At 37.2% G+C, this 57671-nt stretch carries 56 protein-coding genes, 1 riboswitch and 1 other annotated feature (2 of these 58 cut by a window edge); of the genes, 42 read left to right on the top strand and 14 right to left on the bottom strand.

The window, feature by feature from the left end; genetic code table 11:
- The 4 genes in view from AC1DFT_RS06670 to AC1DFT_RS06655 are tightly spaced (at most 22 nt apart) and all read left to right on the top strand, a layout consistent with a single transcriptional unit that may run on beyond the window.
- Positions 1 to 198: the 3' end of an ABC transporter substrate-binding protein gene (locus tag AC1DFT_RS06670; RefSeq protein WP_477918414.1), read on the top strand. 1446 nt of this gene lie to the left of the window's left edge; 198 of the gene's 1644 nt are visible here — the last part of the coding sequence; its start codon lies off the left edge, out of view; it ends in the stop codon at positions 196 to 198.
- Between the two features lie 19 nt (positions 199 to 217).
- Complete coding sequence (locus AC1DFT_RS06665; protein WP_477918413.1) at positions 218 to 724, top strand: GNAT family N-acetyltransferase; 507 nt, start codon at positions 218 to 220, stop codon at positions 722 to 724.
- Positions 725 to 746: 22 nt separating this feature from the next.
- Positions 747 to 1346: a nitroreductase family protein gene (locus tag AC1DFT_RS06660; protein ID WP_477918412.1), complete on the top strand. Its 600-nt coding sequence runs from the start codon at positions 747 to 749 to the stop codon at positions 1344 to 1346.
- A gap of 22 nt (positions 1347 to 1368) precedes the next feature.
- Entirely contained in the window at positions 1369 to 1878 is a 510-nt protein-coding gene (locus AC1DFT_RS06655) for a flavin reductase family protein (RefSeq protein WP_477918411.1), read from the top strand.
- Positions 1879 to 2734: 856 nt separating this feature from the next.
- On the opposite strand, the gene AC1DFT_RS06650 is transcribed toward AC1DFT_RS06655, so the two are convergent.
- The 3 genes from AC1DFT_RS06650 to AC1DFT_RS06640 are packed head-to-tail and all read right to left on the bottom strand — an operon-like array spanning position 2735 to position 5414.
- Complete coding sequence (locus AC1DFT_RS06650; protein WP_477918410.1) at positions 2735 to 3622, bottom strand: glycine betaine ABC transporter substrate-binding protein; 888 nt, start codon at positions 3620 to 3622, stop codon at positions 2735 to 2737.
- Between the two features lie 9 nt (positions 3623 to 3631).
- Positions 3632 to 4285 (bottom strand): ABC transporter permease, encoded by a 654-nt coding sequence (locus tag AC1DFT_RS06645; protein WP_477918409.1) that lies wholly within the window; start codon positions 4283 to 4285, stop codon positions 3632 to 3634.
- On the bottom strand, positions 4278 to 5414 hold the full coding sequence (locus tag AC1DFT_RS06640) for a betaine/proline/choline family ABC transporter ATP-binding protein (protein ID WP_477918408.1): 1137 nt from the start codon (positions 5412 to 5414) through the stop codon (positions 4278 to 4280). Before AC1DFT_RS06640 ends, AC1DFT_RS06645 begins: the two co-directional genes overlap by 8 nt.
- A 617-nt stretch (positions 5415 to 6031) precedes the next feature.
- Here AC1DFT_RS06640 and AC1DFT_RS06635 point away from each other — a divergent pair.
- A complete protein-coding gene (locus AC1DFT_RS06635) occupies positions 6032 to 7717 on the top strand; it encodes a methyl-accepting chemotaxis protein (RefSeq protein WP_477918407.1) in 1686 nt (561 codons plus the stop codon).
- A gap of 128 nt (positions 7718 to 7845) precedes the next feature.
- On the opposite strand, the gene AC1DFT_RS06630 is transcribed toward AC1DFT_RS06635, so the two are convergent.
- Positions 7846 to 8457 carry a collagen-like triple helix repeat-containing protein gene (locus AC1DFT_RS06630; protein ID WP_477918406.1) on the bottom strand — a complete coding sequence of 204 codons (612 nt, stop codon included), beginning with the start codon at positions 8455 to 8457 and terminating at the stop codon, positions 7846 to 7848.
- A gap of 80 nt (positions 8458 to 8537) precedes the next feature.
- Positions 8538 to 10202: an arginine--tRNA ligase gene (gene argS, locus AC1DFT_RS06625; protein ID WP_477918405.1), complete on the bottom strand. Its 1665-nt coding sequence runs from the start codon at positions 10200 to 10202 to the stop codon at positions 8538 to 8540.
- Between the two features lie 111 nt (positions 10203 to 10313).
- Positions 10314 to 10508, bottom strand: a binding site (T-box leader).
- A gap of 117 nt (positions 10509 to 10625) precedes the next feature.
- Between argS and AC1DFT_RS06620 the strand changes: the two genes are divergently transcribed.
- Positions 10626 to 11483 carry an MBL fold metallo-hydrolase gene (locus tag AC1DFT_RS06620; protein WP_477918404.1) on the top strand — a complete coding sequence of 286 codons (858 nt, stop codon included), beginning with the start codon at positions 10626 to 10628 and terminating at the stop codon, positions 11481 to 11483.
- Positions 11484 to 11615: 132 nt separating this feature from the next.
- Here the strand turns inward: AC1DFT_RS06620 and AC1DFT_RS06615 are convergent, their stop codons facing one another.
- Entirely contained in the window at positions 11616 to 12056 is a 441-nt protein-coding gene (locus AC1DFT_RS06615; protein ID WP_477918403.1) for a hypothetical protein, read from the bottom strand.
- Between the two features lie 189 nt (positions 12057 to 12245).
- On the opposite strand from AC1DFT_RS06615, the gene AC1DFT_RS06610 reads away from it, so the two are divergent.
- Positions 12246 to 13088, top strand: coding sequence for a DUF1028 domain-containing protein (locus AC1DFT_RS06610; protein ID WP_477918402.1), 843 nt, complete (start codon positions 12246 to 12248; stop codon positions 13086 to 13088).
- Between the two features lie 322 nt (positions 13089 to 13410).
- Here the strand turns inward: AC1DFT_RS06610 and AC1DFT_RS06605 are convergent, their stop codons facing one another.
- On the bottom strand, positions 13411 to 17136 hold the full coding sequence (locus AC1DFT_RS06605; protein WP_477918401.1) for a DUF6359 domain-containing protein: 3726 nt from the start codon (positions 17134 to 17136) through the stop codon (positions 13411 to 13413).
- Between the two features lie 439 nt (positions 17137 to 17575).
- Between AC1DFT_RS06605 and AC1DFT_RS06600 the strand changes: the two genes are divergently transcribed.
- From AC1DFT_RS06600 to thiE, 19 genes are all read left to right on the top strand, one after another.
- A complete protein-coding gene (locus AC1DFT_RS06600; protein ID WP_477918400.1) occupies positions 17576 to 17776 on the top strand; it encodes an MHYT domain-containing protein in 201 nt (66 codons plus the stop codon).
- A 9-nt stretch (positions 17777 to 17785) separates the two neighbouring features.
- Complete coding sequence (locus AC1DFT_RS06595) at positions 17786 to 19039, top strand: sensor domain-containing diguanylate cyclase (protein WP_477918399.1); 1254 nt, start codon at positions 17786 to 17788, stop codon at positions 19037 to 19039.
- 38 nt (positions 19040 to 19077) lie between these two features.
- Positions 19078 to 19257: an EAL domain-containing protein gene (locus AC1DFT_RS06590; RefSeq protein ID WP_477918398.1), complete on the top strand. Its 180-nt coding sequence runs from the start codon at positions 19078 to 19080 to the stop codon at positions 19255 to 19257.
- Positions 19258 to 19784: 527 nt separating this feature from the next.
- Positions 19785 to 20795 carry an asparaginase gene (locus AC1DFT_RS06585; protein ID WP_477918397.1) on the top strand — a complete coding sequence of 337 codons (1011 nt, stop codon included), beginning with the start codon at positions 19785 to 19787 and terminating at the stop codon, positions 20793 to 20795.
- A gap of 40 nt (positions 20796 to 20835) precedes the next feature.
- Positions 20836 to 22425, top strand: coding sequence for a glutathione ABC transporter substrate-binding protein (locus AC1DFT_RS06580; protein ID WP_477918396.1), 1590 nt, complete (start codon positions 20836 to 20838; stop codon positions 22423 to 22425).
- A gap of 62 nt (positions 22426 to 22487) precedes the next feature.
- Complete coding sequence (gene gsiC / locus AC1DFT_RS06575) at positions 22488 to 23408, top strand: glutathione ABC transporter permease GsiC (protein WP_477918395.1); 921 nt, start codon at positions 22488 to 22490, stop codon at positions 23406 to 23408.
- A 10-nt stretch (positions 23409 to 23418) separates the two neighbouring features.
- A complete protein-coding gene (locus AC1DFT_RS06570) occupies positions 23419 to 24324 on the top strand; it encodes an ABC transporter permease subunit (protein ID WP_477918394.1) in 906 nt (301 codons plus the stop codon).
- A 23-nt stretch (positions 24325 to 24347) separates the two neighbouring features.
- Positions 24348 to 25361 (top strand): ABC transporter ATP-binding protein, encoded by a 1014-nt coding sequence (locus AC1DFT_RS06565; protein WP_477918393.1) that lies wholly within the window; start codon positions 24348 to 24350, stop codon positions 25359 to 25361.
- The gene (locus AC1DFT_RS06560) at positions 25327 to 26307 is read left to right on the top strand and encodes an ABC transporter ATP-binding protein (RefSeq protein ID WP_477918392.1); all 981 of its coding nucleotides are present in this window, start codon (positions 25327 to 25329) and stop codon (positions 26305 to 26307) included. Before AC1DFT_RS06565 ends, AC1DFT_RS06560 begins: the two co-directional genes overlap by 35 nt.
- Positions 26297 to 27325, top strand: coding sequence for a winged-helix domain-containing protein (locus AC1DFT_RS06555; RefSeq protein ID WP_477918391.1), 1029 nt, complete (start codon positions 26297 to 26299; stop codon positions 27323 to 27325). The genes AC1DFT_RS06560 and AC1DFT_RS06555 overlap by 11 nt, the downstream gene beginning before the upstream one ends.
- 11 nt (positions 27326 to 27336) lie before the next feature.
- Positions 27337 to 28167, top strand: a complete 831-nt coding sequence (dat, locus tag AC1DFT_RS06550) for a D-amino-acid transaminase (protein WP_477918390.1) — start codon at positions 27337 to 27339, stop codon at positions 28165 to 28167.
- Positions 28168 to 28315: 148 nt separating this feature from the next.
- Positions 28316 to 29134 carry a M55 family metallopeptidase gene (locus AC1DFT_RS06545; RefSeq protein WP_477918389.1) on the top strand — a complete coding sequence of 273 codons (819 nt, stop codon included), beginning with the start codon at positions 28316 to 28318 and terminating at the stop codon, positions 29132 to 29134.
- A 40-nt stretch (positions 29135 to 29174) separates the two neighbouring features.
- Positions 29175 to 30224 (top strand): DmpA family aminopeptidase, encoded by a 1050-nt coding sequence (locus AC1DFT_RS06540; RefSeq protein WP_477918388.1) that lies wholly within the window; start codon positions 29175 to 29177, stop codon positions 30222 to 30224.
- A gap of 24 nt (positions 30225 to 30248) precedes the next feature.
- Positions 30249 to 32315, top strand: coding sequence for a DUF4179 domain-containing protein (locus tag AC1DFT_RS06535; protein WP_477918387.1), 2067 nt, complete (start codon positions 30249 to 30251; stop codon positions 32313 to 32315).
- Between the two features lie 143 nt (positions 32316 to 32458).
- A riboswitch (TPP riboswitch) is annotated at positions 32459 to 32563 on the top strand.
- Between the two features lie 259 nt (positions 32564 to 32822).
- On the top strand, positions 32823 to 33506 hold the full coding sequence (gene tenA, locus AC1DFT_RS06530; protein ID WP_477918386.1) for a thiaminase II: 684 nt from the start codon (positions 32823 to 32825) through the stop codon (positions 33504 to 33506).
- A 111-nt stretch (positions 33507 to 33617) separates the two neighbouring features.
- Positions 33618 to 34139, top strand: coding sequence for an energy coupling factor transporter S component ThiW (thiW, locus tag AC1DFT_RS06525; RefSeq protein ID WP_477918385.1), 522 nt, complete (start codon positions 33618 to 33620; stop codon positions 34137 to 34139).
- Positions 34108 to 34914, top strand: coding sequence for a bifunctional hydroxymethylpyrimidine kinase/phosphomethylpyrimidine kinase (gene thiD, locus AC1DFT_RS06520; RefSeq protein WP_477918384.1), 807 nt, complete (start codon positions 34108 to 34110; stop codon positions 34912 to 34914). The genes thiW and thiD overlap by 32 nt, the downstream gene beginning before the upstream one ends.
- Before the next feature lie 15 nt (positions 34915 to 34929).
- Positions 34930 to 35739 carry a hydroxyethylthiazole kinase gene (gene thiM, locus AC1DFT_RS06515; RefSeq protein ID WP_477918383.1) on the top strand — a complete coding sequence of 270 codons (810 nt, stop codon included), beginning with the start codon at positions 34930 to 34932 and terminating at the stop codon, positions 35737 to 35739.
- On the top strand, positions 35729 to 36346 hold the full coding sequence (gene thiE / locus AC1DFT_RS06510) for a thiamine phosphate synthase (RefSeq protein ID WP_477918382.1): 618 nt from the start codon (positions 35729 to 35731) through the stop codon (positions 36344 to 36346). Before thiM ends, thiE begins: the two co-directional genes overlap by 11 nt.
- 50 nt (positions 36347 to 36396) lie before the next feature.
- Here the strand turns inward: thiE and AC1DFT_RS06505 are convergent, their stop codons facing one another.
- The 3 genes from AC1DFT_RS06505 to AC1DFT_RS06495 form a co-directional block, all read right to left on the bottom strand.
- Positions 36397 to 38541 carry a type IA DNA topoisomerase gene (locus AC1DFT_RS06505; RefSeq protein WP_477918381.1) on the bottom strand — a complete coding sequence of 715 codons (2145 nt, stop codon included), beginning with the start codon at positions 38539 to 38541 and terminating at the stop codon, positions 36397 to 36399.
- A gap of 285 nt (positions 38542 to 38826) precedes the next feature.
- Positions 38827 to 38937, bottom strand: a complete 111-nt coding sequence (locus tag AC1DFT_RS06500; RefSeq protein ID WP_477918380.1) for a putative holin-like toxin — start codon at positions 38935 to 38937, stop codon at positions 38827 to 38829.
- A 310-nt stretch (positions 38938 to 39247) separates the two neighbouring features.
- Positions 39248 to 40075 (bottom strand): TrmB family transcriptional regulator, encoded by an 828-nt coding sequence (locus tag AC1DFT_RS06495; protein WP_477918379.1) that lies wholly within the window; start codon positions 40073 to 40075, stop codon positions 39248 to 39250.
- A gap of 140 nt (positions 40076 to 40215) precedes the next feature.
- Between AC1DFT_RS06495 and AC1DFT_RS06490 the strand changes: the two genes are divergently transcribed.
- From AC1DFT_RS06490 to AC1DFT_RS06465, 6 genes are all read left to right on the top strand, one after another.
- On the top strand, positions 40216 to 40845 hold the full coding sequence (locus AC1DFT_RS06490) for a homoserine/threonine efflux transporter (RefSeq protein WP_477918378.1): 630 nt from the start codon (positions 40216 to 40218) through the stop codon (positions 40843 to 40845).
- A gap of 653 nt (positions 40846 to 41498) precedes the next feature.
- Positions 41499 to 41831 carry a metal-sensitive transcriptional regulator gene (locus tag AC1DFT_RS06485; protein WP_477918377.1) on the top strand — a complete coding sequence of 111 codons (333 nt, stop codon included), beginning with the start codon at positions 41499 to 41501 and terminating at the stop codon, positions 41829 to 41831.
- Between the two features lie 104 nt (positions 41832 to 41935).
- Entirely contained in the window at positions 41936 to 42142 is a 207-nt protein-coding gene (gene copZ / locus AC1DFT_RS06480) for a copper chaperone CopZ (protein ID WP_477918376.1), read from the top strand.
- A gap of 69 nt (positions 42143 to 42211) precedes the next feature.
- Complete coding sequence (locus tag AC1DFT_RS06475) at positions 42212 to 44629, top strand: heavy metal translocating P-type ATPase (protein ID WP_477918375.1); 2418 nt, start codon at positions 42212 to 42214, stop codon at positions 44627 to 44629.
- 75 nt (positions 44630 to 44704) lie between these two features.
- A complete protein-coding gene (locus AC1DFT_RS06470; protein ID WP_477918374.1) occupies positions 44705 to 45331 on the top strand; it encodes a nitrite reductase in 627 nt (208 codons plus the stop codon).
- Between the two features lie 70 nt (positions 45332 to 45401).
- Positions 45402 to 45986, top strand: coding sequence for a beta-class carbonic anhydrase (locus tag AC1DFT_RS06465; protein ID WP_477918373.1), 585 nt, complete (start codon positions 45402 to 45404; stop codon positions 45984 to 45986).
- A 69-nt stretch (positions 45987 to 46055) separates the two neighbouring features.
- On the opposite strand, the gene AC1DFT_RS06460 is transcribed toward AC1DFT_RS06465, so the two are convergent.
- A complete protein-coding gene (locus tag AC1DFT_RS06460) occupies positions 46056 to 46607 on the bottom strand; it encodes a cysteine hydrolase family protein (RefSeq protein WP_477918372.1) in 552 nt (183 codons plus the stop codon).
- Positions 46608 to 46728: 121 nt separating this feature from the next.
- Here AC1DFT_RS06460 and AC1DFT_RS06455 point away from each other — a divergent pair, with 121 nt between their 5' ends.
- Entirely contained in the window at positions 46729 to 47169 is a 441-nt protein-coding gene (locus tag AC1DFT_RS06455) for an Lrp/AsnC family transcriptional regulator (protein WP_477918371.1), read from the top strand.
- Between the two features lie 78 nt (positions 47170 to 47247).
- Here AC1DFT_RS06455 and AC1DFT_RS06450 read toward each other — a convergent pair whose 3' ends face one another.
- The 3 genes from AC1DFT_RS06450 to AC1DFT_RS06440 all read right to left on the bottom strand — a co-directional run bounded on the left by AC1DFT_RS06450 (position 47248) and on the right by AC1DFT_RS06440 (position 49480).
- Positions 47248 to 48429 (bottom strand): MFS transporter, encoded by a 1182-nt coding sequence (locus tag AC1DFT_RS06450; RefSeq protein ID WP_477918370.1) that lies wholly within the window; start codon positions 48427 to 48429, stop codon positions 47248 to 47250.
- 40 nt (positions 48430 to 48469) lie between these two features.
- Entirely contained in the window at positions 48470 to 48922 is a 453-nt protein-coding gene (locus AC1DFT_RS06445) for a MarR family winged helix-turn-helix transcriptional regulator (RefSeq protein WP_477918369.1), read from the bottom strand.
- A gap of 222 nt (positions 48923 to 49144) precedes the next feature.
- Positions 49145 to 49480 (bottom strand): winged helix-turn-helix transcriptional regulator, encoded by a 336-nt coding sequence (locus AC1DFT_RS06440; RefSeq protein ID WP_477918368.1) that lies wholly within the window; start codon positions 49478 to 49480, stop codon positions 49145 to 49147.
- 228 nt (positions 49481 to 49708) lie between these two features.
- Here AC1DFT_RS06440 and AC1DFT_RS06435 point away from each other — a divergent pair, with 228 nt between their 5' ends.
- The 9 genes from AC1DFT_RS06435 to mnmA form a co-directional block, all read left to right on the top strand.
- Positions 49709 to 50710 carry an LLM class flavin-dependent oxidoreductase gene (locus AC1DFT_RS06435; RefSeq protein ID WP_477918367.1) on the top strand — a complete coding sequence of 334 codons (1002 nt, stop codon included), beginning with the start codon at positions 49709 to 49711 and terminating at the stop codon, positions 50708 to 50710.
- Between the two features lie 453 nt (positions 50711 to 51163).
- On the top strand, positions 51164 to 52045 hold the full coding sequence (locus AC1DFT_RS06430; protein WP_477918366.1) for an SIR2 family NAD-dependent protein deacylase: 882 nt from the start codon (positions 51164 to 51166) through the stop codon (positions 52043 to 52045).
- 77 nt (positions 52046 to 52122) lie between these two features.
- Positions 52123 to 52974: an SIR2 family NAD-dependent protein deacylase gene (locus AC1DFT_RS06425; protein ID WP_477918365.1), complete on the top strand. Its 852-nt coding sequence runs from the start codon at positions 52123 to 52125 to the stop codon at positions 52972 to 52974.
- Positions 52975 to 53010: 36 nt separating this feature from the next.
- Positions 53011 to 53589 (top strand): HD domain-containing protein, encoded by a 579-nt coding sequence (locus tag AC1DFT_RS06420; RefSeq protein WP_477918364.1) that lies wholly within the window; start codon positions 53011 to 53013, stop codon positions 53587 to 53589.
- 71 nt (positions 53590 to 53660) lie between these two features.
- Positions 53661 to 55124 carry a nicotinate phosphoribosyltransferase gene (locus tag AC1DFT_RS06415; protein ID WP_477918363.1) on the top strand — a complete coding sequence of 488 codons (1464 nt, stop codon included), beginning with the start codon at positions 53661 to 53663 and terminating at the stop codon, positions 55122 to 55124.
- Between the two features lie 263 nt (positions 55125 to 55387).
- Positions 55388 to 55606 (top strand): DUF896 domain-containing protein, encoded by a 219-nt coding sequence (locus AC1DFT_RS06410; protein ID WP_477918362.1) that lies wholly within the window; start codon positions 55388 to 55390, stop codon positions 55604 to 55606.
- 30 nt (positions 55607 to 55636) lie between these two features.
- On the top strand, positions 55637 to 55807 hold the full coding sequence (locus tag AC1DFT_RS06405) for a hypothetical protein (RefSeq protein ID WP_477918361.1): 171 nt from the start codon (positions 55637 to 55639) through the stop codon (positions 55805 to 55807).
- A gap of 173 nt (positions 55808 to 55980) precedes the next feature.
- Positions 55981 to 56754 carry an MBL fold metallo-hydrolase gene (locus AC1DFT_RS06400; RefSeq protein WP_477918457.1) on the top strand — a complete coding sequence of 258 codons (774 nt, stop codon included), beginning with the start codon at positions 55981 to 55983 and terminating at the stop codon, positions 56752 to 56754.
- Between the two features lie 269 nt (positions 56755 to 57023).
- A protein-coding gene (gene mnmA, locus AC1DFT_RS06395; RefSeq protein WP_477918360.1) for a tRNA 2-thiouridine(34) synthase MnmA crosses the window boundary here: on the top strand, positions 57024 to 57671 show its 5' portion. The gene runs 468 nt beyond the window's last position; only the first 648 of its 1116 coding nucleotides appear in the window; the start codon lies at positions 57024 to 57026; its stop codon lies off the right edge, out of view.

The raw sequence follows: 57671 nt of genomic DNA, 5'->3' as shown, positions 1-57671 counted from the left end.
GAGCAGGCGGAAATTGAAATGGATAATACCAAGCGCGAAGAACTGTATAAACAAGCTCAACAAATAATTGTAAATAACGCGGTGAGCATTCCTATATATCTTTTTCCTTATACAATAGCAACCACAGCAGATGTTCAGGGAATAAAATTCGATTCAATCGGATACCCACTGTTTTTTGATGCGAATATTGCAAAGTAAGGTTTTGAGGAGGAATAATATGTCGAGTGTAATTACAATCGATACATTGAAGGAAGCTGACAAAGAGGCTGTAGTGGAATTGTTAGTCGAAAGTTACGGACAATATAAAAATGACTTTAGTACAGAGGTTTGGCAAGATTACTTGGAGAGAATTAAACAATCACTAAATAATCCGGCACTCGATCGAGTATTGGTAGCAAAAAGTGACGGGGAATTTTTAGGGACATTACAATTATTCACCAACTCAGAAGCTGCTTATCAAAAACCTGAGATTGGCATAGTTGATCCCATTGTAAGGTTACTTGCGGTAAGTCCGGATGCTAGAGGAAAAGGGATTGCACAAGCGTTATTAAAGGAAAGTGCGAGTTACGCCAGAGATAAAGGGGCTAACTTTTTATACTTGCACTCAGGTGCTAATATGACGCAAGCAATCCGTTTATATGAACATCTTGGTTTTATGCGTGATGAATCCAAAGACTTTCATAACGCAGATGTGCATGTGAAATGCTTCCGACTAGAATTATGACAAAGGAAAGGGCGGATTCCAAATGACTAAAAGTTTTTATTCAGCCGTTCAAAGTAGACGCTCTATTTATGGCATTAATGATGAAAAGATTATTTCGGATGAAAGAATTCAAGATATAGTAAATTTAGTTGTAAAGCATACACCTACTGCATTTAATTCGCAAACAGGGCGAGTTGTTGTGTTACTGGGTGATCAACATAAAAAGTTTTGGAAACTAGCATTTGAATCAACGAAACAAGGACTTGCAGAAGAAAAGATTGATTCTACCAAAAGGCGATTTGAAAGCTTTGCCAGTGGATATGGCACGGTATTGTTTTTTGAGGATTATTCTGTTGTAGAATCATTCCAGGAAAAATTCGCGAGTGTAGAACATTATTTTCCAGTTTGGTCTCATCAAGCATCTGGCATGTTGCAATATATCGTTTGGACGGCATTGGAACAAGAAGGATTTGGAGCAAGCTTGCAACACTTCTATCCAGAACTTTCAAAAGAAGTGAAAGAATGCTGGGGTATTCAAGAAAAATGGGAACTAATTGCGCAGTTACCGTTTGGTAATCCTATTTCGTCCCCGAAAGAAAAACTAATAGAACCAGTGGAACAGCGCGTTGTTATTGTAAAGTAAACAAGAATGGGAGTGTACTTTTATGGTAAGTGTAAATGTTAATGTAAGTACTGCACAAGATGAGTTCAAAAAGGCGTTAGGAAATTATCCAACGGGCGTAACAGTTGTAACAACTTTTGATAATGCAAATAATCCAATAGGGTTAACGGTTAATTCATTCGCTTCTGTTTCTCTAGATCCTTTACTCATATTATGGTCTATTGATAAAAAGTCTGGTTCTTATCCTGCCTTTATAGAGGCAGAAAAATTCGCAGTAAATATTTTGGCCGATGATCAGGCGGATATTTGTAGTTTATTTGCTTCTAAAGTAGAGAATCGTTTTAGTCAATGCGAGTGGGAGGAGTCGGAAAGACAATTACCTGTATTATCTGGTTCACTTGCTCAATTAGAATGTAAAACTGCCAAGCAAATTGATGCAGGAGATCATATCATTTTCATCGGAGAAGTAATCCATATTCATAATGAAGATAAAAATCCATTGCTTTACCATAAAAGAAACTTCGGAGCGATACCTGGCAGCTTCTATAAGTAATCTTTGGTTTGCTTATAAAAAAGACTTCCCATCATTTTGTGAATGATTGGGAAGTCTTTTTCTAATGCTTGGAAAACAAAAAATATAGACATGTTGATAATTTTTCCAAGTAACATAAGGTATGGCATTCTTTATATTGTACCTAGTATAGGGATACTGCTACGTAGTGACCGCTAGCCTTCGCGCTTGCCGCACCTTGCATGAGCCAACTCGTGTTGCACACGAGTGGGTCTCATGACTGCGGCTCATGCGGCCCGGCGCGCTACGGCATCAATATCCACTCTATTTATTCAGAGAAGATTGTCCAATAATAAATGTGTAACGTGGCAGTCGTTACTCGTAAAATCTCCCTTCAAACTCACAACATTATAGACCATTTGCGCAACCTTTATAAATAATGCATCCAACTCCTGGTCGTCTCAATCCAAGTAAAGAGTTATTTTAAGAAATGGTTGCTTTCACCAGCAATTTGGTTGCCCTCATGTTGGTTTGATTGCTTTCGGAATTGAATTGATTGCTTTCAGGGACCGATCTGTTTCCCTTAGCCATTTTCTGGATTCTCTAATTGAATAAACTGGGTAATAACCTGTTTTTGGCGATTAGATACTGAATAGATTAGCAATTTTCCATTGATTTTTGTGGAAAGGCGGCGACTCCTACGGGATGAGTGAGAAGATGGGACATCGCAAGCGAACGCGTTAGCGTCGGCGATGGCTCATCTCTCACCCCGTGGAAAGCGTCCGCCTTGCAGCAAAAATCACTGCGGTCACTAAGAGGGACTATACCTATGATGTGCGTCATTGCATTCATCATTCCCATTTGTAATATTGGACTTTAGACAGGTACTTTAGCGTTATTAATTTATGAACCCAGCTTCTTGTAAGAACTCTTTGGCAACTGTTTCGACCATCATTCCCTCATTATCCACTTTGGCGTTCATCATTTGCATCGTTGTTTCATCAATTTTTCCGGCTAATTGAAGAAGTACTTCTTCTAACTCAGGATATTGTGTTAAAATTTCCGTTCGAGCAAGCGGGAGTGCGTGATAGGGTGGAAAATAGCTCTTATCATCTTCTAACACACGCAGGTTGTACATTTGTAGTTGTCCGTCTGTTGTATAGGAGTTGATCACGTCGACTTCTTTTGCATTAATCGATCTGTACATAATCCCGTGATCCATTCCTTTCACACCTTTAAACTGAATGCCGTATTCTTCTTGGAATCCAGGTAAACCATCTGGTCGATCAATGAATTCGAACACAGCACCTAAAACAAAGTCATTCGAAACTTTTGCGAAGTCACTAAATGTTTTAACGTTCAACTGTTCGGCTTCATCTTCATCTAGTGCCAAAGTATAGGTGTTATTGAAACCGAAAGAATTTAATGCAGTAATGCCATCTGCTGCTACTAACTCTTTTGTTTTCGCTAAAGTCTCCTCCGCATTTCCGGCGGTTTCTTGATAATAGTTAATAACAATCGTTCCTGTATAGTCGGGAATTACATCAATGTGACCGTTAACCATCGCGTTCCAAACTACATTGGAACCTCCCAGGTTTTCTTTATAAGTAACATCAATACCTAACTTCTCTTCGATTAATTGCCCCATAACATTAGATAATATGATACTTTCCGTATTGTTTCTTGAACCCACGATTAAGGAATCTTCTGTTTTGAAAATACATCCTGTCAGCGTGCTCAATACTAGAAGGAGTAAGATAGATTTTATGAGATTGTTTTTTGTCATGTTATCACCTTATTTTAACCCTTCCGGTGTTGTCCAACGTTCTAGGTAGGTGAAGAAAACTTCCAAAATAATTGCTAATAACGCAGCAGGAATAGCACCTAGTAAGATTAAACCATCAATTCCTCGAGTTATTCCCAAGAAGATAAAATCTCCAAGTCCGCCTGCCCCGATGAATGCAGCAAGTGTCGCTGTCCCAACGTTAATAACGGCGGCAGTACGTACACCTGCCATAATCATTGGAATAGCAAGGGGAAGTTCCACTTTTATTAATACTTGTAGACTGGTCATTCCCATTCCTTTGGCAGCTTCTACTGTAGCTTTGTTAACGTCTTTTATTCCTGTATATGTGTTCCTAATAATAGGAAGTAATGAGTATAAAAATAGAGCGGCAATAGCAGTGTTTACACCAATTCCAAAAATAGGGATCATGAACCCAAGAAGTGCTAAACTCGGAATCGTTTGCATGATACCTGCCCCACCTAATACAATTGTGGAAAGCTTTGGCACTCGGGTGATTAAAATACCTAATCCTATCCCTAGTATAATAGCGATTACCATAGAGAAAAATACGAGTTGAATATGAACGGAAGTCGCTTCCAATACTTCTTGCCAACGCATTTCCGCTTGTTGCATGAATTGTTCCCATATATTTAAATTATTCATTTAGATCCTCCATTTCTGTCCATTGACTGGACAAAGCAGCGAGTAATGTTCCGCGAGTTACTAATCCTATTACTTTTTTTGCTTCGCTCAATACGGGAATAACCCCCGAACGTACATTGGGCATCATAACGATCGCGTCTTTAGCGGTTGCGGAGTCTGATAGAATGTATTCTGGAACAACCATAATTTCTTCGATGGATTGGATCGTATTTACTTTTTTGATTAATTCATAAGCAGAAACAATTCCGACGAGAGTATCATCGTTATCATCTATGATAATTAAAGAAGTAATTTTTTGTTGGCGCATCATTAATAGCGCTTTTTCTGGAGAACGATGAAGGTAAGACGTAACGACTTTTTTAGTCATGACGCTGATAACTGGCATTAGTTCAGGATTTTGAACGATACGGTCTTTACCGATAAACTCTTCTACAAATCCAGAAGCAGGTTCTTGTAATAATTTCTCAGGGGTGTCGATTTGGAGTAAATGGCCGTCTCTCATAATAGCAATACGATCTCCAAGTTTTAATGCTTCATCCATATCATGTGTTACGAAAACGATTGTTTTCTTTAGTTTGCGTTGAAGGGACAGCAATTCTCCTTGGAGCTGATCACGAGTAATTGGATCGAGTGCGCCAAAAGGTTCATCCATTAAGATGACACGTGGATTGGATGCAAGAGCTCTTGCGACTCCTACACGTTGTTGTTGTCCACCAGAAAGTTCTTTTGGGTAACGAGAGCTATAAATTTCCGGGTCAAGACCGACCATGATTAATAGTTCTTTTACACGGGCTTTAATTTTTTCTTTGTCCCAACCTTTTAGTTCCGGAACAATGGCAATATTTTTTTCAATTGTGTAATGGGGGAAAAGACCAATTTGTTGAATAACATATCCAATATTACGTCTAAGTTCTGCGGCGTTTAACTTGGTAATATCTTTTCCATCGATGGAAATAGTACCACTGGTATGATTAATCATCCGATTAATCAGTTTCATCGTGGTTGATTTTCCGGAACCACTTGGACCAATCAGTACAAGAAATTCTCCTTCTGGAATGTCAAAACTAACGGAATCCACAGCTTTAAAACCATCTGCATACACTTTGCTTACATTTTCAAATTTGAGCATAAGTACCTCCTTTAAAATATGATGAGACAATTAAGTGGTAATAATCAGCAGATTTCTCATCATTTCTAACTAATTATTAGTTAACCAAACAGCTTAAATGTATGGTTGTTTCCCCATACTTGTGCAATCAGTTCTTTTTTGGATATAAAAAAAGGACTTCTCCTTATATCCATGAACTGAATGAAAGAGATTCCTCTATGCCATTGCTAAGACATACAGCGTAAGTTTCAGAAATGATTTTAACAAAATGGTATCTACCTAGGACGAAGAAATTTAGTAGCAATTGGAACTGATAAAAATCAGTTAAGAATGTATTCACAAGTAGGAAAAAATAAAGGGGAAAATCGTCTGGTTTTTTGAAATAAAATCAATTATTGAATTTATCTAACATTTTAAGCATATCACTGTTTCCAAGGATAGGCAACCAAGCCTCCAACATTGGGGTGCCATGAACCCAGTCTTCCTACTATTATGAACGGTAGGAAAATGTAGCGGTTTACATGCAATGTAGTAGGGTAGACATGACTCAACTAAGTATTAATTCGAACTAGATTCATTTATTACTATTCTCTGTTATACTGTAAAATGAAAATTTTCAAAGAGTAAAGGAGAAAAATATGCGAATTAAGACAAGGCTAATGCTTGTTACTTCCATTTTAGTCATATCTATCATTGTAGTTGGTGGGTTTGCAACATGGAGTTTATCTCATACAGTAGCAAAAAATAATGAATTGAATACGCTGATGGAAATGCAAAAAATAGCAAAACAAATACAGTACCGTCTTGCTGGCCTTTCCAATGATGAGCGTGCACTTCTTCTCACGGGCGACAATACGTATGCGAAGCAAATGGAAGAAAAATCTACAAATATTCAAGAACAATTCGATAACATAATCGCTCTTACCAATACATCTTCCACTAAGGAAACGATAGATAATATTAGAGCGGATTACGAACAGTTTTGGGCACAAAGCCAACTAGTCATTCAAAACAATACGATTAATCGAACGAAGGCAGAAGAAATTCATTTTGGGGAAGAACGAAGAATTCGGAAGGAAGTATTAGATCCGTCCTTTGAAGCCTTCATCGAACAGTTGGATAGTAAAACAGCTGAAGTAGGCCAAAGTTTGGAATCCCAATCCACAGTAAGTCAAGTAGTTTTACTCGGTATTTCCTTGCTGGCAGTAGTAATTGGTATCGTCTTGAGTGCAATGTTACTAAAAGCTATATTAGTTCCTTTACGTCAATTAAAGGAGCAGATGAATGATATTGCTAGTGGAGATGGAGATTTAACGAAAGCTCTTCATGTAAAAAACAAAGATGAACTAGGAGAAGTAGCAACTTCGTTTAATGAGTTTCTCACTTCCTTAAAAGAAATGATCCAGCAAATTAGTTTTTCTTCTGCGCAGGCTGCTTCGACAGCGGAAGAATTCTCAGCAAGCGCAGATGAGTCGAAACGAACATCCAATCAAATTGCGGAAAATGTCCAAAATGTTTCGATAAGTATGGGCGATCAAACGAATATATTGAATGAAAGTTCGATCGCTGTCGAGCAGTCCTTGCACATGCTACAAAGTATGACCCAACGAACGGCGGAAGTGTCTGAAGAGACAAATGAAGTTAGTATACAGGCAGATAGTGGAGAGAAATCTGTGAGAGAAATCGTGACCTCCATGGAAGTCATTCATCAATCTGTAAGTGCAACCGACAAAAATATTAACTCATTGGCTGAAGATGCTATTAAGATTGGGGAAATTACAACAATCATTAACGAAATTTCAGATCAAACGAATTTACTTGCTTTAAATGCAGCCATTGAAGCGGCTAGAGCTGGTGAGCATGGAAAAGGATTTGCTGTTGTTGCAGAGGAAGTACGAAAATTAGCGGAACAATCCAGTAAATCAGCCAATCAAATTCGAGCGTTTATCACTAACATCCAAAATAATACAAATGATACAGTTCATACAATTGAATTAGTAAAAACAAATGTAGATAATGGAATTCAACTAACATCCGTTACTTCCGTTCAATTTCAAGAAATTATCCAATCTATTTCGCAAGTGTCTGGAAAAGTACAAGAAATTGCAGCGGCTACCGAGCAACTGACAATGGACTTTACGACGGTTGCGCAAAAATATGGGGAAGTTTCAGGACTATTCAAGGAAAACGCTGAAAGTGCACATGAAATAGCAGCAGCTACAGAGGAGCAGTTAGCATCGATGGAAGAAATTCAAATAGCTGCTAATTCGTTAACAACTATATCGGATACACTTAATGAAATGGTGCGTCAATTTAAAATTTAACGATTGAAAACTTCCCGCCAATTGAGCAAACAGGCGGGAAGTTTTTGTGTTCCAACGTGTCCCGGTGTCAGAAGTAAATTAGAGAACTTTCAGAATTGTTCAGGAGTTGTGTCTAAAACAGGAATGTTTTAAGAAAGCTTTTTGATCGTAATCGCTGCGTTGACATTTGTTTGTGTGCCACCTGCATTTACTAATAAGTCGAGATGGCTAGGCGTGGATGTATGATTTCTAAGGGTTAACTCGGTATTGTCTTCTAATTGAAGGATTTGAATACCAATGTTCTGTGCATTTCCGTCATCTGCACCAAAGGTTGTATTCGTTATTTCTACACCATTGGAAAATAGAGTTAACTGATTGGGTTGTTTTCCAGTTACATGATAGAAAATCTCGTAAATGCCATTATCTTTAATTATTATTTTAGACTCTCCAGCATTGTGTGAAATCCCTTGTGTTATAATGCCGGTTGAATCGAAAGAAATATCCTCTTCTTGATGAATTCGTTGTTCACCAATGTTGTAAATATATGCAAATTCATTAATTCCACCAGATGATCCAGCAGGACCTTGGGCACCCGTTTTTCCCTGAGGCCCTTCCAATCCCATAAACCCTCGAGGTCCTCTTTCGCCTCGTTCACCAGGAGGACCTTGGATCCCAGGAGGACCTTCAAAGCCCATTGGACCTCTTCTGCCTCTACTGCTGTGAACATAGCCACATTTACTACATGGCTGGTTATTATCCAATTAATTTCACCTCCCCTATTGATTAACTTATTCATAAAAGGGGAGGGGAATTGGACTTTCGTCAGTGTTTTCTGGGTATGTTACATTTCCACTGGTGCTTTAATGCCGAGTAGTCTTAATGATTCTTCTAATACAATGACAACAGATTGAACGAGTGCAAGGCGATACGACAAATGAATGGTATCCTTCATGATTTGTATATTTCCGTAAAAAGAATTAAAGGTTTGCGCCAAATGCACGGCATATTTTGCGAGCAAGGATGGATCATATTCGGCTGCAGCTCGTAAAATTACCGATGGGAACTGTTCGAGGTATTTAATGATTTCCCACTCATAATCATTTACGTCCCTTACTTCCAAAGTGTTTGGAGTAGATGCTTTTCTTAAAATGGAACATGCTCTCGCATGGGTATACTGAACATAAGGGCCGGTTTCACCTTCTGTTTGAAGCATTTTCTTTAAGTCAAATTCGATGTCATGCTTTCTGTGTTGTTTTAAATCGCTAAAAATGATGGCACCAACACCGACTTCTTTTGCGACTTCCTTTTTATTGACTAATCGAGGATTTTTTTCTTCGATTGTCTGCTCCGCTAACCGAATGGCATCACTCAACACTTCTTCAAGTAAAATAATTTTCCCTTTACGTGTCGATAACTTTTTACCATCTTTTAAGATTAGCCCAAAAGGGATATGGTGAATAGTATCTGACCATGTATAGCCCATTTTATTTAATACGGTCTTTAATTGGGGGAAGTGCAAGCTTTGTTCATTACCTACTACATACAAAGATTTAACGAAATTATATGTCTGTTTTCGTTGAATAGCGGCTGTAATATCTCGCGTCGCATATAAGGTTGCACCATCGGATTTTTTTATAAGGCAAGGTGGTAAATGTTCCCCAACATCTACTACAAGTGCACCATCTGATTCTATTAACAAATTTTTTTGTTGCAGCTCTTCGACTATTTGTTCCATTTTGTCATTGTAATAAGCTTCTCCACGATATGAATCAAAGGAAACGCCAAGTAAATCATATATCTTTTGGAATTCTTTAAGTGATTCAGTTCGAAACCATTTCCAAAGTGTTAATGCTTCTCCATCTCCATCTTCTAACGATTTAAAAGCGGCTCTTCCTTTGTCATTTAAAGAATCGTCTATTTTAGCTTCTTCATGAAAACGAACATAAAGGGATAATAACGTTTGAATAGGAGCTTCCCGTAATTTCTTATCATCTCCCCATAAATGATAAGCTACTAATAACTTCCCAAATTGGGTACCCCAATCGCCAAGATGATTAATCTTAACAGGCTGATAGCCAATTTTTTCATGTAATAAAGCAATGGAATTTCCTATGACTGTCGATCTTAAATGCCCCATAGAAAACGGCTTTGCAATATTAGGTGAAGACATATCAATCGAAACAACTCCTCCAGCCCCTGCATCAGAAGAACCGTATTGTTTTCCTTGCTTATGAATATTCGTCAAAAGCGACTGAGTAAATGTCGTTCTTTTCATGAAAATATTTACATACCCATTTATCGCTTCGATTTTTTCGATACTGTCGTCTTGAATGCTTGCAGCAAGTTCTTGCGCAATAAGGATAGGAGATTTTCTAAGTTTTTTAGCAAACGGAAAACAAGGAAGGGCAAAGTCACCTAAGTGAGCATATACAGGTACTTCAATCATATTTTCTTCGATTAGTTCAGTTGTGAAGCTTTGTAGAATTTCCACTATTTTCGTTTTCAATTGAACTCCTCCTAATTATTACAAAGGTATTACGGGTGCCTGGCACCCGTAATACCTTTGTAATATTCATGGGTTATTGGGTAAATAAAAAAAGCTTTCGTCTCATTATATTAATGAGACGAAAGCTTAACTTCCGCGGTACCACTCAATTTGCCTATTTCGGCCACTTTCTCTATAACGGTGAGTCTCCGGCTTTTCAAATAAGCATCTCCAAAGTGCGGTTCGCAATTCTTCTTAACTAGGCTTCCACCATCCCTAGCTCGCTAGCTAATCCGAAATTGTTACTCTCTTCTTCTAAGATATTGTATTTTAAATTACCAAATGGAAAAGGAAAAGTCAAATTTTTTCGAAAAAAATCTTAAGGGTATAAGTTCATGTAGAAGTGAAAAGCTACCTATGATATAAAATGGAAAGAGGGAGTTTATGGAGTCTAATATTTCATACGGAGATGATTATAAGTTTATCCCGGCAACGTCGATTGCAAGTGGAATAGGAATGGAAATTTTACCCGATATATATTGTCATACTGTGCAAATCGTCAATATTTGTTTAGTTGGAAAGCCAGGGTCAAATGAATTTGTATTAATTGATGCTGGAATGCCACACTCGGCTGACGAGATTATATCTGTTATAGAGGAGCGTTTTGGTGCAGACAGTAGGCCAAGCGCCATTATTTTAACACATGGCCATTTTGATCATGTAGGTGGAATTATTGAGTTAGTGAATAAGTGGGAAGTTCCAGTATATGCGCATCCTTTAGAATGGCCATTTTTAACTGGAAAAGAAAGTTATCCTAAGCCTGATCCGACGGTAGAAGGTGGAATGGTCGCTAAAATGTCTCCAATGTTTCCTACTGATCCAATTAATTTAGGAAATAACGTAAAAGAATTGCCTTCCGATGGGACGATTCCTTATATGAACGATTTTAAATGGATTCACACACCGGGTCATTCCCCAGGGCATGTTTCATTTTTCAGAGAGGAAGATGGAGCATTAATTGCAGGTGATGCATTTGTTACAGTTAAACAAGAATATTTGTATAAGGTCTTAACTCAAGAACAGGAGATTAGTGGACCACCTAGATATCTTACTACTGATTGGGTGGCGGCTAGAGAATCGGTAAAAAAACTAGCAGACCTAAAACCGAAAGTTGCAGTTACAGGTCACGGATTACCGATGTCCGGGGATTTGTTAACGAGTAGTCTGCATTTACTTGTGAAAGATTTTAACGAGATAGCGAAACCTGATTATGGAAAATATGTAGATAAACAGAACCAATAAAAAGGTATCTATAAAAACGTTTAGAGGGTGTGAAGTCACACCCTCTAAACGTTTTTATTAAGATAATAATGTAGCAACCATTCCGTGCACAGCAAACAGGAGACATATTGGTGTAAGTTATAGTCCTTTTCGTTAAACAATTTGTATATTAACTATCTTTTTGGAAGAGTCATTGTCCGTATCTCTATGTTCTTCAATAATCCAATTAATAGATAAAATTTGCTGCAAGTCGGGAAAACTTTTCGTTTCGATTTCTAGATGATGGATACCCGTCTCGGATGTTTCATAGTCTTTTTCGGCGACTTTATTGAATTTCATTTTTAATAGGCTTTTTAAACCATTCATCGTAAGAAACTTTACTGTGTATCCATCTACTAGCGCAGATTTAAATCCATTTGTATCTTGCTCAAATAATTTGATAAGCTCATTGAAATCAAAGGTTGGTTTTATATTCTCCCAATTACTAGTATCTTTTTTCTCGAGATGAGCTACTATTTCTTCATTCGAAATACCATTACTGCGTAGTGCTTCAATCATATAAGCATCCATCATCGATATTCTATTGTTTTTCATTTATATACCCCCATTATAATAACTAAATTCTTATCTTAATTATAACAGAATGCAAACAAGCGAATTGTGTGGGTATTGTGTGAGTGACTGGCACTTAAAAAATATTCGGAAGTTTCATATTATTTGAATAAAAGTTACAATAGGAGTACATATCAAGGACTAAAAACTCCAAAAGAAAGGGGCACAAAGATGACATTTTCCATTGTTGGTTTTGATCCAAAAACAAATGAATTAGGCGTAGCAGTAGCGTCAAAGTTTTTATGTGTTGGAGCAGTGGTGCCATATGCAAAAGCAGGCGTTGGGGCAATTGCTACACAGTCATGGGCTAATTTAGATTATGGGAAGCATGGTTTGGACATGCTAGCAAAAGGATTTACACCAGAACAAGTAATAACAGAGCTTACTAGAAATGATAACAGGTCTACTTATAGGCAAGTTGGAATTGTAGATGCAAGAGGACATAGTGCAACATTCACTGGAGATGATTGCTATAAGTGGGCTGGTGGTTTTGCAGAAATAAATTTTGCAATACAAGGCAATATACTTGTAGATCAACATACAGTAGAGGCGATGAAAACAGCATTTATACAAGGGGAGAGATCTCTAGCAGAGCGCTTGTTAGCAGCCTTACAAGCTGGAGAAAGTGCCGGTGGTGATAGTAGAGGAAAACAATCTGCAGCTTTATTAGTTGTAAAAGAAAATGGCAGTTATGGTGGATATAATGATCGGTACATCGATCTTCGTGTGGATGATCACAAAGAACCAGTACATGAGTTAGCTAGATTGCTGAAACTGCACAGACTTTATTTCGAACCAACGTTGCCGGCTGATATTGTAAAGATTGAAGGGGAACTGGAAAAAGAAATTCAAATTCTCTTATATGAAAATGGTTATTTAGATAGAGGGTTAACGGAACTGGATAATTTATTAGATGCGGTGCAGTCGTATCATCTGATCGAAAACTTTGATGAGCGGGTACAAGAAAGGGGATTTATTGACTTAAAGGTACTGGAGTTTATGCGGATAAAATAGGAGACTCTTTATTAATGATAGTGAGTTATTACTACAAATCATTACAAATGTACAAGAAGAAGTAAATGAATTACTCAACTATATCAAAAATAAAAAAGTTTCGAATGAGGATGTTATAAAAAAGTTTCATATTACAACTGTTCTATTCGATGAAACGAAAGAAGTATTAATGAATCATATCGATGAATCAGAAATTGTTACTGTCAAACTATTAGACGCAGTGGATAAAGTCAAAAACTTCACCTCTAAAGAAGTGTAGCCGGCATACATTTAAGAGCCTAAAACAAAATGTTTTAGGCTCTTTTTAGTTTGACCACTTTACTTATTTAATTTTCTTGAATTTCCACTTCTTCGATTTACTATCGTAGTAAGCACCTTCAACAGTAGGCTTCTTACCTTCCGTAACGATAACGAAGTCGTCTTTAAAACCTTGTGTTATTTGATTGTTTTTGCTATCAAGGAAAGCGATATCTTTTAACTTCAGATTATCTTTGATTTTATCCTTGTTCTTTTCCTTCAATAGACCTGGCGGCACATGATAATCTAAGTGAAGTGTAAATTCACCGCTTGTAGCAAGTGTATTAAAGTTGTTTGCAGGGATAGTGAATGTTCCGTTTACAAGTGTAATGACGACATCTTTGTTTGCTATGTCGATTTTCTTTGTAGCTGCTTCTGTGAAACGGATATATACGTTTCCAGCGTCATGCAGTACAGAACCATCTACCGTAATAACAGCCTCAGAGCTATCTACCTCATCGGCAGTAATTACTGCTTCACCAGCTTTGTTCGATTGAACAGTGATATTAATCGTTACTTTGTTATCGCCGTAGGTTGCGGTTATTGCTGTTTTTCCATCTGCCTTTGCAGTTATAAGGCCTTTTTCAACAGAAACGATCTTCGTATCAAAGCCACTATAAGTTGCTTCCGCTGATACGTCTTTCGTTGTAGTAGTACCGTCTTGTTTCGTCGCAGTTTCCGTTAATGTAATTTGCTCTGTTTGACCTGATTCTAACTCTACAGATGTTTTATTAGCTTTTAGCGTATATGTTTCTTTTTCGTTAAATTCAATTTGGACTAAAACAGGATCGTGATCAGATGCACGGCCGTGAATATCCATGTAGTTCGCGTTAATGTGAATCATGTCTACAGCAGTTTTAGTTGCTAAGTTATTGGTTACTAAAATATGGTCTAGAACTTGGTTGTTTCCTTGATAGTAATAAGAAAAACGTTCACCAGCAGGTACTTTTTCAACCATATTCGTTAAAATGCCACCTTTAAGAGCAGCGAGAGTAGGGGTGAATTCGAAATCATTCATATCACCTGCTACGATTACCTTCAAATCAGGATCCTTTGCTTGTCCAGCTTTAATAAAGTTGTTGATCATCGTTGCTAACTCAATTCTTTCTGCTTCGGAACCTAAAACTGGAGGTTGATGTTTCCCGAATAAAGGCTGGTCTCCACTTTTAGAATTTAAATGCGCCCCGATAACAACTACTTTTTCCCCTTGGAAATCAAATTGAGCTGCTAGTGGTTTACGCGTATTAGGCTGTGGTAAGTCTAAAACACGACCTGGATTTAACGTTAAGTTACCATGGTCATCCCAAGCGACTTTATCTGTCGAGCTACCTTTAGTTCCTTCTACTAATGTGACACGTTCTGGATTGTACAAGTATCCAACTCGAATATTTCCTCCTGGTTGTCCACCATCTTGATCATACTCAGGTGCAATGTCCGTCCAGTTGTATTCTGGACCACCTGCAGAAACAATTGCAGCTATTAAACGTTCATAACTCGCAGATGCATCTGTATTCCCAGAAGCTGTTGGTCCGTCATTATCTTGAACTTCTACTAATGTAATAATGTCGGGAGATTTCATATTTTCCACGAATGATTTTGCGATTTTCATTACCTTCTCATCCGGTGTATTTTGTTTATTCGTTGAGAAGTTTTCCACATTGTATGCAGCTACTGTCAGTTTATCTTCAGTAGGGTTGATATCCGTTATTACATTTGGTTTTTCCACACGAGTGATTGGAGGAAGAGAAGATTCTTCTGTCCATAACTTGAAGTTTCCAAAACCAAAGCCCATTACACCAACAATGTTCCCAGTATAATAGTCACCAGATTTCGCATCATAGTTTTCATTATCGATATCTACTAAAATTCTTTCTGGGTTGTAGTCATTAGCTGAAATATTAATACCACCTAAAACGTTGAATGTTGTGTTGGTAGAATTGCCTGCTACTACTACAACCTCTCCGTATTGCTGTGGACCAATTACTTTTGCATTTGGAACGGCGAGTCGCATTAATTCAACAGATTCCCAAAAATCGATACCGTCTTCTAGTGGATCAAATGAAGTTAATCCGTCATTGTCGATTATTTCAGTTGGTGGAATAACATCTTCACCAATTACTAGTGGAGCGGGAAGTGCTGCTGTTCCCGTTTTCGTTGCAGTTGTCGCACGAATTCTTGTAATTGGTAAATCATTAGCCTTCATATCTGAATAGCCTTCGAAATACCATTCTTCTACAGTTCCTGCAACCGATACTAAATCGCCCACCTTAAGGCCGTTTGAAGCTTTGTTAACAATGATTGCTTCTGATGTTGTATTGTCATCATCAGGATTGATATCTTGAATGACAAAGTTTGCCGAGTTATACAAGTGAGTCACGACACCTGTGATGTTTTGTACGTTTGCACCTTCATAAGGAGAGAAGTGTCCATTTCCTTGAATATCGCGGATGACAAGGTCATTTGACTTCAATACATTATACGTAAAAGTGAATACATCAGAAGTAGTGTCACTTACAGCAATTGCTTTAATTGTTGTAGTCTTCGTTAGTTTGATAGGAGCAGTATACTGTGTACTTTCCAATGTAGGGATCGAACCATCTAGTGTATAGTGGATAGTCGCACCTTCGATTGGTGTCATTAATGAGACTTCTGTTCCTTCAGAAACATTCCCTGGGAGAACATCTGTGTATACTGCAGGTTTATTTACTTGTTCAAAGCTTTCTAAACCAAGTGTTTTCACTTGATATGTTGTATTGAATTTGGAAGCGATACCAGAGACACGTACTAAATCACCATTTTTATATTGTTTCATGAATATATCGTAATCTAATCCGTTGCGATTATCGTTTCGAATAATGATAGATTCACCGTTTTCGTGTGTTGCAGTGAATTCGAATGTTCCAAAGTCATTTGATTTTACTAAGTTCGAGATTGTCACGTTGTTTAATTGAATAAGTTTTGCTTGAGTTTCTTCATTTACTCCAGCCGGTGTGATTACTTGGGCTGTTGGAAGTGTATTACCTGTAGAGATTTTAGTGATTTTTGATGGTTGGATTTGCAGTTCGCCACTATATGGACTTACTTTTCCTTCAAGCTCTACAAAATCGCCAGCATTTACGTCTGCTGAAGTAGTAAAAGCGTAAATTCCAGCCGTTTCATCTTGGATGTAGAAACCTTTTCCACCCCAGAATCCAGTGCCTGTTGTTACTGTTCCTTGTACTTTGACAACTTTATTTGCATCCGCTATAGCACGAGCTGCAGCGATATTTTCTAGTACTTCCACTTCAGGAGGCGTTGGCACTTCACCATTTGAGATAATCGTGTATGCACTTGCACTTCTCAATCCCGGAACACTGAAATAAGCGGATAATGTGCCAGTGATAGTAACTTCCCCTTGGAATAAGTTAGGGTTGTCCACTAAATTCAAGCCAGCACGTACAGCACCAGATGGTAATTGAACCGGTAAAATCTTGGATGCATTAGTCTCGTTAGGAGAATCTGCGAGACCAATATTTGTATTTGCCGTGAAAGGTGCTTCTTGATCATAAGTAGTGCCAGAGCTTGCTGTCCCTACGATAAATCCTTGAACGGTTGCCGTCCCTGTATTATTTGCGATAGCGTCAGCAACCGATATAGGTTCTGCTGCTTGTGCTTTTGGTGCAGTGATAAATGGTAAAAGCGTAGTTAATACTAACAAGAGAGAAAGGGCTACCTTACCAAAAACGTAATTCTTCGTGTCACTTTTTGTCAACTAACTCACTCCTCAGGATATATTGTTTGATGCACATAGATTATAGCAAAACAAAATTAGTAAATTGATAAGAAAATGCAAAATTTATAAGATTCAAATAAAAACAGGGAATAAGACTATTATATTGAGGGTTTTATTAGGGATATAGAAATGTTCGATACTAGGATTTAAGTGTTGTTTTTGGATATTTTAATGAAGTGAATCGAGATGACTGATTTATTTTTTTAAAATTGAATATGATACAATCAAACTACGGATAAAAAAGTAAGGGAGTGAAAATGTACATGCACCATTTGAATGAAACACACGATTTATCGCTAGTCTTCCTTTCGTTAGTAATAGCTTTTTAGCTTCTTTTACAGCGCTTGATACAATAAGAAGAATCCATTCTTCTACTGGTACTCAAAGAAAATTATGGTTGTTGAGTGGGTCTGCTGCAATGGGGAATGGCATTTGGTCTATGCATTTTATAGCAATGCTATCTTTTAAATTGCCGATAGCTATAAACTACAATTTGTTTTTAGTAGTAATATCAATTATTGTTGCAATTGTCGCTTCCTTTTGTGGACTTTATATTATCGCGACATCTCATATTAGGATCTTTCATTTTATAATTGGCGGAACTATTATGGCATTGTGAATTAGTGGAATGCACTATATTTGCATGTATGCGATGGAAGGCGTCAAGATTAGTTATCATCCAATTCTTTTAACTGGCTCTATTTTTATTGCAATAGGAGCTTCCGAAATAGCCTTAATGCTTGCTTTCCGTTTTCGAGAAATAGAAAACGGAAATAATGGTATAGCAAAAATAGTGGGGGCATTTTTTATGGGTGGGGCAATTGCAGGAATGCACTATACAGGTATGATGGCGGCAACTTTTGATTCTGTTTCACAAAATGTAATGCTAGACAGCCCTTTATTTCTAGATACTGGTTCTATGGTTATTTCAGTKACTATAGGAACAGCTATAATACTCGGAATAGTTTTAGTGACATCTTTTATTTTGGACCAAAGATTGAATGAAGAAATTGCTTTTAAAGGAGCCATTTTAGAGTCTGTACTAGATTGTGTAATTATTATTGATCGCCAAGGAAAGATTCTAGAATGTAATCCTGCAGTCACAAAAACATTTGGTTATTCTCGTGGGGAAGTTATTGGAACAACCTTAGAGCAAAAATTATTAATACCTTCTTCTATACATAGTTTTATTGGAATTGACGGTGCATATATATACAATAAGCGGATAGATGTTACTGGCGTGAAAGAGAACGGAGAACAAATTCCAATCGAGTTAACAATTACACGTATTAAAAAAGAAGGAGCTCCTGTGTTTACTGTTTATGCACGCGATATAACTAAATTCAAGCAATCGGAGAAAACGATAAGGAAAATGGCTTATCGTGATGCATTAACAGGTTTGCCTAATCGAAGGTTTTTTAACGAGCATTTGAGCAATGCTTTAAAAGTAGCCAAATCACAACAGACAAAGTTAGCGCTACTATTTCTAGATTTAGATCGCTTTAAAATAATTAACGACTCAATGGGCCATACATTCGGAGACTTGTTGTTAAAAAGCGTTGCCCAGAGGCTTCAAGAATGTGTAGAACTTGACGACAGCAATGTTATTTGCAGAAATGGCGGGGATGAATTTACAATCATTTTGGAAAATTCAACAGGTATAAAAGCAGAGGATACAGTGAAAAAAATTATTCATTCATTGATCAAACCATTTTACTTGGAAGGTCAAGAAATATTCATTACAGCGAGTTTAGGAGTTTCGATGTACCCAAGAGATGGACAGGATCAGGAAACACTTATGAAAAATGCAGATGCTGCAATGTATGAAGCAAAAGATAGAGGAAGGAATGACTTTTCATTTTTCAATCAAGCAGCGGCCTGAAAAACTTGCAACGATTTCAGTCGGAGCAGGAGTTAAGAATGGCGCTGGAACGAAACGAGCTAATTGTGTACTATCAACCGCGGCAAAATATAAATAACGGAAAGATTATTGGTGTAGATGCGCTAGTTCGTTGGATTCATCCGACAAGGGGAATGATTCCACCTCAACCAGCTGAACAAATAGAAAAACTAGTTTCCATCAACACACGTGTTGATTAACCTAAATTATTCAGTGCATTCCATGCATTAATACCATTACAGCAAATTGTTCCATCACGTCTTCGGAGTACTTCGGTCTTGAATGTCTCGTAACATCTTTATCGAGATTTCAAATAGAGGGGAGATGCGGCTTAGCCGCATCTCCCCTCTATTTTTTTTCGATAATCCTGTTACCGTCATTCGCCTGTCGTACTCCTACATACTTAAGCCACGATAATGGTGTAGCGATCATTTCGACCAAAGCGAACGGAAGACATTCAAGTGCAAGCGATGGTCTTTTTTTTTTTTTTATGAAAGTAAATGATACTTACACCTTACTTTAATATTCTCCGAACACTTTTTAACCCTAATACACCCGATTAATTTTAATTACACTATTTACATATGCTTTATATTAAAAGCCTATATTATATAACTGTCAAAACGACGAAACATTTACAATATGCAGAATTTTTTAAAAAATGTGTTGTAATGTGTTGTAATGTGAGATATATTATTAGAAAATATAGATAACGGGGGATGAACTAATGGGTGCAGAACGTTTAGTTGATGTAATAAGGGGTGGAATTGTTGAAAGTGAACATTGGGGACACATTGCTGTAGTGAATAGTGAAGGTAAACTAATCTACTCGATTGGCGACCCTAACAGGTTAACTTTTGCTCGTTCATCCATGAAACCATTACAAGCGATACCTATTGTGGAAACAGGTGCGGCTGATTTTTATAAATTAAGTCAGGCAGATCTCTCATTAGCTTGCGCTTCGCATAATGGAGAGGATCAGCATACCAATCGAGTGAGAGCCATTTTGAAAGACTTGGAGTTAACAATCGATAGCCTAAAGTGCGGGACTCACCCTCCTAGATGGCAAGAAAAATATGAGGAATTAATGAAATCTGGAGAAGACATTTCTGCCGTTTATAATAATTGCTCTGGTAAACATAGTGGAATGTTGACTACAGCAAAATTTATGGGAGAGAGTTTAGAAGATTACTATAAGACAGATCATCCTGTTCAAAAAAGAATAATAGAAGTAATCAGTGATCTCTGTGAAATCCCAAAGGTTGAAATAGAAATTGGTATTGATGGCTGTGGAGTACCTGTACACGGTATACCATTAAAAAAAATAGCGTTAGGATTTGCCAAGTTAGCCAATCCATCAGCATTCCCTAATAAACGTAAAGAAGCAATTGAAAGAGTTACTTCTGCAATGATGGCTGAACCTGAAATGGTTGGAGGAACAAATCGCTTTTGTACCGACTTTATGAAGACAGAAGAAGGAAGAATGTTTGGAAAAGCTGGTGCAGAAGGAGTTTATTGCATTGGGGATATTGAAACCGGATTAGGTATTGCACTAAAAATTGAAGATGGCAATGGTAGGGCTACTGCGCCTGTTGCTATTGAAGTTCTAACACAACTTAATTTACTGAATGAAAAGCAAAGAGAACTATTACAAGAATATCACTATCCACAATTAAAGAATGCAAGACAAGAGGTCATCGGGCAGTTGCGCCCATGCTTTAAGTTGAAAAATGTATAATGCATTTTATCATAAAAATATTTGTGAGGGGGATTAATGAATGAAAAAAACACATCGTTTACTATCTTTATTTGTCTTGACAATTGTATTAGCGTTAGTTGGGTGCTCTAATGATTCAAGTGGTAAAGATGAGAATGGGAAGACTGAAGAAAAAGCAACAAAAGAAGGTAAAGATATTGTTATAGCAGTTGCGGACAATTTTACCGGAATGGATCCACATGATACGAACGACACTTTGTCAGGATCGGCTCAAAAGACCATGCTGGAAGGACTCGTTGGTTTCGATAAAGACATGAAAGTTATTCCTGTATTAGCAGAGGAGTATTCGGCAAATGACGAAGCAACTGAATTTATATTTAAGTTACGTCAAAACGTTCAATTTCATGATGGTACACCATTTAATGCAGAAGCAGTAAAAATAAATTTCGATAGATTAGCGGATCCGAATAGCGGTTTAAAAAGGCATAGCCTCTATAGTTTAATAGAAAAAACAGAAGTTATCAGTGAATATGAAGTCAAATTCACATTATCAGAGCCATTTGGTGCGATGATCAATACATTCGCTCATCCTGCTGGACTTATTCACAGCCCAAAAGCGTTAGAAGAGTTTGGTAATGAGGTTGCTAGACATCCAGTTGGTACGGGTCCATTTAAATTCGTTGAATGGAAACCTAGTGAAGGTCTAGAAATTGTAAAGAATGAAGAGTATTGGCAAGAAGGGTTACCAAAAGTAGACTCCATTACCTTTAAGCCTGTATCTGAAAACGGTTCAAGAATTGCAATGCTCCAAACAGGAGAAGCAGATTTCATCTACCCTGTTCCAACTGAACAAGCAGATAGTATAGATGGGAAGAATGGTATTGAAGTAGAAAGTAAACCTTCTATTATTGTTCGATATATGTCTATGAATACACTAAAAGCACCGTATGACAATATCAAAGTGAGAGAAGCATTAAACTATGCTATCGACAAAGAAGCTTTTATTAAGGTAGTTATGAATAACCATGGAGATATATTGGATTCAATTATTGCTCCTAATGTTCAGTACTATCAAAAACAAGATCCCTATTCATTTGACGTGGAGAAAGCCAAAAGCTTGCTGAAAGAAGCTGGCTACGAAAATGGTTTTAAAGCAAAGTTATGGGGCGGCAATAGCTCGAGTGCAATAAAAGCAATGGAATTCATTCAACAACAATTGGCACAGGTCAATGTGGAAGTAGAAGTTGTTCCTATGGAATCCGGTACTTTGTCAGATAAAATCTGGTCTGTACAAAATCCGGATGATGCAGAACTAGAATTGTACTATGGTGGTTGGTCTCCATCAACAGGTGATGCTGATTGGGGAATTCGTCCCCTTCTAGGCGGCGAGGAAGCATTCCCTCCAGCTTCTTATAATATCTCTTACTTTAACAATTCAGACGTAAACAACCAGATCCAAGCTGCCTTAAAAACAGCAGATTCAGAAAAACGTGCACAAGCATATAAAGAAGTGCAAGAAAAAACTTGGAAAGATGCTCCTTGGGTTTTCCTCTCTACCGATAATACAATGGCAGGTAAGAAGAATTATTTAAAAGGAATTTATCTGTTACCAGATGGTTCACTAAGTGTTACAGATATTGAAGTTGAGTAAATAATCCCAAATAGGGCGCTATATTTAAATATAGCGCCCTATTTTTCAAAGGAGTGGATAAATTGTTTGGTTTCCTTATAAAAAGAATAATAGAAATAATCCCTATATTGTTTTTGGTATCTATTTTCATTTTTCTATTCGTACATATGATACCGGGTGATCCGGCACGACTTGTTGCTGGTCCGGATGCAACTATTGAAGATATAGAGATGGTGAGGAAAGAATTAGGTTTAGATAAGCCAATTGTAGAACAATACGTTTCTTATATAACAAACTTGTTTCAAGGTGATCTAGGGACATCCTTAAAGACCAAAAGACCGGTAAGTGAAGAAATTGGAGAAAGATTTATGCCTACTTTTTGGTTAACTCTATGGAGTATGGTCTGGGCGGTCATGATTGGATTGTTGATTGGAGTTATATCCGCAACTAAAAGAAATAAATGGCAAGATTATTTAGGGATGTTTGGTGCAGTCTCTGGGTTATCCTTACCTTCCTTTTGGCTTGGTTTATTGCTTATTCAGCTATTTGCAGTTACATTAGGCTGGCTTCCTACTGGAGGGATTGAATCCTGGAAAAGCTATGTTTTACCTGCATTTACCTTGGGGACGGGGGTTGCTGCAGTTGTAGCCCGTTTTACTAGATCCTCCCTTATGGATGTTTTGAAAGAGGATTATATTAGAACAGGTAGGTCCAAAGGGCTCAGTGAGCATAAAGTTACTTGGGGACATGGATTACGGAATGCAATGATACCGGTCGTTACCATGACTGGTTTACAATTCGGCTTTCTACTTGGTGGCTCGGTAGTTATAGAAACCGTTTTTAGTTGGCCGGGTCTTGGAAAATTATTAATTGATTCAGTAGCATATCGTGATTATCCAGTTATCCAAGCGGAAATGCTTATTTTTGCTTTAGAATTCATATTAATAAATTTAATTGTAGATTTATTATACGGTATATTAAATCCACAAATTCGATATGAGTAGGGGGGTCAAAATGGTTGAAGTAAAACTGTCAAAAAGAGAAGAATATTACCAAAGGACTTTAGAAAAAGGTACTGCAAAAACTCCCGTTTCAGAATTTTGGAGAAAGTTTAAAAAACAGAAGCTTGCGTTTATCTCCTTCTTTTTTGTAATCTTTCTTATTTTACTAGCTCTTATCGGGCCATTCATTGTCCCGTATGATATTGCAGAACCAGATTATGAAAATGTTCTATCAGGGCCGTCTACAACTCATTGGGCAGGAACAGATGCATATGGAAGGGATATTTTTAGCAGAATAATAGCAGGTACGCAGATATCCTTATATGTCGGGTTGACTTCTGTGTTATTAGGAGCCGTTGGGGGTACTTTTTTGGGAATAATAGCAGGGTATTATGGCAAATGGATTGACCGAGTAATCATGAGAATTTGTGACGTTTTATTTGCTTTTCCTGGGATTTTGCTAGCGATTGGTATTATCGCGATATTAGGCCCAGGTCTGGGGAATGTTATTATTGCAGTAGCAATTTTCAGTATTCCAGTATTCGCACGAATTGTAAGGAGCTCCACACTTGCTGTGAAGTCGACCTTATACGTGGAAGCAACCAAATCTATCGGAGCAAAACCGAAACGGATCATTTGGAAACATATTTTTCCAGGTACTCTTTCAAGCGTTATCGTTTATTTTACAATGAGAATTGGTTCTGCCATATTAACAGCAGCAAGTTTAAGTTTTCTAGGATTAGGAGCACAACCGCCTTCACCGGAATGGGGAGCGATGTTAAGTGGAGGAAGAGATTATTTAAATATTGCCCCTCACGTAACTATATTTCCGGGATTAGCCATTTTCATTACAGTACTTGCCTTTAATCTACTAGGGGATGGATTGCGTGATGCACTCGATCCAAAAATAAAAGAATAACCGTTTGAAGAGGAGTAGGTTTAATGGATCATACAATACTTAAAGTAAATAATTTACAAACTCACTTTACAAGTGATTCTGGCGTAGTTAAAGCAGTTGATGGGGTTTCATTTGAGGTTGCCAAAGGAGAAACGCTAGGAATCGTTGGGGAGTCCGGAAGTGGTAAAAGTGTGACGTCTTTATCTATTATGGGATTGTTTAAAGATACATCAGGGAAAATTGCGGGTGGAGAAATTCTTTATGAGGGCAAAGATCTTGCTAAAGCTAGTGAAAATCAAATGCGGAAAATTCGTGGGAACGATATTGCAATGATATTTCAAGAACCAATGACTTCTTTGAACCCTGTATATAAAATTGGCCGTCAATTGGAAGAAGCAATTATTTTACATCTAAAGTTTTCCAAAAAACAGGCAAGAGAACATGCAATTGAAATGTTGAAATCGGTAGGTATTTCAAGGCCTGAAAAGATAATTCATGAGTTTCCACATCAACTTTCAGGTGGTATGAGGCAACGGGTAATGATCGCTATGGCCATGGCTTGTAACCCAAAAGTTTTGATAGCAGATGAGCCCACTACTGCACTAGATGTGACGATTCAAGCGCAGATATTAGATTTAATGAGAAATTTGTCTAAGAAATCAGACACAGCAATTTTACTCATTACACACGATTTAGGAGTAGTGGCAGAAATGTGTGATCGGGTAGTTGTTATGTATGCTGGTCGTGCAGTAGAAGAGAGTGATGTCCATTCCATATTTACAAATCCTAAGCATCCATATACACAAGGCCTATTGGAATCTATTCCGAAGATTGGAGTAAGAGTGGACCGTTTACAGTCCATTCCAGGAAACGTTCCAATTCCGTCGCACATGCCTGAGGGCTGTAAGTTTGCTCCTCGGTGTAAATTTGCAATGGATATATGTTGGGAAAAAGAACCAGAATTTAAAGAAGTATCTATTAAGCATTCTACTAAATGCTGGCTAAATGAGGGGGTGTCTCTAGATGACACAGAAATTATTAGAAGTACAGAATGTTAAGAAATATTTTCCTCTAAAGAAAAATATATTTAAAAAGAATCAAGAGTTTGTTAAAGCTGTTGATGGAGTATCATTCTTTGTAAAAGAGGGAGAGACACTAAGTATTGTTGGAGAAAGCGGATGTGGAAAATCAACAACTGGCAGGGTATTAATGAAGTTAATAGAACCTACGGAAGGTAGAATCATATTCGAAGGAAAAGACATTACTGATTTAGATGATGATCAGATTCGACCTTATCGAAGAGAGTTTCAGATGATATTCCAAGATCCATATGCCTCTCTTAATCCTCGTCTAACCATAAAAGAAATAATTGAAGAGCCGCTAATCGTACATAACTATAGTAAAGAAAAGCGGGCTGAGAGAATAGAAGAATTACTTGAAGTGGTAGGTTTAAATAAATATCATTCAGATCGTTATCCGCATGAATTTAGTGGGGGGCAACGTCAGCGAATAGGTATTGCTAGAGCTCTTGCAGTGCACCCGAAGCTGATTATTGCTGATGAACCAGTTTCAGCTCTTGATGTTTCTATTCAATCCCAAATACTAAACTTGTTAAAAGATTTGCAGGATCAATTCAAATTAACCTACGTGTTTATTGCTCATGATTTAAGTGTAGTTGAACATATCTCCGATAGAGTAGGAGTCATGTATTTAGGCAGGTTTGTAGAGCTAGCAAGCAGAGACAAATTGTTTGCAGATCCTTTGCATCCATATACAAAAGCATTATTAAGTGCCGTACCAATTCCCGATCCCTCTTTCAAAAGAGAAAGAATTATTTTAAAAGGGGATATACCAAGTCCAGCTAATCCACCTTCTGGATGTACATTTCATACTCGATGTCCATTTGCACAACAAGAATGTAAAGAGCGTGTTCCCGAGTTCAGAGAAATCGAAGAAGAACGTTTTGTAGCTTGTCATTTTGCAGAAGATTTACATGGTATTTAAAATGGATAAATTGAAAAGAAAAGTCCACGTAATCTCTATACAAGAGAGTTATTTAAATATAATCGCTTATCAATTGTTGGAGATTCTTGGGGACAAGATAGAGTTATCGGCACTGACTATACAACAATTAACAATGAATTTTATTTCCGAACAAGATATTGTCGTTTTATCCAAAGACACCTTAAAAGGTATTACTAGATCATTTATTCCAACCTCCTGTCCAATTATTGTAGCGAAAAGAGAATTAAATATAGTAGGTACAAAAGAGTTGCTTAAACTTCCAAAGGGACGCCAAATTCTCGTGATTAATGATACTGCTGAGCATGCAGAAGAAACAGCAATCTCACTAGAAAATATTTATTTCGAACATGAATATATTGCATACGATTTGGTGCAATCTTTTCCCTCTGACATGGATGTTATTGTCACTCCAGGAGAAATGGAGTTAGTTCCTAAACAATTTGAAAGTGTAATTGATATAGGGCCAAGAACATTGGACTTCCAAACAGTTTTAAAAATAGCTAGTCTCCTAAATATGGATAGTGATACGTATGCATTGATGAATAGATTTATAAAGTCCCAATTATCCTTAGCAGAAAAGTTATATGCTAAGCAAAATTTTCACTATGAAAACTCATTAATGCAACAGAAAAACAACCATTTAAATGACAATAATCAATTTGAAAATGAATTAAGTTTAACTGATCAGGAGATTATATCTATCATTGATAAAGTCGAAGAACATGGTTTTTTAGAAGAAAGTATGGATATTTTAACCATTTATAATGAAGGGAAGAAAAACTTTGAATCTTTTGGTCGAACAAAAGTGAAAATGAAATTGCGTCGAAAAGGAATCCATTTAACTGATCAGCAGATAAGACTCCGTATAGAGGTATTACAAGAATTAGGATTAATAAATGCTCGGCAAGGAAGAGGAGGAGCTAAGCTGTCAGATAAAGGAGAAGCTTTTTTGAAGCATCAAAACGAAGGGTTTAGTAGTAATAATAATTTATCATAGGAGAATGTAAAATGAGTATTGGATATTTCAATGGTGAATTTATTCCTGTCGATAAAGCAGTTATTCCAATTGATGAGAGAGGTCATCAATTCGGAGATGGGGTATATGAAGTAATTAGGGTGTATAACCGTAAGCCATTCATGTTGAAAGAACATATAGAAAGATTATTAAGCAGTGCCAGTTCTATTAAACTAAATGTTAATAAATCTTTGGAAGATATTGAAGCTATCATTACGAAAGCAATCGAAAATACGGATATGTTGGACTTTGATATATATCTTCAAATGACTCGAGGAATTGCTACTAGAAAGCATTTATTTCCAGATACACCAGTCTCCATTTCTATGACAGTTAGACCTATGAAAGTCATGGAGGATAAAGTCCGAAAAATGGGTGTAAATGCAATATTTCACGAAGACGAACGATGGCTAAACTGTCATATAAAATCATTAAATCTTCTTCCCAATATTCTAGCAAAGCAAACTGCACATGAATCTGGCTGCTATGAGGCAATTCTAATTAGAAATGGATTTGTGACGGAAGGAACTAGTTCTAATGTGTATATAATTAAAGATAACAAAATTTATACTACTCCACTTTCAAAGCAAATATTGCCTGGAATCACGCGTTCTGCGTTAAAAAAAATTGCAAGTTTACTTCAAATTGATTTTGTAGAAAAACATTTTACATCTACCGAATTATTACAAGCGGATGAAGTTTTCATAACCAGTACAACTAATGAAATCTTGCCCATTGTGAAAGTAGATGGAACAAAAATAAATGATGGATATTCAGGAGAATTAAGTTTATCTTTGTATGAAAAATTTAAGCAATTTATTTAACTTCTTATTAGTTGAAAAATTTTTAGTCATTACTAAGCTATGGTAACCAGTGTTGCTTTCTTATTACTGGGTTAATTTTTATACTTGAAATGAAAAATGTGTGGGTGAATAAATTGCACTAAGAAAAAATTAAAGATAAGGAGAAAAGATGAAAATTTATATTTCAGCTGACATTGAAGGAGTTTCGGGGGTAGTACATAGTGAGCATACATCACGCGATGGAAAAGAACATGATTATGCAAGGTTGTTAATGACTGAGGAAGTAAATGCTTGCATTGTTGGAGCATTGGAAGCGGGGGCTAAGAGAGTAGTAGTAAATGACTCCCACGGAACGATGCGTAATATTTATCATGAAAAATTACATCCTAAATCTGAACTTATTCTAGGTTCCCCTAAAAAGTTAGCTATGATGGAAGGGATAAGTTCCGAATTTGATGCTGCACTTTTTATCGGTTATCATACGAAAATGGGTCAAAATGGGATTCTAAATCATACTTTTAATGGTAAAATTTTAAAATCAGTAGAAATAAATGGAATAGAATTTGGCGAGTTTGGATTAAATGCCCTTGTTGCGGGATATTTCAATGTTCCCGTTATTTTTGTTTCAGGATGTAATCTAGCTATAAAAGAAGCGGAAGAATGTATACCTAATATTAATCATTCAATTGTTAAACAAACGATTAATCGTACCACTGCTTTAAATTTACATCCGCTTGAAGCAAGAGAGTTAATTAAAGAAGGTACAAAGAAAGCAATCTTACATTATGAGCAAATTAAACCTTTCTCAATAGAGCCTCCTTATACAGTAAAAGTAGAATTTTTACATACTGGGCTTGCAGATGCCGTTGAGATATTGCCTTTTGTTAAAAGAACTGAACCACTCACTATTTCTTTTAACAGTAATGATATCTTAGAGTGTTACCGTTTAATAAGGAGTTCAATAATGCTAGCAGGTTCCGCTGGCTGATAAGCTGATGGCATAACGAATATACTAAGGAGGTAGACAATTGAAGCAACCAGAGCAGAAAAAAATAAGACAAAGAGGAATCGTAATTGGACGTCTCCCTGTCGGGAAAAAGAATTGTATTACCGATGTGGCAAATGTAAAAGTAGGGCATGTGACATTAGATCATTCCTTAGGTGAAGGAGAGTACGCATGTACTGGAGTGACGGCTATTTTACCGCATTCGGGGAATTTGTTTCAACAAAAAGTAGTAGGTGCAAGTTACGTACTTAATGGCTTTGGGAAAACAACTGGTCTTGTGCAAGTGGATGAATTAGGATTAATAGAATCACCCATTATGCTGACGAATACATTTGCAGTTCCGGCAGTTACGCAAGGGGCATTAGAGTATATGTTAGAGGGAAATCCGGAGATAGGAGATACTACTGGAACGATTAACTTAGTTGTCGGAGAGTGCAATGATAGTAGATTGAACTCAATCCGTAAATTGCCAATCGAGCCGAAGCATGCGAAAGAAAGCATTCAAAACGCTTCATCTGACGTTTCTGCTGAAGGTGCTGTAGGAGCAGGAAAAGGAATGATCTGTTTTGGGTACAAGGGAGGGATTGGTTCTTCTTCTCGTGTTGTTGGTGATTTTACAGTCGGCTGTTTAGTCCTTAGTAATTTTGGAAGAAAAGAAGAGTTTCAAAGTGATTACTATAAAGTGAAGGAGCAGAATGATGTTGCAACTTTTCCAAAACCGGCTGATGGTTCTATTATGATTGTTTTGGCAACAGATGCCCCACTTAGCAGTAGGCAGCTAAAGAGAGTAGCGAAGAGGTGCGGGATTGGACTTGGAAGAACAGGTAGTCATTTTAGTAACGGCAGTGGGGATGTAGTTATTGYATTCTCTACAGCAAATAAAGTGGCACATTTTGCGGAAGAGAGTGTAGAAACTAGGATACGACTGAGGGACGATCATCCAATCATGAATGATCTTTTTCAAGGAGCGGCCGAAGTAACGGAAGAAGCAATATTGAATTCATTGTCCCAGGCAGTTACTACGGAAGGAAGAGTGGGGAATATTGCATATAGTTACCCGTTTGAGCTGTAAGTAAACAAAAGGGGGGACAATTAGATGATTCCAACAACAATTGATTCCATTTCTATCGCTACAATAAAAGAAAAAGGCATGGAATCCATCGTCGATTGGTTAAATCAGTATCAGCAATCGTTCTATATACTTGGCTCATGCTATCTTAGTAATCAGCTACAAATAGAAGAGCTTTTTTACCGATCCATATTAAAAATTCAAAAGGAACTGCCTCATGTTAAAAATAAAATACGATTTGAAACATGGGTAACATCCATATTCATACAGAACTGCCGGGAGCTTTCTCGTGATAAAAGTTTGCAAGTTTCGGAGGAAAGTGAACCTCGTCAAGATGTCTTTAAAGTACTTGATCGATTACAAAAGGACGAGAAAGCAGCAATAATCCTTACATACGTACAACAATTTTCTCAAGAAGAAGCGGCATATCTTCTTGAAGTTTCAGAGACAAAGATGAAAGAGTTGTTGTTCTCCGGGATTCAGTCTTTTAAAAAAGAACTATGGTCCGATTCAACCTTTCATGGTTGTGCGGAGTATCAAAAAGATTACCTCGATTACTTAGAACAAACGATGGAACGGTCGAAAAAAATTGATTTAGAAGTACATATATACTGGTGCCAACAATGTAAGGAGGAGTTGGCTACTTTTCAGGATGTCATATCAACTCTGTCAAATCTTACAGATAGAATAGAAGATTTGCATATACCAACTGGTTTTATGGAGAATGTTAAACAAAGGCTAAAAGAAAACGAGAAGCACAGGCAACAGAAGAACAAGAAACGTAAAAGAATAGGACTTGTTTTTGCAAGTGTATTCGTATTATTGATTGGTATAGGTTACTTTACAGGGACATTTACCAGGGCCTACTATTCATGGACAGAAGAGGATCCGCAATTGATTTCCTTTTTACAACAAGGCCTTGGTGAAAGGCTAAACCTAGAAGCTGAAAGCGATGGGGTAAAAGTTACGATTAAGAGCGTAATTGCTGATGATGTTCAGACACTAATTTTTTATGAAATTGAAGATACAGTAGAAGACAGCCAATATATGATGAATTATGGTGATGGGGTTTTAGTAAAAAATGAATATGAAATCATGAACAATACAACCCATTATACAAAGTATTATCCTCCTGATCTAGAATCGGATATAAATAACGAAGAAAATAATGTGTATCGAGGAAAGATGAGTTTGCTGCCACTTAAAACGGAGAACGGGACAATTGAACTCCACATAACAAATCTTCATAAATTGATTCGTGATTCTACTGAGCGGCAAAATCTTTTGGGTTACAGCAACATCGAAAATAAATCAGGAGAATGGACTTTCGAGATACCTGTAACAAAACAGCCTTCTGTCGAATATGCATTGAATGAAGTTAAAGAAATAGAAGGGATTCCCGTTCGATTTGATAAACTAACTATTGCCCTAACGGCGACGATAATCCAATTCGGTATTAATCATGAACAGCCAGAGAAGCGTATAGATTTTCTAGATTTTAACAATTTGCAAGTAAATAATAAAAAAGTGAAAGCGGATATATATAGTACCTCTTATGTGGATGCACAGCAAGACATAAATTGGAATACATTTCAAACACAATTTGAACCACTTTTTGGAGAAAAACCAAAAGAGGTTAACGTGCAGCTTAAATCTGTCCAATTAACATTTGAAGACAAAAGAACCATTGAATTGGATGTTACCCCGGAACGTCCTCAAACTTTTGAATATGCAGGAAGTACAATCACCATAGACAAGCAGGAAGATGAACAGTCTACCGAGTTTGTTGTAAGCAATCATGAAGTGGAAAATCGAGCATATGAGTGGCTGCAATTCAATTTTGTAAAGGAGGATGGAGAGGTACCTAGTATAACGGACATGAATTCAGAAGTAGTGATTGTTGATAAAAACGGGATCGAATACGATATGTATCAAACTTCTTTTTCCTATGAAGAAATCGAACAGCCCCGTTATTTCAATACGCTTGAAAGCGCTCGGTTTCAAGGTGAAAATATGATTCCTAAGAAGTTGGAGATTTATGGATATCGTACTACAAAATATTTGGATGATGTTTTGAAGATTTCTTTGGAATAATAAGTGAAGAAAAAGACCAATATGGGTGCCAGACTCCCGGTCTGATAAATTTTTAATATACCCGAATGAAAATTCTGTTTAACGAAACATTCTTGTAATTAATTATAGTTATGTTACCATTTAGATGCATTAATAATTAAATAGATGACTGCTAGGGGAGCCTATTTTAGGCTGAGACACATCTTGGATGTAAACCCTTTGAACCTGATCTAGTTAATACTAGCGGAGGGAAGCAGCTGGACCCCTACTGTCGTATGTTTAGTTTAATTATGTAGAAAACAGCCGCTTTCCGTTTATGGAGAGCGGTTTTTTGTTTTCAAAAATATAACTTGGAAGGGGAAAAGAAATGAAGAAGGAAATAGAAAATCGGATTAATAAAGCAGTTGATGAGCGAAAAGAAGAATTAAATCAGTTACTCGCAGATTTAGTTAGTTTTCCGACAGTTAGTCCACCTGCTTGAAATACAAGTGAAAAATAAAACAACTATTATTTTGGGAGGTAAGCGGTATGAATGCTACCAAGAAATTCAGTGATCGATTATTTGAAAATGTAAAACCAATTTGGGCGAAAAATCATCAACATCCATTTGTACAGGAGTTAGGAAAAGGAACATTGGCAGAAGAAAAGTTTATCCATTATATGAAGCAGGATTATGTCTATCTACTAGATTATTCCAAGCTTTTTGCAGTAGGAGTTCAAAAATCGCTCAATTTAGAAATGATGACCAATTTTTCCAAAACGCTTCACGATACGCTTCATTTTGAAATGGATTTACATCGAGCATTTGCAGCAGAGTTTGGAATTTCTAAAGAGGAGTTGGAAGCTACTAAGCCAACCCCTACAAATTTGGCATACACACGCTATATGTTAAATATTGCTCAAAACGGTTCACTCGTAGAACTAGTTTCCTGTTTACTTCCGTGTGCTTGGGATTACTGGGAAATTGGGAAGTTACTACGCGCACAATATGGGGATAGCTTATCCACTAATAAATATGCAAAATGGATTGAAACATACGATTCCGAAGAATTTGCAGCAGGTGCCAAGTGGTTAATACAGCTAATGGATCAGCTAACAGAAGGTAAACCTGAATGGGAGCTGGCACGAATCGAAGAACACTTCCAAATGACGTCTAAGTTCGAATATCTGTTTTGGGAAATGAACGATCAACTAGAGGAATGGCCAATCTAACTTGATTCAGCAAAAAGACGCCTGAGTGACCAACATCTTGCTGGCCTCAAGCGCAATTCAAAATCTGGACGCAATTACGCCGAGGCATAATTGATTTTAGGAGTGAAATGTATGAATAAAACAAGAAAGCTAACATTGACATCACTTATTATTGCAATTACGACCATTTCTAGTCATCTCATTTTTATACCAGTTGGTTTTGCAAAGATTTTCCCAATTCAACATTTCGCAAATGTCCTGTTAGCTGTTTTATTAGGTCCTTGGTATGCAGTAGGTGGGGCATTAATCGTTTCTACTTTACGAAATCTGTTTGGGACAGGATCTATTTTTGCTTATCCAGGAAGTGTTATTGGAGCGCTTTTAGCTAGTATCTTTTATATGAAAACGAAGAAGGTTGGATTTGCATTTGTAGGAGAAGTGATTGGTACTGGTATTCTCGGTGCCATTGCAACTTATCCAATTGGAGTTCTCTTATTTGGAAAAGAGCTAACGGTATTTGGGTTTGTGCCAGCTTTTATGTTTAGTTCGTTTACGGGAGCATTGCTAGCATTTGGCTTGTTAAAAGTAATGATGAAAAACAAAGTGATCGGAGGACTATTAGATGAAAACAGTGCTTACAATAGCAGGATCTGACTCAGGTGGAGGAGCAGGTATCCAAGCAGATATTAAAGCAATCTCTGCAAACGGTGCATTCGGAATGTCCGTAATTACGGCGGTCACAGCACAAAATACAAAGGAGGTACGTTCTGTTCAACAAATTGATTTGAATATTATTGAAGATCAGCTAGAAGCAGTATTTGACGATATTCGAGTAGATGCCGTGAAAATTGGGATGCTTGGAAATGTTGAAACAGTTCATGTAGTAGCGGAAGCGTTAAAAAAATATAAACCAAAATATATCGTCGTTGATCCCGTCATGGTTTCAAAAGGCGGTCATTATCTTTTAGAGCAATCTGCAGTAGAGGCTTTAAAGAAAGAAATACTTCCTCTTTCTTCTATTATCACACCAAATATTCCAGAGGCGGAAGTGTTGATAGGAAGAACGTTGCAAATGGAAGAAGAGATGTATAAAGCTTGTGAGCAAATAATGAAGATGGGTGTCGAATCTGTATTGATAAAAGGAGGACATTTAATGGGACCTCCAAATGATCTTTTCTACAATGGAGAGGACTTCCATTGGTTAAAAGCTAAACGAGTTGATACGAAAAATACTCATGGCACAGGTTGCACATTATCATCTGCAATTGCAGCAAATCTGGCAAAAGGTTCTATTTTACTAGAAGCAGTGACATTAGCAAAACAGTATATAACGACTGCGATTACACATAGTTTGCCTTTAGGTTCGGGACATGGGCCTACACATCATTTTTATGATTTATACGAGAGTTCAAAAATAGGAATGAAATAGATAGGAGAATACTAAATGAATAAAAAAGTAGTAGGCGACCTTTTTTCACTTGTCCGCAGTCGAAACCCACTTGTTCACCATATAACAAATGCAGTAACGATCAATGATTGTGCGAATGTAACACTTGCAATTGGGGCTTCGCCTGTGATGGCAACAAGTGTAGAGGAAGTAGAAGAAATGGTGCAATTAGCAAACGCATTAGTGCTTAATATAGGGACGATTCAAGCGGAGACTTTTTCTGCAATGATACTTGCTGGGAAAGCAGCAAACGAGAAAGGAATCCCCATTGTATTTGACCCTGTAGGGGTAGGAGCTACTTCTTACCGAAAAACGTTAGCAAAGGAACTGTTACAAAAGGTGGGAGTTACAATTATTAGGGGGAATGCGAGCGAGATACAATCACTAATTGGTGGGGTAGGAAAGACACGCGGAGTAGATGTAGGGGATAACACCTTGGATGGTAAAGAACTTGCGATGAAGGCTGCAAATCTTTTTTCTTGTGTTGTAGTAGTCAGTGGAAAAGTAGATGTTGTATCCAATGGAAAAGAAATCGTTCAAATTGAAAATGGGGATACTTGGTTAACTAAAGTTACAGGTACAGGATGCATGACAACCTCTTTAATAGCTAGCTTTGCAGGAACGACAGATGATTATTTTTCTGCAAGTATCGGGGGTATGTCAGCCATGAGTCTAGCAGGAGAAAGAGCGAAAAAGGATCTTTCTGAAGGAGCAGGAATTGGTCAATTTAAAGTTAAATTGATGGATGAAATTTCTCATTTAGATGAAAATATATGGAGAAAAGAGGTCTCTATTGTTGAATCTTGATATGACATTGTATTTAGTAACGGAAGAATCAGTCTCCATAGATTCATTGTTAAAAGTGGTGGAGCAAGCAATTAAAGGCGGCGTGACGATTGTACAGCTCCGAGAGAAAAGTAGTTTAGGAAAAGTGTTTTATGAGAAAGCAAAAGTATTAAAAGAACTGTTAGATTCTTATAATGTCCCGTTGATTATAAATGATCGAATAGACATAGCAATCGCAGTAAATGCAGCTGGCGTGCATATTGGACAGTCTGATTTACCTCTTGCTACTGTAAGGGAAATCGTCCCTAAGTCATTTATTATTGGTGTTTCAGCAGGAAACCTAGAAGAAGCCATGAATGCCGAAAGGGATGGGGCAACTTATATAGGAGTGGGTTCCGTATTTCCAACAGGTACAAAAGAGGATGCCAAGCTTTTAACGCAGGGAGTACTTGAAGAAATTACGAAAAATATTTCAATTCCTGTCGTGGCAATTGGGGGTATTACGATAGATAATCTAGACACACTCCGATATAAAGGACTTGCTGGTGTTGCTGTGGTGTCAGCTATAATGAAAGCGAATAACCCTTCTCTTGTCGCTCAAAATTTTTTAGAAAAGTTTAAGCAATAGTATAAAAGAGGATGTCCTTTGTATTTGGCAGGAACATCCTCTTCTTCTATTTATTCTTTTGCAAAATCAAGCTTCACTTTACCTTCTTCAAAAGAAAGACTAGCATTAAACGTCTGACCATTTTCTGCTACAAAGCCTTTAATCATATTTGTCTTACCTTTCGTACAAAGCAGTTTTATTTGGCTAGGCGTTATTTTTTTCTTTAAAAAGTATCCATTAAAGGTCTGTGTACAGCCATTTTTGTATTCTGTGCAACCATAAAAACTTTTATGGGCAATTATGGACCCTTTTTGACATTTGGGACAAGTTACAATAGGATCTCTTTTGAATTTCGAATCATATTTTGATGCACGAGGAGCAAGTTTTATATCTATGTTTTTTGTTTTTAATTGATTCGGAACTTCTTGCAATAAGCTGTGAATGAATTTCGCTATACTGCCGAGAAATCGTTCTTGTGAGCCCTCACCATTACCTATTTTTCGCAAATAAGTTTCCCATTTCGCAGTCATGGATGGGCTTGCGAGTAGATTTCCTTCAATTGCCTGGCAAAGAACGCGCCCTTTATCCGTAATGGAGACGATATTTTTCTTGACGTCGATATAGCCATGACGTTTTATCGTTTCGATAATGCCACTTCGAGTCGCTTCTGTACCAAGGCCTTCTACTTCTTTTAAAATTTCTGTTTCATCTTTATTGTCCACAAGCTTTCCACAAGTTTTCATCATGGCGATCAGTTGACCTTCTGTATAAGGTTTCGGAGGCTGTGTTTTTCCTTCTTTTATATCAATATTACTTTCCACTATTTCCTGCTCACGTAAAGTGGGTAGGGAGGGCTCATCTTTTTCAGTTTCCTTAGAAGAACGAACAAATAAAGCTTTCCAACCTTTATCACGCTCTGTCTTTCCGGTTGTAAAGAAAGGTAACCCATTTACATCCGTCGTCACTTTCGTTTCCGTATATAAATAATCGGTATGAAACATAGCGAGTGTCGTACGTACAATTTCTTCGTATAAGTTTCTTTCTATACTTGATAAACCAGCAAGCTTAGCTTGTGTAGGAAGTTTTTTCGTTGGTATTATAGCATAATGCTCTTGTACCTTTGAACTGTCCACATACCGCTTTTTAGGTGCAAGCGAATGGACAGGGAAGGGCTGCCCAATGAGCTGTTGATAATCGGATACTTGTGCAGCAAGATAGGAAAATTCACTTGGCGTAATATAACGCGAATCTGTACGAGGATACGTAACAAGTTTCTTTTCGTAAAGACCTTGCATCGTCTTTAATACGTCTGCCGGACTTGTTTTCCATAATCTGTTTGCAGTTGCCTGTAATGTGGATAAAGAATGGAGCTGTGGTGGTGGCATCCGTTTATCCAGCTTTTCCACAGAAGTAATAACACCTGGTGAATTTGGTTGAATATGATGCTGTGCAAGCAAGGCCTGTATAATTTCTCTTTTCGGTTCCTTCGCTTTTGCTTTTCCTTTATAAGTGCCGTGTTCAGCTGTAAATATCGCTTCAATTTCAAAGAAGGGCTCGGAAACAAAGGTTTCTATCTCCATTTGTCGTTGATAAATCAAGTAGATAGTTGGAGATTGCACGCGTCCTATAGGAAAGACTTCTTTAATACCTTGTCCTTGCAATAAAAGAGAATATAATCTGGAGCCATTCATTCCAACAAGCCAATCGCTAATTTGACGAGCTTTCGCTTCTTCATATAAAAGAAGATCTTTGCGATTATCTTGTAAATTAGCAAATCCTTTTCGTACTTCTTCGACTTCCAGGGAATTTATCCACAAACGTTTAATCGTTTGTCCTCTTGCACCGGTTTGGTTATATATACTATAGAAGATATTCGATCCTTCACGATCCACATCACATGCGTTAATAACAGTACTCGCCGTTTTCATCAGTTTTTTCACAATGGTGAACTGCTTGTACTTTCCTTTGGCAATCTGAAATTCATAACGATCTGGTAAAATTGGCAAACTAGAAAGTGACCATTTATCCCATTTCGGATCATATGCTTTCGGCTCTTTTAATTCAACTAAATGACCGACTCCCCAAGTTATATATGCTCCTTCTGGGAAGATTGGACAAGGGTTAATTTCGAGGTAGCCTTCATGTCGTTTGACGGAAAAAGCATCTGCGTATGCCTTTGCTTGGGATGGTTTTTCAGCTAAAATGACAGGTTTCAAGATAACACCTCTTTTTCTCTAGTGATAGAAACGTTAGTTMTATTATTATCGCATAAATTCGAGTAGTTTTCTAATCTGATTGGTTTAGGAAGTTGGAATGCAAGGAGCAATAAGTGTGTATTTCTTGAATAATTGTGATAAAATAAACGTATATTAAAAAAGACTGAGTGCGTCAACACTCAGTCAATGCAGCTGACATACCGCTTGAAGAGCGGTTGACTAGTTGTAGAAATGTTTATTACTAAGAGTAACCATCCTGCTTACTTAGCCGTTAGCGGAGGATGGTTACTTTTTTCTGTTGGTGTAAAGAGCAACCATCGCAATAACAGCTGTTGCCGCTGTTGCGAGAAATACGCCGAATTGGAAAAGCATATTCATTGCATCGTAAGTCACCATATAAACACCCCCTTTCTCAAGGGAGTGCCAACCGTCCATCCGCTATATGTTGCTGCAACTTCTAGTCTAGCATTTTGTACGACAAAAATCGATGGTATTAGCCATAAAAAAATCTACATAAAGCCCCTAAATCTCTACATCAATTAAGTTGGTTTCTTAATGATTTTAATAAATTTAAATGAGGTTTGTTGAGTCCATGTAGATTTTTCAAATTGGATATAAAATAAATCTTCATTTATTAACGCATAAATTCGAACAGTTTTCTAATGTAGTTGGTTAATGAAAAGTTCTGAATGACTTAGGTAAACGTTTATTTTACATAATGCTTTTTAAAGTCTGGATGAATCGAAAACTTGCGACGTAAATGGATGAGGTTTTCCCCGAAACTTTCTTCTAAAAGCTCTCTATGCTTCTCCATAATTTCCATGAGATACAAATCATGAATCATGACTTCTGTAATTGGCATTACTAAACCTACATGCATTGTCCATGCTGCACGGCTATCCTTACCCAGCGAGACGATTCCTGCTACTACCTCTGAATCATCACCACTAAAAACAAGCCATTGTCCACCGTACTCTTCTGTAATTTCATGACCCATATAATGCAAATAAACAGTAGCAAAATCGGAGATGATATCCCCGTAAGCAATAATCGTTACATTGACACCTCTATTTGCTGCCTGTCTAAGTTCAGGCTCCAATTCTTCATATTCTTCTTTCCAAATCTCTAAAAGAATTCTTTTATTTGCAGCTAATATACAAGTTTTTACTTTATCAAGTATTTCATTGCGTCCCGTGATATTCCAAATATTTTCACGGTCACTCGCAGAGTTTTCAAACTTTTTTAATGATTTCTCTGCCAGTTCAAAGTTCTCCTCTGCTTTTATTCGGCGATTTTTTATTAGTTCTTTTGCAGGGACTGGCGTATATTGTGGTGTATTTCCAAGGCTAACTAAAATATCGCCGCGCATGACGAGACTGTCTAGAACTTCATATATTCTTGAGCGTGGCACTCCGGAATTTTTAGCTACCGCATAACCGGTTAATGGGGATTCTTCCAATAGGGTAAGATATGCTTTCGCTTCATATTCCGTAAAGTTTAGATTTTTTAATACGTCTAAAATGTTTTCTTTCATAAATCCTCCTATATAAATTTAGTCGCTACCTTTGTAACTAATATATTAGCAAAGTCCATTGATTTTATCCAAGCGTATCTGATATATTTAGATGAGTAGTTACTTGTGTAGTCACTATTAAAAGGGGGAGAGAAATCAGGATGGATAATTTACTAACTTACATCTCAATAGCGGCAATGATGGTTATTATACCGGGGGCAGACACTATGTTACTTGTAAAAAATACGCTAAACTATGGACCAAAAGCTGGGCGTTACACGGTTCTTGGAATGGCAATGGGGCTTTCATTTTGGACATTGATTGCGATCCTTGGATTATCTGTTGTTATTGCAAAGTCAGTTATTCTTTTCAGTATCATCAAATATTTGGGAGCCGCTTACTTAATTTATTTAGGGATAAGAAGCTTTTTTGCTAAAAGCGTGTTTTCTTTAAATGAAATTCAATCTCAAGCAAATACACCTACGGAATATTCAAATCAGCATAATAAAAGTTCCTTTATGCAAGCTTTACTGAATAATATTCTTAATCCAAAGACTGTTTTAGTTTATATAACAATCATGCCGCAATTTATCAATTTGGACGGAAATGTAAAACAGCAATTGGTTGTATTGGCCTTCATTCTAACCTTATTCGCTGTAATATGGTTTCTATTTCTTGTTCATCTAATAGATTACGCCAAAAAGTGGTTGAACAATCCAAAATTTCAGAAGGTATTCCAAAAATCAACGGGCTTAGTTTTAATAGGTTTTGGTGTGAAAACAGGAATTTAACTTCAGCTATTATAAATAGATTCTCGCCGTTCAGATAATTGAACGGTTTTTTCTGTTTATTATCGCAATCGCCTTGCTTAAATGGACGCTAGCTTAGAATGTTTACTTTTTTACTTCCGAGAAGATTATAAAATTTAGACAAGTGGCCAACTTTTTTCAGGTGACTTAAAGTATGACATTTTTTATATTGTACATAATAGGGGAAAGTGCGTCGTAGTCATAGTTGTCTCAATCCAAGTAAAGAGTTATTTTAAGAATTGGTTGCTTTCACCTACAATTTGGTTGCTCTCATGCGGATCTGGTTGCTTTAGGAATAGAATTGGTTGCTCTCAACGACCGATCTGTTGCCCTCTTCCGTTTTTTGGATATAAAAGTATTATAAACAGTGCTTTCTAGCAAGTAGACACTGCTAAATAGGCAATTTCCTATGGTTTAGGAAGGAGATCCCATCAGCGAATTATCTATAAAATGTGCACCATGCCCTTCGTAGTTCACATTTATTATATTGCAGGAAAGATGGGTGTTTGCACTTTTGTTCTTGGTGTAAAGAACAATCATCGCTATAAAAATGACAAAATTAAATAATGAAACTTATTACTTTACATACCCTTAGTGGGTATGGTAAAGTGGAATCAAGATAGGAGGTTAAGCTGATGGAAAACTTAGTGAATGAAGTAGCTTGCCATACAGAAGATGTTACCTCGTGCCGAAAAAGTCATCATCCGGACCATGTAAAAAAGAATTTAACGACTCGATTAAATCGTATCGAAGGTCAAATTCGCGGTATTAAAGGAATGATAGATAAAGACGTTTACTGTGATGATGTAATCACTCAATTGTCTGCTACGCAATCTGCTTTAAATAGTGTAGCCAAAATTCTTTTGGAGGGTCATCTAAAAGGGTGTGTCGTAGATCGTCTTTCAGAAGGTGATGAGGAAGTATTAGACGAATTAGTTGTGACAATTCAAAAGATGATGAAAAAATAAAAAAATATGATTAACAAGAAATTGTAAAATATTTTTTTAACTTAAATATACCCCTATAGCGTATAATGAGCGAAATTAAAATAAAATTAAAGGAGAGAAAAAACATGAAAAATATAACTTTAGAGGTACAAGGTATGTCATGTGGTCATTGTGTGAATGCAGTCGAGGGAAGCGTTGGTGAATTAGCAGGAGTAGAACAAGTAAAGGTAAACTTAGCGGATGCAAAAGTAGAGGTAGCATTCGATGAAGCGCAAGTATCACTAGAAAAAATTAAAGAAGCGATTGAAGATCAAGGATATGAAGTAGAATAAGAGTGCTTTTTAAGCACTCTCTCATTTTCAATAAAACATACCCCTAATAGGTATGAGGAGGTAAACATCGTGAGTATAGAAGTAAAAGAATCAAGTTTACAAATTACAGGAATGACTTGTGCTGCATGCGCGACTCGTATTGAAAAAGGTTTAAACAAAATGGAAGGTGTAGAGCATGCCACCGTCAATTTAGCATTAGAAAAGTCATCGATTAAATATGACCCGTCCAAACTGAGTGAAGCCGATTTGGAAAAGAAAATAGAAGCACTTGGTTACGGTGTTGTGAAACAAAAAGCAGAATTTGATATTACCGGAATGACTTGTGCGGCGTGTTCTACTCGTATTGAAAAAGGGTTAAATAAAATAGAAGGTGTTGCATTTGCGAACGTCAATTTAGCGCTTGAAAAAGCAACAATCGAATTTAATCCATCAGAAGTAACAATTGCAGACATTATTGCCAAGGTAGAGAAGCTTGGTTACGGTGCACATCAAAAGCAAGAGGATAAAGAACAAGTAGACTACCGTGAAAAGGCTATTAAAGATCAGAAACGTAAATTCATTATTTCGGCTATTTTATCCTTACCTTTACTATGGACGATGGTAGGGCATTTTTCCTTTACATCGTTTTTATATGTACCTGACTTCTTAATGAATCCATGGATACAATTAATTTTAGCAACACCAGTACAATTTATTATCGGAAAACAGTTTTATGTCGGTGCATACAAAACACTACGGAATGGCAGTGCCAATATGGATGTACTTGTTGTAATGGGTACTTCTGCAGCCTATTTTTATAGTGTGTATCAGGCGATTATTACAGCTGGGACAAATCACAGTCCGCACCTATATTTTGAAACGAGTGCGGTACTGATTACACTCATTGTTTTAGGTAAATTATTTGAGGCAAAAGCTAAAGGCCGTTCATCTGAAGCCATTAAAAAGTTAATGGGGCTTCAAGCAAAAACAGCAATCGTATTACGTGACGGTATGGAGAAGGAGATACCATTAGAAGAAGTAGTGATAGGGGATACCGTTTTAGTCAAACCAGGTGAAAAAATACCAGTTGATGGAGAAGTGTTAGAGGGTACATCAGCCGTTGATGAATCCATGTTAACAGGCGAAAGTCTACCAGTGGATAAAAAGAGCGGTGATGTCTTATATGGTTCGACGATTAACAAAAATGGTTTCATCAAAATGACAGCAACAAAAGTTGGTCGTGACACAGCGTTAGCCCAAATTATTAAAGTAGTAGAAGATGCACAAGGATCAAAAGCGCCGATCCAACGTATGGCAGACCAAATTTCAGGTATTTTTGTACCGATTGTAATAGGGATTGCTATCCTTACCTTCCTAGTATGGATTATCTGGGTTCAACCAGGTGAGTTTACGCCTGCACTTGAAGTGTTGATAGCGGTGCTGGTTATTGCTTGTCCATGTGCACTAGGTTTGGCTACGCCAACGTCCATTATGGCGGGCTCTGGTCGTGCAGCTGAGTTCGGTATTTTATTCAAAGGCGGGGAGCACTTAGAACAAACGCAAAGTATTGATACAGTTGTAGTTGATAAAACAGGTACTGTAACACATGGTAAACCTGTTTTAACAGATGTTTTAGTAGTAGATAATCAAGACGAAGAAAAATTCTTATCATTGATTGGTGCCGCAGAAAAACAATCTGAGCACCCATTAGCACAAGCAATCGTTCAAGGCATCCAAGAGAAAGGCATCGAACTTGGGGACGTCCAATTCTTCGAAGCGATTCCAGGTTACGGTGTGCAAGCAACGGTTTCGGGTCAAGGCGTTGTCATTGGAACGCGGAAACTCATGCAACAATACGGCATCGACATTACAGCAGTTCTTCCAGCAATGGAAAAATTGGAAAGCGACGGTAAAACTGCGATGCTAGCTGGAATTAATGGACAATACGTAGGGCTAGTTGCTGTAGCGGATACGATTAAAGATACTTCAGCACAAGCCATACGTCGCCTAAAAGAGATGGGTATCAAGGTCATCATGATGACTGGTGATAATGAGCGAACAGCACAAGCCATCGGAAAAGAAGTAGGTGTTGATGCAGTTATTGCGGAAGTTCTTCCGGAAGGTAAAGCAGAAGAAGTGAAGAAACTGCAAGCAACTGGTAGAAAAGTAGCGATGGTCGGAGACGGTATTAATGACGCGCCAGCACTAGCTACAGCTGATATCGGGATGGCTATTGGAACAGGGACTGACGTAGCGATGGAAGCCGCCGATGTAACACTAATTCGCGGAGATTTAAATAGTATTGCTGACGCAATCATTATGAGTCGTAAAACAATGCGCAATATTAAGCAAAACTTATTCTGGGCATTTGGCTACAATACACTCGGTATTCCGATTGCAGCTATCGGGTTACTAGCTCCTTGGGTTGCAGGTGCAGCGATGGCATTTAGTTCTGTGTCGGTCGTATTAAACGCATTACGTTTACAAAGAGTTAAATTAGATAAGTAAATAGATTTCAACTATAGGGCAAACTAGGCGGTTTACTCTATAGTTGCATATGATTAATTTCGATGGAGGAATCAAATGAATCAACCAGAGAAAAAGGTTAAATTGGCTGTAAATGGCGGCATTTCATTTGGTGCAAAATTAAATGCAAAGCAACTGGCTGTCATTGTGGAGTATATGAGCGATAATGATGAACTGGAGTTGACCACTTTTCAACAACTTTACATTGAGGTACTTGAAAGTAAAGTGAGATTCGTCAAAGAAAGATTTAAGGAAGTGGGATTGTCCACTTATCCAGTAGGAAATTTTGTGAAAAGCTTAAGAACCTGCCACTTTTGTAAAGGTTCAGAAGAAGAAGGAATGCCTGTAGCCATCGAACTAAATAAGCGAATAGCAGGAAAAGCAGTTCCCCTTACACTTCGCCCAGCTTACACAGGATGTCCGGTTGGATGTGGTGAACCTCTAGTAAATGATATCGGCGTAATGAAAGTAAAAAATGGTTATGATTTATATATTGGCGGAAAGGCAAAAGGAAAGGATGCTCAAGTAGGTACTCTATTGATGGAGCAGCTAACCCCTGAAAAACTGTATGATGCTGTCGAAAAAATCATTCATATTTATGCTGAACAAGGAAAAAAGAGAGAACCATTATTTAAATTTATTAATCGTATTGGATTTGAAAACTTAAAAAATGATTTTCTGTAAGAATTAATGCATTATATATACTTTACATTCAAACTATTTGGTCTACAATAGTGAGAATAGGGGGAATAATATGACTTTACTAACAGATATTTTAGAATTCAATGGTCAGTTTGTGGAAGAAAAAGGGTATGAGCCCTACATTACAACGAAATATCCAAATAAAAAGCTAGTAGTATTATCTTGTATGGATTCACGCCTTGTCGAACTTTTACCAAAGTCTATGAATCTTCGTAATGGTGACGTAAAAATTGTGAAAAGTGCAGGAGCTATCGTAAATCATCCATTTGGTAGTATTATGCGCAGTATACTCGTTGCACTTTACGAACTAAAAGCAGAGGAAGTGTTCATTGTCGGTCACTATGATTGTGGCATGAGCGCAGTGGATCCGGATATTATGATTGAACATATGAAAGAACGCGGTATTTCGGATGAAACATTTGATGTATTAAAATATTCTTCGCATGATATTAAAAGTTGGCTACGAGGCTTCGGTGATGTAAAAACGAGTGTGTTAAAGAGTTGTGATGTTGTCCGTAATCACCCATTAATAGCAAAAACAATTCCTGTACATGGTCTAGTTATGGATCCCAAAACAGGACAACTTGATTTATTATCAGATGGCAATGCTTATATCGAACAACCAAATAAAGCCTAATAAAAAAAGACTGTCCAGAAAAAATAACATCTGGCCAGCCTTTTACATTTATATGTTCTTTATGATTTGTTAGTTTTTTTGTAGAAAATCTTCAGCAGAAGTTACAGCACAATACATACCGTTAAGCGCACCGACAAACGCATAATGAACTTGTTCAGCTGGCACGACCTTACCTTCATAAGATAGGTCAAGTGTTGCACATGCATCTTCAATAAGTGTAGTTTCAAAGCCTAGATCCACTGCAGCTCTGACAGTTGCATCAATGCACATATGTGTCATCATGCCTACAACTACTACCTTAGTTACGCCATTTTCTCGTAATTTGCTTTCTAAATCAGTCTGTAAAAAGCTGTTTGGGAAATGTTTAATGATAATACTTTCATTTTCCAATGGTTGAACAGTTTCATGTATTTCAGCGCCCTCCGTATCCGGAAGGAAAAATCCTAATGCTGGATCAGCTGCGATATGTTGAACATGAAAAATGTTATCATTGTTGTTCTTTCTAAAAGATTCAAGCACTTTCGCAGCATTCGCAGTCGCTTTATCTGGATTGACTAATTCCATATTTCCATTCGGGAAATAGTCGTTTTGAATATCTACAATAATTAAAGCTGTGCTCATTATTCTCCACCTCATTGAAAGTATTTTGTTACACTATAATCATAGAACATATAGTGATTTTAATCGATAAGTTGGCGAAACGCTTTTATCTCCAAAAATTTCATGGTGAAAGGAATTTAATATGGAACTTGATAATATAGATTTTCAGATTCTTCGGATATTATCCGAAAATTCACGTATTCAATGGAAAGACCTAGGTGAACAGATTCATATGACGGGACAAGCGGTAGGGAATCGTATAAAAAAACTGGAGGAAAATGGTGTCATTAAAGCCTACTCTTTAGTAGTTGATGAAATGAAATTAGGACTGAACTTTACAGCATTTGTCGTTATTTACATGAAAACAACAGACCATGATTCGTTTATCCGATTAATGAATGATTGGAATGAGGTAGTGGAAGTTCACCGCGTATCGGGAGAAGGCTGTTATCATTTAAAAATAAAAGTTAACTCGCAAGAAAAATTGAATCTTTTTCTGGATAAAATTCTTGACTACGGGAATTACACTGTACATTTATCTATAAAAGAGGTCAAACAACAGAGTCCATTGATTGCTAGATGACAAAATGATTAGGGCCAGTGATTTGAATGTAAAATAAAAATTCACTATCAAATGAGATAGTGAATTTTTTATGTTGGTTTAATTGAGGGGAGGCGTCTTTAATTTTGCACTTGAAATAACAAACGCGATGACAAGCACAACTGCGGCAAATACATAGGGCATATTGATGTTGATATCAAATAAAATACCGCCAATAATTGGTCCTATTATGATACCTAGGCTAGTGTAAGCAGAGTTCATACCCGCAATATAACCCTGGTTTTTCCCAGCGATTTTTGATAAAAAGGATGTCACAGCAGGGCGTAAAATATCACCTGAGAAAAATACAATGCTCGTAATGACAATCATCGTCCAGTAACCGTCTATTAAAATCGAAATAAAGATAAAAATAGCGGAAGATAGTAAGGTGAGATTTATCAGCATTCGTTCGCCAATTACATTGACCAGCTTATCAAAGAATAAAATCTGAGCGACAACCCCAGCGATTGAGCCGACTGTAATAATGATTGAAATATCACGGACCGTAAAGCCAAGCTTTTCGTCAACGAATAAGCTAAACATCATTTCATAAACGGCAAGTCCAAAGGCTAGTACGAACACGACCAATAGTGGTGTGAAGTACTGTGGCTGAAAAGATTTTTTAAACTCCTGAATAAACGCTGGTCGTACAGCGGATGCTCGATTTTTTTGTAGCTGCTCTGTTGAAATAGAATCGTCTAATATAAGGAAAATAACAATGGCAGTAATCAATGATATGGCAGCAGCAAAGAAGAACGGTGCGCGTATCCCGAACTCTGCAATAAATCCACCAATTCCTGGTCCAATTATAAATCCTAAACTAATCGCAGCCGATTGGTAGCCTAACGCTTTTGCACGATTTGCTAGCGTCGTTTTATCGGCAATATACGTAACAACAGCTGGCATAATGAAGGCGGCACCTACACCGCCAAGTAGACGGCTGGCAAATAATAGCCATGTTTCATTTGAAAAGCCAAACAGTGCCTCTGAAAATGAAAATAACAAAAGACCGATGACCATCATTTTTTTACGGCCGATTGAATCGACCCATACACCTGTAAAAGGGGAAGCCAGAAACTGTGCAAAAGCCATCGCAGCGAACAAGTAACCGACAATGGCACCACTTAATCTTAAATCCTTCGCAATCGATGGCATAACTGGTGCGGCAAGTCCCATCCCCACAAAAGCAATAAATAAACTAGATAATGCAAGTGCAATAGACACTTTTTCTTTTCGATTCATAATTGATTTCCTCTATTTAATTGTCAAACAATTCACGGTCCTATTTGTTGGAGGATGAAATGGATGCATTCACTTTCTTCATTGTTTGTAATACATTTTGCAATTGTTCTAAATCGATGTCAGCGAAGTGCTTTGTCATAAATTCTTTATCTGCATCTTCGCTTAATGCCTGATAAGCGAGACCTTCCTTTGCTAATACGATGAAGAACTCGCGATGATTATTTGGGTTGGCCTCACGTTTGATAAAATTTCGAGCTTCGAGCTTCGATAATACTTGGCTTACAGCACTTTTAGAAATCGCGAATTTATGGGCAATTTCATTTGCTGTGATACGAGGATTGTCCTTCACAAAAAATAAAATTGTATCTTGCTGTGCTGTTAAATTGTAAGCATTGAACTTTTGAGCGTTTTTATTATATAAAAGATAATTTAAGTAATATTCACTAAAAACGACAATCAGTTCTTTAAACATTTTTTGATAATCTGAAATCATAGTATCCTCCTTTTTTTAGGTTAAGTAAACTTAACTAACGAAATGTATCTTATATGCTAACACATTTTATGTCAACAACTTTTTCATTTCACAAAGAACGTCAAAGTGGAAATAATCCAAATAAAAATGGTTCCGATCATCAAATACCGATGATTGGAACCATTTTTTCTTTTTTGCTAGTTATGTTTCAGCCAACCATGCAAAATATCCGATTTTCTTGCTTTATTGTTTTTTATTATGCTCACCCCATTGGCACATTTCTTGGATAAGTGGCCAGAGGGTTTGTCCTTTTTCAGTAAGGCTATATTCGACCTTTGGGGGAATTTGTGGATATTCCTCACGATGAACTAAGCCATCATTTTGCATTTCCTTTAAGGTAGTACTGAGTGTTTTATAGGTTATCTTTCCTAACATGCGCTGAAGTTCATTGTAGCGTACTGTTCCATTTTTTGATAAATGGTAAATAATTAGCAGTTTCCATTTACCGCTGATGATGGAGAGAGTGTAGCCAAAAAATGGCTCTTGGTTGTCAGCGATATTAACTTTGGATGTTTTCATAATGACACTATCCTCCTAGATAGTATGCGTCTAAAAAGTGCATACTTGTTTGTATAGATATACCGACTATATAATATATTTAGATTCAAGTAAAGCATGTTTCCAGCATACAACAAGGAAGTCAGTCCAGTTATGAAGAGTTTGTATGAACTGGGAAGTGTTAGAACAATTAGTGCAGATGAAATAAGCTAATATAAAAGAAAGATAAATTATTTTAGAGGTGAAATTATGAAGAAATTTGATATAGCTGTTTTATCAGTTGCTCCATTAAGACAAGGAGAAACAATGAAACATGGGATTGATTCTGCAGTGTCATTAGCTAAAGCTGTAGATAGAATGGGCTATAAACGGATTTGGTTTGCAGAGCATCATAATCACGACGCTTATGCAAGTGCAGCCACCGTATCAATTGTGCAACATATACTAGCAAATACGAAGGATATTCGTGTAGGTTCAGGAGGTGTTATGCTGCCAAATCACTCCCCATTAGTAGTAGCTGAGCAATTTGGAACACTTGAAACATTGTATCCAAATCGTGTAGATCTAGCACTTGGGCGTGCGCCAGGAACGGATCAAAAAACTGCCGATGTGATTCGTCGTTCGAATCATAATGGAGTGTTTTTCTTTGAACGAGAAGTACAAGATATTTTGCGTTTTGTAGGGGACGAGAATGTACAAGGAGAGGTTCGCGCTTATCCAGGTATTGGAACGAATGTACCAGTTTATGTATTAGGTTCCTCAACGGATTCAGCTAAAATTGCTGCAAAACTTGGTCTACCTTATGCATTTGGTGCTCAATTTACACCTCATGCAATGGAAGAAACGCTTGCTATTTATCGAGAAAATTTCCAACCGTCTGCTTATCTTCAAGAGCCTTATGTGATAGCTTGTATTAATGTGATTGCAGCAGATTCTATGGAAGAGGCAACTTTTATTTCTGCAAGTCACTTGCAGGTTTATATCGATATTTATACAAATAATTTAAGTCAGCTTATTCCACCAACTAAAAACTTCCTTGAATCGTTATCACAAGTTGAATTAGAAATTCTCCATCATCGACTAGGTTATACAATCATGGGTGATGCAGTAACAATTCGTAGGGATCTAATTGATTTCCAACAGACGTATCAAGTAGATGAAATCATTGCCATATCTAATATTTACGAATCGAAAAAGGAAATTCATTCTTATGAGATTTTAAAACAAGTAGTGGATGAGTTATTTGAATAAAAAATAGAGCACCTTTAGATTTTTCTCAATTAGTTGAAACTACTTTTCGAGAATTAAATGTAATAGAGACCAGGTACATGTTCATTTGCCATATCAGTACTACGAAGTTAATAACTCTCGCCCTCTAGATGAATAATCTTGGGGATGAGAGTTTTTTTGTCGTTTAAAGTATAAATGCGAATTTACAAGTAAAAATAAGCTATTAATAAAAGGACGTGGTTGGGAAGCAGGCTTTTAATTATTTCAACTACACTATCATTTAGGATAGTATATATCCAAAAAGTGCATACTTGTTTGTCTGTTCATACTTACTATATAATCAACTAGAACCCAAGTAAAAGAGGGTTTGGTTGGGAAAAATATACACATCCGGATTGCAATTTGTTTTTAAAGGGATGCTATATAAGTGTATGTTTTTCAACTAGAAAAAAACTTTAGGAGGACAAATAAATTATGTTATCACAACAATATCAAGACAACATAAACATATTACTAAACAAAATTGAAGAAGCTGAGGTGATTGTGGTAGGTGGTGCTGCTGGGATGTCTGAGGCTATCGGACACAGCTTTTATCATACGGATGAAAACTTTTTGAAGCATTTTGGGAAATTTGCAGATAAATATGTTATTAAAAATCTTTTTGAGGGCTTTTATTATCGTTTTTCTACAAGAGAAGAACGATGGGCTTTTCTTGCTACTGAAATCAAATTTTTACATGATGCCGAAGCCGGTCGCCCTTACCTTGATTTATTGCAACTCCTTCAAGGCAAAAACTATTTCATTGTTACAACGAATCAAGACGCACAGTTTTCCAAGACTTTCCCTGATGATAAGGTCTCCCCAATTCAAGGGGATATGCGTTATTTTCAATGTGGCTCCCGTTGCCATGATCAAGTTTATTTTAATAAAGAGCAAGTTGAGAATATGTATGCAAACATAGATGGAACTAGAATTCCAACAGAGTTAGTTCCAGTATGTCCAAAATGCGGGGAGGAAATGGAACCATGGGTGCGCTCTTATGTATTTTTGGAAGGAAGCTCTTACAGAAATGAATTAAGAAAATACAATGAATATCTTATCAATAACAAAGATAAAAAGATTCTTTTTCTGGAATTAGGCGTTGGAACAATGACCCCGATGTTTATTAAAGAGCCATTCTGGAATATGACTTACAGTTTTCCGGATGCCTACTACATTACAATAAATCCTAAAGATGCGGTAGTTCCTCAAGAGTTAAGTGAAAAAGGACTTGCCATTAAAGAAGATATTGCACGTGTCTTACAAGATGCTTTGAACGGGAAGGGAAAAGAGATTCGCTTATTGGATGAATACTGAGCAATCCAGCTTCGCATTATACGAATTCAATAAGCAAAATAGATTCAGCAACATTTTAGAGGAAGGCGGAGGTTCGTATGGAAGAGAAGTACCAGGAAGTTTTAAGCAAAATCAAGAAAGCTGACAGTATTGTAATCGGCGCAAGTAATGGCCTCGCCATTTCGGGAGGTATTAATATTTTTTCAGAGGATTCGTCTTTTCTGGAACATTTTGGTGGTTTTAGTGAAAAATATGGTTTTCGTAACATCCTGCAGGGAGCTTTTTATCCATATCCTTCTGAGGAAGAAAAGTGGGCATTTTTCAGCCGTATGTACGCCTACTTTTTAAACAACAAAGAAGCTAGTCCGGTTATGAAGAACCTTTATGAACTAGTGAAGGATAAAAATTATTTCGTAGTTACCTCTAATACAGATTCTCATTTTACGCTGGCAGGATTTCCAAAGGAATGTCTTTTCGAAATCGAGGGCAATAGTCGATATTTGCAATGTTCTCATGGTTGCCATAATCAAATTTACCAAGGCGACGAAATATTGAGCGAAATGGCCCGAAATCAAGAAAATGGAAAAGTTCCTTCAAACCTTATTCCTAAATGTCCAGAATGTGGTGGCCCAATGCAAGTTCATGTCGAAGTCGATCGGAATTTTCTAAGAGGTGAGTCATGGCTAGCCAGCTTTCAGGCTTATAAGGATTTTATCGAGAAAGCTCATGGTAAGAAATTAGTACTGCTTGAATTAGGCATAGGAGCAAGAAACCAATTGATTAAAGCCCCACTTATGGAGTTAACTAGCGTTGAGGAAAATGCGACCTACATTACTTTTAATAAAGGATTCGAGCTTTATATTCCAGATGTAATTGCTTCTAAATCCATTGGGGTCGACGGTGATATTGCAGAAGTGTTAGAGCATTTAGTGCAGCTAAAACAAGCCTGATTCACCTTAATAAAAACATAGTGGAGGGAATGAAAGATGTTTCTAGCAAATATTTTGAATGAACTAAACTGCCAACCAATTAAAAAGCATTATGAGCTATGGTATAAATTCATGGAGGAAAACATAGAGTTTTGGCTGCCGGATAGTGAATGGCATACGAAAGCCCATAGCGCTCGCGTGCTGCTTTTGTCTCTCGTTATCGGACATCAAAAAGGTCTTAGTGATGAGGAGTTAGAGAAATTAGGAATGGCGGCTATATTTCATGATTCCCGCCGGCTTGATGATGGTATTGATAAGGGGCATGGTAGTCGAGCGGCAGAGTATTACAAAGATTATTGCCGTGAGCACGATTTGCCCTATCATGAGCAAACCTACTACATTACCTATTATCATGACCAAGATGATTCGCTTGGTTTGTCAGAGATTGCAAAGTCGTCTTGCTTAAGTAAACGGGGCGTATTGCTGTATCAGATTTTCAAGGATGCTGATGCACTGGATCGTTTCCGTCTGGGTCCTGATGGTTTGGATGTGAATTTTCTTCGGACCGAAGAAGCACGTGGGCTTGTTGACTTTTCTAAAGACCTCTTACGTAAAAGTAGTGAAACGAATTCATAAAAAATAGAGAGTAAAAACTACTTATTATAAGCAATTCCGAGCAAATTTCATGAGCTTAGGAGGTTAGTGTAATGAACAAATATATAGATGATAGCTTCGCCCTACACACGGACTTGTACCAAATCAATATGGCAGAAGCTTATTGGGAAGACAATATCCATACCAAAAAAGCTGTATTTGAATTATATTTTCGGAAATTGCCGTTTGGAAATGGCTATGCAATTTTTGCTGGATTGGAACGAATTATTGATTACCTTCAAACATTTCATTTTTCTGAAAGCGATTTGGAGTATTTAATAGAACTTGGTTATCAAGAAGAATATATTGACTTTCTGCAAACAGTACGTTTTACAGGAACTGTTCGTGCCATGAAAGAAGGGGAAGTTGTATTTGGCAACGAACCAATTCTTCGTATCGAAGCACCGTTAATCGAAGCGCAACTCATTGAGACGGCTTTGTTAAATACCGTGAACTATCAAACACTCATCGCAACCAAAGCTTCTCGAATCAAACAAGTCGCAGGTGATCAACCTGTTTCAGAGTTTGGATCAAGACGCGCACATGAATTCGATGCCGCATTATGGGGGACAAGAGCTGCTTATATTGGTGGGTTCTCTAGCACAAGCAATGTTCGAGCAGGAAAACGATTTGGTCTGCCTGTTTCAGGAACACATGCTCATTCCTTTGTTCAAGCGTATCAAGATGAATACACCGCTTTCCATAAATATGCAAAAACTCATAAATATTGTGTCTTCTTAGTGGATACCTATGACACGCTAAAATCAGGTGTTCCTACGGCAATTAAAGTTGCCAAAGAGCTGGGAGAAAACATGAATTTTGTAGGCATTCGCTTAGATAGTGGAGATTTGGCTTACCTATCCAAAGAAGCAAGGAAATTATTAGATCAAGCAGGATTTGTTGACACTAAAATTTATGCTTCGAATGACCTTGATGAATATACCATTATGAGCTTACACGCACAAGGAGCGAAAATCGATGCATGGGGAGTTGGTACCAAAGCTATCACCGCCTACGATCAACCAGCTTTAGGTGCAGTGTACAAACTGGTCTCCATTGAAGATGACAACGGACAGATGATTGATACGATCAAAATTTCTGCGAGCCCTGAAAAAGTTACGACACCAGGCTTAAAAAAGGTATATCGTATTATCAATAATCTTACGAAAAAATCAGAAGGAGATTATATCGCCTTAGCAAACGAACAACCGGAAAAAGAAGCCAAACTTCATATGTTTCATCCTGTGCATACGTACATTGGAAATTTTGTCACCAATTTTACAGCCAAAGACTTGCACGAAGATATTTTCGCCAATGGCACACTTGTGTATGAGAGTCCGTCAGTCCAAGAGATTCAATCCTATGCCGGGCAACAACTAGGCCTTTTATGGGACGAATACAAACGTTCATTAAATCCAGCTGAATATCCTGTGGATCTAAGTCAGGCTTGTTGGGACAATAAAATGAAAAACATTGAGAAAGCAAAAAAACACACCCGAAATGCTGTCCCTGTATAAGGGAAAACATCTAGAAGAATTGTAATTTCAAAAACTTTAAGAAGTTTAGGAGTAGAAAAGGTCCATACTGTTGGGGTGACGACGGATATTTGTGACTTTTTAACAGTTGCAGGAGCAGACGCAGAAGGATTCAAAACAGTCATTCATAAACAAGGGTAGCAACATTTACTGACCTGGGAGAAACAATGGTAAACCATATGAAACGTCGCTTCCATACTCAAATTATTGAATAAATTTAAAATCTATTAGGACGGTGAAAAAACATGTTGGACTTGCTACAACGAATTAATGTATTAGCGAAAAAGCAGCGTGAAGAAGGGTTAACATATGCAGAAAAAGTCGAGCAACAAGTGCTTCGTGAAGATTATTTACGTGCTATACGCGGACAAGTTCTTCAAACTTTTTCAGGAATGAAGGTAGTGGATCCGAATTTAAATGATGTAACACCTGAAAAAGTTCGTAAATTAAAAACAAAAGATTAACAGTATTATAGAAAAAAGTGAGAAATCAAGGTGAAAGACTATTTAGTAAAAGGCATTGCTCAAAATAAACAAGTCCCCACCTCTGTTGCTGTAGGACTACCAGTAATTACGGACTTTACGATTAAAGCTGCTGGGTTTTATTATTCAGCTGATGTGAGCACAGAGGAAGAGACAATTTGTTTCATTAATGTTGTGTATTGAAATGAAAAATAATTATTAAATTTAAGAAATGAGGCTTTATTAAAATGAAGAAATTTAAAAAGACATCTATGCTTTCAATGACGGCGCTTATGATGAGCGCATTATTAGCTGCTTGCGGTAGCCCTCAGGAGAGCCAACCAGAGCAAAATACTTCTCAACAACAAGAACAGGAAATGAATATCCAACAAATCCGAAATGCTACAGTAACTGTAGAATATGGTGGGCAAAAGTTCTTGATTGATCCGATGTTTTCCAAAAAAGGCGAATTCGATCCTTTCCTTCCTGCCGAAAGAGATGATCGAAATCCAATCGTTGAATTACCAATGTCCGTGGATGAGATTCTTGATGGTGTAGATGCTGTCATCATTACTCATACACATGAGGATCACTTTGACCAAGCAGCAAAAGAACAGCTGCCTAAAGACATTAAGATGATTATGCAAGATGAAGAGGATGCTAAATTAGCCAAAGAATTAGGATTCACGAATATTGAAGTCATGGAAGAAGAAGTAGGTATAGACTTTAATGGAGTTGAACTTACTGAAGTTGATGGTCGTCACGGACATGGAGAAACCGCAAAGCTCATGGGAAATGTTATGGGGATTGTCTTCCAACACACGGATGAAAAAACATTGTATTTAGCTGGTGATACCGTCTGGTATGAAAAAGTACAAGAGATTATCGATACCTACAAACCAGAAGTTATTTTGCTAAACGGTGGTCAAAACCAATTTGTTGAAGATGGTCCTGTTGGTCCTCTTATTATGGGGAAAGAAGACATATATGAAGTATACAAGGCTGCTCCTGAAGCTGACATCATTGTTAGCCACATGGAAGCAGTTAACCATTGGGGATTATCCAGAGAAGAATTAAAGAACTTTATCAACGAAAAAGGAATCAAGTCTAATGTATTAGTGCCAGATGATGGTGAATCTTACTCATTTTAAGGAGAAAATTGATAAACGTGTAGTAAATTTTAGTCTAGAAAGAGACCCTTGACGGGTCTTTTTCTATTAAAAATAATAAATCTATTTTGTTATTAAACTACATTTTCATATCCTTTCTGTTCACAGCCAACTTGCGGCTTTCATAGCATACGTAGTTCCAATTCATTCAATTCTAGCTAACAGACAGGCCAGTGAAATTATGATCACCCACTAGAAGAAATTACAGTTAATGGCAGAAAAAGTTTATAGAAAGATAGGAGGAAAAACAAATGGAAAAAGCACCAAAAGACACACGTGTCGTTGTAGGAATGTCAGGAGGAGTTGATTCTTCTGTTGCTGCAATGCTTCTAAAAGAGCAAGGCTATGACGTAATTGGAATATTCATGAAAAACTGGGATGATACAGATGAATTTGGTGTTTGTACGGCTACAGAAGATTATGAGGACGTTATCCGCGTCTGCAATCAACTGGATATTCCCTATTATGCAGTGAATTTTGAAAAGCAGTATTGGGACAAGGTATTCACTTATTTCTTAGAAGAATATAAGACGGGAAGAACGCCAAATCCCGATGTGATATGCAATAAAGAAATCAAGTTCAATGCATTTTTAAATCATGCTATGGACCTTGGAGCGGATTATGTGGCTACAGGACATTATGCACGTGTGGTCAGAGAAAATGGAAAAGTTCACATGTTGAGAGGGAAAGACGAAAATAAGGATCAGACTTATTTCCTTAACCAATTAACAAAGGAACAGTTAAGTAAAGTGTTATTCCCAATAGGGGATATGGAAAAACCAAAAGTGAGGGAATTAGCTACCGCAGCTAACTTGGCGACTGCAAGTAAAAAAGACAGCACAGGTATTTGTTTTATTGGGGAACGAAATTTCAAAGAGTTCTTAAGTGGATATTTGCCT

It is taken from the genome of Psychrobacillus sp. 05T411, assembly GCF_056396485.1.
The sequence above is the reverse complement of the archived record's forward strand: the minus strand, read 5'-3'. Positions and strand labels throughout refer to the sequence as shown.

Bases quoted from the DNA above. Each gene is read 5' to 3' on its own strand.
- AC1DFT_RS06665 (WP_477918413.1), top strand. From the start codon at position 218: ATGTCGAGTGTAATTACAATCGATACATTGAAGGAAGCTGACAAAGAG.
- AC1DFT_RS06660 (WP_477918412.1), top strand. From the start codon at position 747: ATGACTAAAAGTTTTTATTCAGCCGTTCAAAGTAGACGCTCTATTTAT.
- AC1DFT_RS06655 (WP_477918411.1), top strand. From the start codon at position 1,369: ATGGTAAGTGTAAATGTTAATGTAAGTACTGCACAAGATGAGTTCAAA.
- AC1DFT_RS06650 (WP_477918410.1), bottom strand. From the start codon at position 3,622: ATGACAAAAAACAATCTCATAAAATCTATCTTACTCCTTCTAGTATTG.
- AC1DFT_RS06645 (WP_477918409.1), bottom strand. From the start codon at position 4,285: ATGAATAATTTAAATATATGGGAACAATTCATGCAACAAGCGGAAATG.
- AC1DFT_RS06640 (WP_477918408.1), bottom strand. From the start codon at position 5,414: ATGCTCAAATTTGAAAATGTAAGCAAAGTGTATGCAGATGGTTTTAAA.
- AC1DFT_RS06635 (WP_477918407.1), top strand. From the start codon at position 6,032: ATGCGAATTAAGACAAGGCTAATGCTTGTTACTTCCATTTTAGTCATA.
- AC1DFT_RS06620 (WP_477918404.1), top strand. From the start codon at position 10,626: ATGGAGTCTAATATTTCATACGGAGATGATTATAAGTTTATCCCGGCA.
- AC1DFT_RS06615 (WP_477918403.1), bottom strand. From the start codon at position 12,056: ATGAAAAACAATAGAATATCGATGATGGATGCTTATATGATTGAAGCA.
- AC1DFT_RS06610 (WP_477918402.1), top strand. From the start codon at position 12,246: ATGACATTTTCCATTGTTGGTTTTGATCCAAAAACAAATGAATTAGGC.
- AC1DFT_RS06600 (WP_477918400.1), top strand. From the start codon at position 17,576: ATGGGGAATGGCATTTGGTCTATGCATTTTATAGCAATGCTATCTTTT.
- AC1DFT_RS06590 (WP_477918398.1), top strand. From the start codon at position 19,078: ATGGCGCTGGAACGAAACGAGCTAATTGTGTACTATCAACCGCGGCAA.
- AC1DFT_RS06585 (WP_477918397.1), top strand. From the start codon at position 19,785: ATGGGTGCAGAACGTTTAGTTGATGTAATAAGGGGTGGAATTGTTGAA.
- AC1DFT_RS06580 (WP_477918396.1), top strand. From the start codon at position 20,836: ATGAAAAAAACACATCGTTTACTATCTTTATTTGTCTTGACAATTGTA.
- AC1DFT_RS06570 (WP_477918394.1), top strand. From the start codon at position 23,419: ATGGTTGAAGTAAAACTGTCAAAAAGAGAAGAATATTACCAAAGGACT.
- AC1DFT_RS06565 (WP_477918393.1), top strand. From the start codon at position 24,348: ATGGATCATACAATACTTAAAGTAAATAATTTACAAACTCACTTTACA.
- AC1DFT_RS06560 (WP_477918392.1), top strand. From the start codon at position 25,327: ATGACACAGAAATTATTAGAAGTACAGAATGTTAAGAAATATTTTCCT.
- AC1DFT_RS06555 (WP_477918391.1), top strand. From the start codon at position 26,297: ATGGTATTTAAAATGGATAAATTGAAAAGAAAAGTCCACGTAATCTCT.
- dat (WP_477918390.1), top strand. From the start codon at position 27,337: ATGAGTATTGGATATTTCAATGGTGAATTTATTCCTGTCGATAAAGCA.
- AC1DFT_RS06545 (WP_477918389.1), top strand. From the start codon at position 28,316: ATGAAAATTTATATTTCAGCTGACATTGAAGGAGTTTCGGGGGTAGTA.
- AC1DFT_RS06535 (WP_477918387.1), top strand. From the start codon at position 30,249: ATGATTCCAACAACAATTGATTCCATTTCTATCGCTACAATAAAAGAA.
- tenA (WP_477918386.1), top strand. From the start codon at position 32,823: ATGAATGCTACCAAGAAATTCAGTGATCGATTATTTGAAAATGTAAAA.
- thiW (WP_477918385.1), top strand. From the start codon at position 33,618: ATGAATAAAACAAGAAAGCTAACATTGACATCACTTATTATTGCAATT.
- thiD (WP_477918384.1), top strand. From the start codon at position 34,108: ATGAAAACAGTGCTTACAATAGCAGGATCTGACTCAGGTGGAGGAGCA.
- thiM (WP_477918383.1), top strand. From the start codon at position 34,930: ATGAATAAAAAAGTAGTAGGCGACCTTTTTTCACTTGTCCGCAGTCGA.
- AC1DFT_RS06500 (WP_477918380.1), bottom strand. From the start codon at position 38,937: ATGGTGACTTACGATGCAATGAATATGCTTTTCCAATTCGGCGTATTT.
- AC1DFT_RS06495 (WP_477918379.1), bottom strand. From the start codon at position 40,075: ATGAAAGAAAACATTTTAGACGTATTAAAAAATCTAAACTTTACGGAA.
- AC1DFT_RS06490 (WP_477918378.1), top strand. From the start codon at position 40,216: ATGGATAATTTACTAACTTACATCTCAATAGCGGCAATGATGGTTATT.
- AC1DFT_RS06485 (WP_477918377.1), top strand. From the start codon at position 41,499: ATGGAAAACTTAGTGAATGAAGTAGCTTGCCATACAGAAGATGTTACC.
- copZ (WP_477918376.1), top strand. From the start codon at position 41,936: ATGAAAAATATAACTTTAGAGGTACAAGGTATGTCATGTGGTCATTGT.
- AC1DFT_RS06470 (WP_477918374.1), top strand. From the start codon at position 44,705: ATGAATCAACCAGAGAAAAAGGTTAAATTGGCTGTAAATGGCGGCATT.
- AC1DFT_RS06465 (WP_477918373.1), top strand. From the start codon at position 45,402: ATGACTTTACTAACAGATATTTTAGAATTCAATGGTCAGTTTGTGGAA.
- AC1DFT_RS06460 (WP_477918372.1), bottom strand. From the start codon at position 46,607: ATGAGCACAGCTTTAATTATTGTAGATATTCAAAACGACTATTTCCCG.
- AC1DFT_RS06455 (WP_477918371.1), top strand. From the start codon at position 46,729: ATGGAACTTGATAATATAGATTTTCAGATTCTTCGGATATTATCCGAA.
- AC1DFT_RS06450 (WP_477918370.1), bottom strand. From the start codon at position 48,429: ATGAATCGAAAAGAAAAAGTGTCTATTGCACTTGCATTATCTAGTTTA.
- AC1DFT_RS06445 (WP_477918369.1), bottom strand. From the start codon at position 48,922: ATGATTTCAGATTATCAAAAAATGTTTAAAGAACTGATTGTCGTTTTT.
- AC1DFT_RS06440 (WP_477918368.1), bottom strand. From the start codon at position 49,480: ATGAAAACATCCAAAGTTAATATCGCTGACAACCAAGAGCCATTTTTT.
- AC1DFT_RS06435 (WP_477918367.1), top strand. From the start codon at position 49,709: ATGAAGAAATTTGATATAGCTGTTTTATCAGTTGCTCCATTAAGACAA.
- AC1DFT_RS06430 (WP_477918366.1), top strand. From the start codon at position 51,164: ATGTTATCACAACAATATCAAGACAACATAAACATATTACTAAACAAA.
- AC1DFT_RS06425 (WP_477918365.1), top strand. From the start codon at position 52,123: ATGGAAGAGAAGTACCAGGAAGTTTTAAGCAAAATCAAGAAAGCTGAC.
- AC1DFT_RS06420 (WP_477918364.1), top strand. From the start codon at position 53,011: ATGTTTCTAGCAAATATTTTGAATGAACTAAACTGCCAACCAATTAAA.
- AC1DFT_RS06415 (WP_477918363.1), top strand. From the start codon at position 53,661: ATGAACAAATATATAGATGATAGCTTCGCCCTACACACGGACTTGTAC.
- AC1DFT_RS06410 (WP_477918362.1), top strand. From the start codon at position 55,388: ATGTTGGACTTGCTACAACGAATTAATGTATTAGCGAAAAAGCAGCGT.
- AC1DFT_RS06400 (WP_477918457.1), top strand. From the start codon at position 55,981: ATGAATATCCAACAAATCCGAAATGCTACAGTAACTGTAGAATATGGT.